Source organism: Saprospiraceae bacterium, assembly GCA_026129545.1.
In the GTDB taxonomy this organism is placed as follows: Bacteria; Bacteroidota; Bacteroidia; order Chitinophagales; family Saprospiraceae; genus M3007.
This window is the reverse complement of sequence record JAHCHX010000002.1, coordinates 1-57,671: the sequence shown is the minus strand read 5'-3', so window position 1 is coordinate 57,671 and position 57,671 is coordinate 1. Positions and strand designations below refer to the sequence as shown.

General features: G+C 53.5%; 48 protein-coding genes (1 of these 48 running past the window's edge). 16 read left to right on the top strand and 32 right to left on the bottom strand.

Features of this window, described 5'->3' with window-relative positions; all coding sequences use genetic code 11:
- The 3 genes from KIS77_14585 to KIS77_14575 all read left to right on the top strand — a co-directional run.
- Positions 1-1,876, top strand: the 3' portion of a protein-coding gene (locus KIS77_14585) for a TonB-dependent receptor (GenBank protein ID MCW5923568.1). 533 nt of this gene lie to the left of the window's left edge; 1,876 of the gene's 2,409 nt are visible here — the last part of the coding sequence; its start codon lies off the left edge, out of view; the stop codon is at positions 1,874-1,876.
- An 87-nt stretch (positions 1,877-1,963) separates the two neighbouring features.
- Complete coding sequence (locus KIS77_14580; GenBank protein ID MCW5923567.1) at positions 1,964-2,878, top strand: FkbM family methyltransferase; 915 nt, start codon at positions 1,964-1,966, stop codon at positions 2,876-2,878.
- Between the two features lie 7 nt (positions 2,879-2,885).
- The gene (locus tag KIS77_14575; GenBank protein ID MCW5923566.1) at positions 2,886-3,431 is read left to right on the top strand and encodes a hypothetical protein; all 546 of its coding nucleotides are present in this window, start codon (positions 2,886-2,888) and stop codon (positions 3,429-3,431) included.
- A gap of 90 nt (positions 3,432-3,521) precedes the next feature.
- Here the strand turns inward: KIS77_14575 and KIS77_14570 are convergent, their stop codons facing one another.
- Positions 3,522-5,105, bottom strand: a complete 1,584-nt coding sequence (locus KIS77_14570) for a lysophospholipid acyltransferase family protein (protein MCW5923565.1) — start codon at positions 5,103-5,105, stop codon at positions 3,522-3,524.
- A gap of 27 nt (positions 5,106-5,132) precedes the next feature.
- Positions 5,133-5,759, bottom strand: a complete 627-nt coding sequence (locus KIS77_14565) for an NAAT family transporter (protein MCW5923564.1) — start codon at positions 5,757-5,759, stop codon at positions 5,133-5,135.
- A gap of 239 nt (positions 5,760-5,998) precedes the next feature.
- Here KIS77_14565 and KIS77_14560 point away from each other — a divergent pair, with 239 nt between their 5' ends.
- Together KIS77_14560 and KIS77_14555 are read left to right on the top strand one after the other, a co-directional pair.
- On the top strand, positions 5,999-9,130 hold the full coding sequence (locus tag KIS77_14560; protein ID MCW5923563.1) for a tetratricopeptide repeat protein: 3,132 nt from the start codon (positions 5,999-6,001) through the stop codon (positions 9,128-9,130).
- Complete coding sequence (locus KIS77_14555; protein MCW5923562.1) at positions 9,130-10,899, top strand: TonB-dependent receptor; 1,770 nt, start codon at positions 9,130-9,132, stop codon at positions 10,897-10,899. The genes KIS77_14560 and KIS77_14555 overlap by 1 nt, the downstream gene beginning before the upstream one ends.
- Positions 10,900-11,057: 158 nt before the next feature.
- Here KIS77_14555 and KIS77_14550 read toward each other — a convergent pair whose 3' ends face one another.
- The 6 genes from KIS77_14550 to KIS77_14525 all read right to left on the bottom strand — a co-directional run bounded on the left by KIS77_14550 (position 11,058) and on the right by KIS77_14525 (position 16,240).
- Positions 11,058-11,681: a hypothetical protein gene (locus tag KIS77_14550; protein ID MCW5923561.1), complete on the bottom strand. Its 624-nt coding sequence runs from the start codon at positions 11,679-11,681 to the stop codon at positions 11,058-11,060.
- A gap of 2 nt (positions 11,682-11,683) precedes the next feature.
- Positions 11,684-12,175, bottom strand: a complete 492-nt coding sequence (locus KIS77_14545; protein MCW5923560.1) for a sigma-70 family RNA polymerase sigma factor — start codon at positions 12,173-12,175, stop codon at positions 11,684-11,686.
- A gap of 80 nt (positions 12,176-12,255) precedes the next feature.
- Positions 12,256-12,639: a hypothetical protein gene (locus KIS77_14540; protein ID MCW5923559.1), complete on the bottom strand. Its 384-nt coding sequence runs from the start codon at positions 12,637-12,639 to the stop codon at positions 12,256-12,258.
- Positions 12,640-12,888: 249 nt separating this feature from the next.
- Positions 12,889-13,719, bottom strand: coding sequence for a formate dehydrogenase accessory sulfurtransferase FdhD (gene fdhD, locus KIS77_14535; GenBank protein ID MCW5923558.1), 831 nt, complete (start codon positions 13,717-13,719; stop codon positions 12,889-12,891).
- Between the two features lie 218 nt (positions 13,720-13,937).
- A complete protein-coding gene (locus KIS77_14530) occupies positions 13,938-15,299 on the bottom strand; it encodes a hypothetical protein (protein ID MCW5923557.1) in 1,362 nt (453 codons plus the stop codon).
- 215 nt (positions 15,300-15,514) lie between these two features.
- Positions 15,515-16,240, bottom strand: coding sequence for a DUF2490 domain-containing protein (locus KIS77_14525; protein ID MCW5923556.1), 726 nt, complete (start codon positions 16,238-16,240; stop codon positions 15,515-15,517).
- A 105-nt stretch (positions 16,241-16,345) separates the two neighbouring features.
- Here KIS77_14525 and KIS77_14520 point away from each other — a divergent pair, with 105 nt between their 5' ends.
- Positions 16,346-17,524: a class I SAM-dependent rRNA methyltransferase gene (locus KIS77_14520; protein ID MCW5923555.1), complete on the top strand. Its 1,179-nt coding sequence runs from the start codon at positions 16,346-16,348 to the stop codon at positions 17,522-17,524.
- Between the two features lies 1 nt (position 17,525).
- Here KIS77_14520 and KIS77_14515 read toward each other — a convergent pair whose 3' ends face one another.
- Together KIS77_14515 and KIS77_14510 are read right to left on the bottom strand one after the other, a co-directional pair.
- On the bottom strand, positions 17,526-18,413 hold the full coding sequence (locus tag KIS77_14515) for a 3-hydroxybutyryl-CoA dehydrogenase (GenBank protein MCW5923554.1): 888 nt from the start codon (positions 18,411-18,413) through the stop codon (positions 17,526-17,528).
- A gap of 395 nt (positions 18,414-18,808) precedes the next feature.
- Entirely contained in the window at positions 18,809-19,864 is a 1,056-nt protein-coding gene (locus tag KIS77_14510; protein MCW5923553.1) for a hypothetical protein, read from the bottom strand.
- Positions 19,865-20,105: 241 nt separating this feature from the next.
- Between KIS77_14510 and ggt the strand changes: the two genes are divergently transcribed.
- Positions 20,106-21,812, top strand: coding sequence for a gamma-glutamyltransferase (gene ggt / locus KIS77_14505; GenBank protein ID MCW5923552.1), 1,707 nt, complete (start codon positions 20,106-20,108; stop codon positions 21,810-21,812).
- A 152-nt stretch (positions 21,813-21,964) separates the two neighbouring features.
- Here ggt and KIS77_14500 read toward each other — a convergent pair whose 3' ends face one another.
- The 6 genes from KIS77_14500 to ubiA form a co-directional block, all read right to left on the bottom strand.
- A complete protein-coding gene (locus tag KIS77_14500; GenBank protein ID MCW5923551.1) occupies positions 21,965-22,783 on the bottom strand; it encodes an SDR family NAD(P)-dependent oxidoreductase in 819 nt (272 codons plus the stop codon).
- 75 nt (positions 22,784-22,858) lie between these two features.
- Positions 22,859-23,437: a Crp/Fnr family transcriptional regulator gene (locus tag KIS77_14495; GenBank protein ID MCW5923550.1), complete on the bottom strand. Its 579-nt coding sequence runs from the start codon at positions 23,435-23,437 to the stop codon at positions 22,859-22,861.
- 212 nt (positions 23,438-23,649) lie between these two features.
- On the bottom strand, positions 23,650-24,534 hold the full coding sequence (locus tag KIS77_14490) for a decaprenyl-phosphate phosphoribosyltransferase (GenBank protein ID MCW5923549.1): 885 nt from the start codon (positions 24,532-24,534) through the stop codon (positions 23,650-23,652).
- 25 nt (positions 24,535-24,559) lie between these two features.
- A complete protein-coding gene (locus tag KIS77_14485; protein MCW5923548.1) occupies positions 24,560-26,443 on the bottom strand; it encodes a hypothetical protein in 1,884 nt (627 codons plus the stop codon).
- A 59-nt stretch (positions 26,444-26,502) separates the two neighbouring features.
- Positions 26,503-27,072: a phosphoribosylglycinamide formyltransferase gene (purN, locus tag KIS77_14480; GenBank protein MCW5923547.1), complete on the bottom strand. Its 570-nt coding sequence runs from the start codon at positions 27,070-27,072 to the stop codon at positions 26,503-26,505.
- Between the two features lie 100 nt (positions 27,073-27,172).
- Entirely contained in the window at positions 27,173-28,036 is an 864-nt protein-coding gene (gene ubiA / locus KIS77_14475) for a putative 4-hydroxybenzoate polyprenyltransferase (protein ID MCW5923546.1), read from the bottom strand.
- A gap of 167 nt (positions 28,037-28,203) precedes the next feature.
- Here ubiA and KIS77_14470 point away from each other — a divergent pair, with 167 nt between their 5' ends.
- Positions 28,204-29,193, top strand: coding sequence for a ketoacyl-ACP synthase III (locus KIS77_14470; protein ID MCW5923545.1), 990 nt, complete (start codon positions 28,204-28,206; stop codon positions 29,191-29,193).
- A gap of 114 nt (positions 29,194-29,307) precedes the next feature.
- Here the strand turns inward: KIS77_14470 and KIS77_14465 are convergent, their stop codons facing one another.
- From KIS77_14465 to KIS77_14455, 3 genes are all read right to left on the bottom strand, one after another.
- Positions 29,308-29,739: a hypothetical protein gene (locus KIS77_14465; protein ID MCW5923544.1), complete on the bottom strand. Its 432-nt coding sequence runs from the start codon at positions 29,737-29,739 to the stop codon at positions 29,308-29,310.
- Positions 29,740-30,052: 313 nt separating this feature from the next.
- Positions 30,053-30,907 carry a Bro-N domain-containing protein gene (locus tag KIS77_14460; GenBank protein MCW5923543.1) on the bottom strand — a complete coding sequence of 285 codons (855 nt, stop codon included), beginning with the start codon at positions 30,905-30,907 and terminating at the stop codon, positions 30,053-30,055.
- A gap of 171 nt (positions 30,908-31,078) precedes the next feature.
- The gene (locus tag KIS77_14455; protein MCW5923542.1) at positions 31,079-31,831 is read right to left on the bottom strand and encodes an SDR family oxidoreductase; all 753 of its coding nucleotides are present in this window, start codon (positions 31,829-31,831) and stop codon (positions 31,079-31,081) included.
- Between the two features lie 107 nt (positions 31,832-31,938).
- On the opposite strand from KIS77_14455, the gene KIS77_14450 reads away from it, so the two are divergent.
- The 3 genes from KIS77_14450 (at position 31,939) to KIS77_14440 (ending at position 35,525) form a co-directional block, all read left to right on the top strand.
- Entirely contained in the window at positions 31,939-33,138 is a 1,200-nt protein-coding gene (locus tag KIS77_14450; GenBank protein MCW5923541.1) for a homogentisate 1,2-dioxygenase, read from the top strand.
- Between the two features lie 49 nt (positions 33,139-33,187).
- Positions 33,188-33,454, top strand: a complete 267-nt coding sequence (locus KIS77_14445) for a GlsB/YeaQ/YmgE family stress response membrane protein (GenBank protein ID MCW5923540.1) — start codon at positions 33,188-33,190, stop codon at positions 33,452-33,454.
- Positions 33,455-33,617: 163 nt separating this feature from the next.
- Positions 33,618-35,525, top strand: coding sequence for a glycoside hydrolase family 13 protein (locus KIS77_14440; protein MCW5923539.1), 1,908 nt, complete (start codon positions 33,618-33,620; stop codon positions 35,523-35,525).
- 9 nt (positions 35,526-35,534) lie between these two features.
- Here KIS77_14440 and KIS77_14435 read toward each other — a convergent pair whose 3' ends face one another.
- The 4 genes from KIS77_14435 to KIS77_14420 form a co-directional block, all read right to left on the bottom strand.
- On the bottom strand, positions 35,535-35,999 hold the full coding sequence (locus tag KIS77_14435) for a hypothetical protein (protein MCW5923538.1): 465 nt from the start codon (positions 35,997-35,999) through the stop codon (positions 35,535-35,537).
- A gap of 207 nt (positions 36,000-36,206) precedes the next feature.
- Complete coding sequence (locus KIS77_14430) at positions 36,207-38,603, bottom strand: SDR family NAD(P)-dependent oxidoreductase (protein MCW5923537.1); 2,397 nt, start codon at positions 38,601-38,603, stop codon at positions 36,207-36,209.
- Positions 38,604-38,613: 10 nt separating this feature from the next.
- Entirely contained in the window at positions 38,614-39,912 is a 1,299-nt protein-coding gene (locus tag KIS77_14425) for a TlpA family protein disulfide reductase (protein MCW5923536.1), read from the bottom strand.
- Positions 39,913-39,988: 76 nt separating this feature from the next.
- Positions 39,989-40,210 carry a DUF1990 family protein gene (locus tag KIS77_14420; GenBank protein ID MCW5923535.1) on the bottom strand — a complete coding sequence of 74 codons (222 nt, stop codon included), beginning with the start codon at positions 40,208-40,210 and terminating at the stop codon, positions 39,989-39,991.
- Positions 40,211-40,485: 275 nt separating this feature from the next.
- On the opposite strand from KIS77_14420, the gene KIS77_14415 reads away from it, so the two are divergent.
- The 3 genes from KIS77_14415 to KIS77_14405 all read left to right on the top strand — a co-directional run bounded on the left by KIS77_14415 (position 40,486) and on the right by KIS77_14405 (position 43,435).
- Complete coding sequence (locus KIS77_14415; protein MCW5923534.1) at positions 40,486-41,328, top strand: DUF4846 domain-containing protein; 843 nt, start codon at positions 40,486-40,488, stop codon at positions 41,326-41,328.
- Positions 41,329-41,598: 270 nt separating this feature from the next.
- Positions 41,599-42,042 (top strand): hypothetical protein, encoded by a 444-nt coding sequence (locus KIS77_14410; protein MCW5923533.1) that lies wholly within the window; start codon positions 41,599-41,601, stop codon positions 42,040-42,042.
- Between the two features lie 202 nt (positions 42,043-42,244).
- Positions 42,245-43,435 (top strand): hypothetical protein, encoded by a 1,191-nt coding sequence (locus KIS77_14405; GenBank protein ID MCW5923532.1) that lies wholly within the window; start codon positions 42,245-42,247, stop codon positions 43,433-43,435.
- Positions 43,436-43,529: 94 nt separating this feature from the next.
- On the opposite strand, the gene KIS77_14400 is transcribed toward KIS77_14405, so the two are convergent.
- From KIS77_14400 to rmuC, 3 genes are all read right to left on the bottom strand, one after another.
- Positions 43,530-44,666: a hypothetical protein gene (locus KIS77_14400; GenBank protein ID MCW5923531.1), complete on the bottom strand. Its 1,137-nt coding sequence runs from the start codon at positions 44,664-44,666 to the stop codon at positions 43,530-43,532.
- Positions 44,667-44,776: 110 nt separating this feature from the next.
- Entirely contained in the window at positions 44,777-46,681 is a 1,905-nt protein-coding gene (locus KIS77_14395; GenBank protein ID MCW5923530.1) for a histidine kinase, read from the bottom strand.
- A 321-nt stretch (positions 46,682-47,002) separates the two neighbouring features.
- Positions 47,003-48,319, bottom strand: coding sequence for a DNA recombination protein RmuC (rmuC, locus tag KIS77_14390; GenBank protein MCW5923529.1), 1,317 nt, complete (start codon positions 48,317-48,319; stop codon positions 47,003-47,005).
- A gap of 212 nt (positions 48,320-48,531) precedes the next feature.
- Between rmuC and KIS77_14385 the strand changes: the two genes are divergently transcribed.
- The gene (locus tag KIS77_14385; GenBank protein ID MCW5923528.1) at positions 48,532-48,801 is read left to right on the top strand and encodes a hypothetical protein; all 270 of its coding nucleotides are present in this window, start codon (positions 48,532-48,534) and stop codon (positions 48,799-48,801) included.
- Positions 48,802-48,822: 21 nt separating this feature from the next.
- Here KIS77_14385 and KIS77_14380 read toward each other — a convergent pair whose 3' ends face one another.
- The 6 genes from KIS77_14380 to KIS77_14355 all read right to left on the bottom strand — a co-directional run bounded on the left by KIS77_14380 (position 48,823) and on the right by KIS77_14355 (position 56,629).
- Positions 48,823-49,545, bottom strand: coding sequence for a DUF2807 domain-containing protein (locus tag KIS77_14380; protein ID MCW5923527.1), 723 nt, complete (start codon positions 49,543-49,545; stop codon positions 48,823-48,825).
- A gap of 80 nt (positions 49,546-49,625) precedes the next feature.
- A complete protein-coding gene (locus KIS77_14375) occupies positions 49,626-50,381 on the bottom strand; it encodes a hypothetical protein (GenBank protein MCW5923526.1) in 756 nt (251 codons plus the stop codon).
- Positions 50,382-50,393: 12 nt separating this feature from the next.
- Complete coding sequence (locus KIS77_14370; GenBank protein ID MCW5923525.1) at positions 50,394-50,957, bottom strand: hypothetical protein; 564 nt, start codon at positions 50,955-50,957, stop codon at positions 50,394-50,396.
- A gap of 18 nt (positions 50,958-50,975) precedes the next feature.
- A complete protein-coding gene (locus KIS77_14365; GenBank protein MCW5923524.1) occupies positions 50,976-51,578 on the bottom strand; it encodes a hypothetical protein in 603 nt (200 codons plus the stop codon).
- A 506-nt stretch (positions 51,579-52,084) separates the two neighbouring features.
- A complete protein-coding gene (locus tag KIS77_14360; GenBank protein MCW5923523.1) occupies positions 52,085-53,731 on the bottom strand; it encodes a S8 family serine peptidase in 1,647 nt (548 codons plus the stop codon).
- 66 nt (positions 53,732-53,797) lie between these two features.
- Positions 53,798-56,629: a TonB-dependent receptor gene (locus KIS77_14355; protein ID MCW5923522.1), complete on the bottom strand. Its 2,832-nt coding sequence runs from the start codon at positions 56,627-56,629 to the stop codon at positions 53,798-53,800.
- A gap of 180 nt (positions 56,630-56,809) precedes the next feature.
- On the opposite strand from KIS77_14355, the gene pyrF reads away from it, so the two are divergent.
- Positions 56,810-57,622 carry an orotidine-5'-phosphate decarboxylase gene (gene pyrF / locus KIS77_14350; GenBank protein ID MCW5923521.1) on the top strand — a complete coding sequence of 271 codons (813 nt, stop codon included), beginning with the start codon at positions 56,810-56,812 and terminating at the stop codon, positions 57,620-57,622.
- Positions 57,623-57,671 lie beyond the last annotated feature (49 nt).

Here is a 57,671-nt window from a genome sequence, read left to right as displayed (position 1 = left end):
TTCCCAATATGCCGATATGAACGCGGTGCTGCGCGACCTGCCCGGCGACCAGATTGACCGCATCGAACTCATCACGCAGCCCGGCGCGCAATTCGACGCGGCGGGCGGCTCCATCATCAACATCATCTTAAAACGAAACGCCAACCTCGGATTCAATGGCACCGCTGCCCTCACCACAGGCGGCAGCATCTATGACCAGACCGACGCGAACACCGACGACCGCGCCTATTATCGCGTCAACCCCTCCTTGTCGCTCAATTATCGCAAGGGGCAGTGGAACCTTTTCGGCTCCTACAGCTACTTGCACCGCACCTCCTTCTCGGTCATCAACGTCAAGCGTTTCATCGGAGAGGAAGTGTACGCGCAGCGCAACTACAACCCTTCCACTTGGGAAGTGCACAACTACCGTTTTGGCGCCGATTTTTTTGCCACCCCCAAAACAACCATAGGGGTGTTGTTGCGCGGCTTCGACCGCACGGGCGACAGCCGCGCCAACAACGTGACCGATGTGTTCAATCAAGACCAAAGCCAACTCATCGGCTCTTTCACCACGCTGAACGACACTCGCTCCGCTCGAAGCAATTTCTTCGGTAACGCCAACGTGCGCCACGAGTTCGATACTAAAACAGGCCACGCGCTCAACCTCGATTTCGATTACAGCCAATACCAAATCAACAACGTGAGCCGGCTCAACATTTTCCAAAACGAGCTCGGCAGCCCTGAATCCCGCTCCGAACAACTGCTCGACCAACCCATCCAAATATATGTGGGCAAGGTGGACTACTCCCTCCCGCTCGACTCGACCTTCAAGGCCGACATCGGCGCCAAATCGAGTTTCGCCACCATTGACAACGACCTCAAATTCCTGCGCGGCAGCACCATCGACCCCGGCCAGTCCAACGATTTTCTCTACAAGGAAAACATCAACGCAAGCTATCTGAATTTGTCGAAAAAACTCGCCCGCTTCGACTTGAACGCCGGAATTCGCGCGGAACAAACCATCATTTCAGGCGAAACCGCTGGCGAGACCGTGCTCGACCGCAACTACTTGCAGTGGTTCCCCAGTGCCAGCGTCCTCTACAAGTTTGGGCCACATTTTGGCCTCCAGTCTTCATACAGCCGCAGGGTCAATCGCCCCGGCTTTCAGCAGCAAAATCCCTTTGCGTTCTTCATTGACTCGCTCACCTTCCAACAAGGCAACCCAACCCTACGCCCCGAAATCAGCAACAATGCCCAACTCGCACTTACTTACGACAATCAGCCCTTCATCCGCATTTCCCACTCAAAAACCGATGACGTCATCATCAACAACGCCCCGCGACTCGAAGGCACAAAGACGTTCACCACTGCCGCCAATTTGGCGACATACAATCGTTGGGCCTTTGAACTAAATTTCCCCATCAAATACAAAAAACTGATTGACGGGTTTGGCGGAAACCAGTTCATCCTCAACGCTTACGATGCCGAATATCTGGACACGCGATTCCAGCGAAGCAAATGGAACTGGCTGGCCTACTGGCAAGTGAACGTGAACTTGCCCTCCGAATTCAAAGTCGAGCTCGGCGGCTGGTACATGACCAAGTTCTTGGACGAATTCTTCGACATCGGTGCCATGGGCGGGCTGAATTTGGGGGTGTCGAAGACCTTCTGGGACAAACGCGGCAGACTCTCCCTTTCTCTCAGCGACATTCTCTACACCCAATTCTCCAACGTCTATGTGAACTATGCCAATATCGAAGTGGATTTTTTGCAGCGCAACGATACGCGCAATGCCCGCCTGACGTTCAGTTACCGATTTGGCAACACCGACCTCAAGGGCGCTCGCCGGCGCGACACGAGCTCCGACACCGAGACATCAAGGGTGAAGGTCGAATAAAGGAACATCCGCTCCGCTCGAAAAAAGGTGCTCAGGTACTTGTCAGCCCCCCATTTGCAAAAGACCTTCAATTTTGAATCGCTCAGTATGGAGAACCTAACAAGACGACTTGCCGAGGTGGAGCAAATGGCTCGCGCCTCGAAACTGCGGCGACTGGTGTCGCATCCCTTCAAATATCTTTTCGGCGTGGGATTCAGGAACCTCGTTTACCCTTTCACCCAGAAAGGCATCTTGGTGAGGGCGAGGACGTTCTTTGGCAGGGATATGCACGTTGCTTTGCCTGCTGGCACCGACATCTACCTGACCGGCGGGAAATCGCACGACTCCGAAATTCGACTGGCCAAGTTCATCATTGACCAATTGTCATCTGGCGACACCTTCGTGGACGTAGGGGCGCATTTTGGGTATTTTTCGCTTTTGGCCTCCAAATTAGTGGGAAGCAACGGGCGCGTTTTTTCGTTCGAGGCTTCAAAAAACAATTTCGCCGTCCTGCGCCAAAACACGCAGCTTAGCGACAATATCCGTTGCTTTCACAAAGCAGTGTCCGACACAAGCGAACCCATTCAGTTTTTTGAATTCCCAGTCTTGTTTTCTGAATACAACACGCTCGATGCAACCCAATTTGAAAACGAAAAATGGTTTGCAAAACATAAACCCGAAAGAAACATCGTGGAAGCACTAACTTTGGACGAGTTTGTGGAAAACGAGCAATTGCAGCCCAAAATCGTGAAAATTGACGTGGAAGGAGCGGAATACCGGGTGCTGCAAGGCATGAAAAAATGGCTCGACACCAATCGCGACGGCTTCATCGTGATGGAATATCTAAGCCCTGAAAGGCACAACACGCAACACAAAAAAGCCGCAGAGTGGATGCGACAGATAGGTTATGGAACCTTTTTGCTCGATAAAGATGGCCAGTTGGAAAAGGTGGAAGATTTGGACAATCATTTGCGGCTTCAAAACGCCGAGTCCGACAATCTGATTTTCAAAAAAACAAACTGATACCCTCATGGCACATTCATTACCCAAAACAATCGGCCTCATGGCCATGCTCTTATGCTGTGGCCTGTTCGGTAGCTGCACAAAAGAAGAACTCAGCGGCTACACAGGGCCGGGCAAGCGCCCCGTGTATGTGCCGTTTTCTGCCCTCGATGACATCAAGAACTTGCCGCCCCAGCCGATTGGCCTCACAGGGACGATTTTTCTGCGCGACACGCTCTTTTTCATGTTGGAGCAGCGAAAAGGCATCCATGTGTTCAACATCAAAGACTCCTCGAACACCGTCAACCTGACGTTCATCCAGATTCCCGCCGTCACCGATTTCACCATCACGGGCAACCGGCTCTACGCGGATAGCTGGCGAGACCTGCTCACCATTGACATCAGCAATTTGCTCGATGCCCGACTGCTCACCCGACAGCCGGATGTGTTTTCCCCCGTCCTCTATCCGCTACTCTACAACGGGCATTTCGAGTGCGTGGACGAATCACGGGGCGCGATAGTGGATTGGGTTGACGCCAATTTGGAAAATGCCCTCTGCCGCACGGTCAACTAAACCAAATGGACGAGACCCCGCGCCCCTTTTCCGCGCATCACATTGTCAGGTTTTTTTTGACACGCTCAGTTTTTACGACGAGTCAAGGTTTCATTTCTCCTGTTGCAATGCTTCAATCGTGCTCGACGGCAGTTGGGCGATGTCGAGAATCATCAGCCCGTCGAGGCAGTCGGCAAAGTTTGGGTCCACGTTGAAGGCGATGAATTTCGCGTTCTGGCGCAGATACTGCCGGAACAGCACAGGCACCTTGAAATGAGCGGGCTCTATGGTTTCCACGAGGCTTTCGAGCGCATCGAACTCGCCGCGCAGCTGTTCCGCCAAAAGACGAGTATCCACCGATTTGATGTTGGCCCTGAAGGGCTTGCGCGGCTCCACCAGCGCGGCAAGTTTTTTATCGAAAAAGAAGCGCCGCACAAACTCCACGATAATCGCTTTGGAAGCGTCAGAATAGTCCTTGCTGATGCTGACGGGGCCGTAGAGGTAGCGATATTGAGGGTTGGCCAGCAAAAAATGCAGGATGCCCTTCCAGAGCAAAAAAAGCGGCAGCCGATGCTTTTGGTATTCCGGCGTGACGTAGGAGCGCCCCAGCTCCACGGCATCTTGCAAGATGGGATAAAACCCTTTTTTTATTTTGAACAAGCTATTGATATAGAAGCCGTTGACCCCGAATCGGCGAAAAATGAGGTCGCCCTGCCCCAATCGGTATCCCCCTGCGATTTTCCGCTCCGTGCGGTCCCAAATCAACAGCTGCAAATAATAGAGGTCGTATTCGTCAAGGTCGCGCGGCTTGCCCGTGCCCTCGCCAGCGGCGCGAAAAGTGAGCTCGCGCAGTCGAGCAACTTCGAATATGGTGTTGGGCAAGGCGGTGAACGGCGCGACGAACACATCGAACTGGCCGCGCGAGGTGATTTTGCAGGCTGGTGGCAATGCCTCGATTTCGGCGGCGACCATATCAGGATTGACAGGCGCTGCAATCGGCTGCTGGCGCTCCGATTTTTCTTGCGCGAAGAGTTCGGGGCTGACATCGAAGGCTGAGCCGAGCGAAAAGATTTTTGCCTGCAAAAACTTGCCCCACAAGCGCGTCTTTGAAAACGAGGCAATGTCGTCGGGCGTGATGGCATTGCCCACCCTGACATTGATGCGCACGGGCTCGGTGGTGAACTGGTAAGGCAGGCCGGGAATGGCCTTGCGCAAGTAGCCACCCGGCAGATGGTCGGCCTGCAAGTGGATGGGGATGATGGTTTGTTGCGCCTTGCGGAGTTGTTTGAGAATTTGCTGGCGCAAAAGATTTTTTCCAAAATGGCTCAGCGGGTTGTCGGAGAAGTCAATCGGCAAGGCAACCGCTTCACCTTTTTTGACCGACTTGACGATTTTTTTAAAAAAATTCACCTGCAATAACCGGTCGGTCAACTTGCTTCGCAAAGGGCGTATCGCTATGGCTTTCAGCGCCTTGGGCGGCGGGGTAGGGTAGGGGTACACGATTTTCACCGTCTCGGCGTGCTCGCCCAAGAGTGCCAGCATCACCCACTCGTCAAGCCCTGGCAAAAGCTGATTGCAAACGAACACGGCGCCCCGATTTCTGGTCAACAACTTGCGGTCGTACTCATCGAGGTCGAGCGTGACTTTGGCGCGGGCGAGCTTGGACTGGGCGAGGCGCGATAAATCGGTGTTCATAATTTTACGATTAGACTGTTAACATTGTTATCGCATCTCAAGCACCAAATGCACCAACCCATCCACGATGAACTGCACCCCAATGGCAATGACGATGAAACCCATGATGCGGGCAATGGCATTGAGGCCACCCGCGCCAAACACCCGGAACAGGAAAGGCGCCACGCGCAAACACACCCACACCAACACCGTGACGGCCAGTATCGCCGACAAAATCATGGAACGCTCGCTCCACTCCGGGTGCTGGCTGAACTGCGTGATGAGATATGAAATGCTGCCCGGCCCCGACAACAACGGCATGGCGAGCGGCGAAAAAGCAATGTCGGTGCGTTCCTCTGCCTGTTTTTCCGCTTCTTTGTCGTAGCCGCGCCTGCGAGTGAAGCGCCCCGACATGAGGCCAAAACCGCTGATGAGCAGCGTCATGCCGCCAGCGATGCGCAGCGAGTGCACAGTGAGGCCGAAGAAACTGAGAATATAGCTGCCTGCCAGAAAAAAACTGACCAGAATCAGCAAGAAATAAAGGCTGGTCATCAGCGCGATTTTGTTGCGTTCGGGGCGCGGTCGGTCGCCTGTCATGGCGACGTAAACAGGGATGGCGCCGGGCGGGTCCACAATGGAAAAGAGCGAGAAGAGCGTGGCGAGGAAAAATTCCATGTTGCAGTGTCAATAAGGGCAAATGTAAGGAGCAGCCGGATAACGCGCCAAGATTCCATTTTTCCGACACACACTCTTTTTTCTCAATTCCTTTTATCGGCATATTTTCGCCGAACGATTTCGCGTTTTTTCACTGTTAAAATTTACAAAAAATAATCAATGAGCGAATAGCCGCCAGTCAGGGCGGCGTTCGTTTGCCAATCGAAATCCCAACTTTCATGTCAAAAATCAATTTCAACATGAACCTTCGCAAAGGTATCTCCTCCTTCCTGCTCGCGCTGTTCGCACTCGCGCTGCAAGCACAACAAACCACCGTCTATACCGAAGCCAATCTCGCCTATCATCGCGGCGTGGATTTTTTCAACCAACACATCTACGGGCTGGCCCAAAAAGAATTCAAAACCGCCATGACGCTGCTCCGCCCCGTGAATGAGCCGGAATGGAGGTTCCTCAAAACCGAAGCCGAGCTCTATCACGCCAAATGCGCCGTCCGCCTCGACCAGCCAGAGGCCGAGAAGCTCGCGCTTGATTTCCTGCGAGCACACTCGCCCTCGCCAGAGGCCAGCCAAGCCGCCCTCGAAATCGGCGACTACTACTTCAACCAAAAAGAATACGACAAAGCCATCACTTACTACGAAATGGCACCCGGCGGTAGCGGCAGCGTCCGCGATGAAGTAGAATTCAAAAAAGGGTACAGCTACTTCATCACCAAGCGATTCCCGCAGGCCAAGGCAGAGTTTGCCCGCTTGAAGGAAAACACCGGAAGCGAATGGTACTATCCCGCCAACTACTACTCTGGCTGCTGTTCGTTTTTTGAAGGCCGCTACGACGAGGCGCTCCGCTCGTTCCAGCGTTGCGAAAAAAGCGACAAATACAAAGCAGTGGTGCCTTACTACATCGTGCAGATTTACGCCAACAAGAAGCAGTACGACCAAGTGATTTCCTACGGCGCTTCCAGAGCGCAAGACCCCAACTCAAAAAATCGCGCGGAAATCAACCTGCTCGTCGGGCAAGCCTACTACGAGCAAGGCGACTACAAAAAAGCCTTGCCCTATCTCGAATACGGCGTGGTGAACTCCCCCGACCTCCGACATTCGGACTACTACCAACTCGGCTACGCCCAATATCGGAGCGGCTACTACAAAGAGGCCATCCAGAACTTTGAACAGCTTAACAAGCAAGACAGCTTGCTGGGGCAAAACGCCTACTACCACCTCGGCGACTGCTACCTGCGCACCGGCAACAAGTTCAACGCCCGCACCGCTTTCGGGCAAGCAGCCAACCTCAACTACGACAAAGCCCTGCGAGAAGACGCGCTCATCAACTACGCCAAACTGTGCTACGAACTCAAATTCGACCGCGATGCCATTGACGCATTGCAACAGTTTCAGCCCGCCTCCCGATACTACGAGGAGGCACAAAACCTGATGAGCCAAGTGCTGCTCAATACCCGCGACTACGACCGCGCCGTAGGCATTTTGGAAAATGTGAAAACCCGCACGCCGCGCGTCAACGCGGCGTATCAAATCGTCACCTACAATCGCGGGGTGCAGCTCTACCAGAATGGTCAAAAAGACGAAGCGCGTCGCTATTTCAACAAATCGCTCGACACGCCCGTGGACAAGCGCCTCTCCACCTTGGCCTCATTCTGGATGGGCGCCATCGCCAACGAGAGCGAAGAGTGGAACATCAGCAAACAACACATCGCCACCTTCATCGGCAACGCCAAAAACTACAACGACCTGCCTGAAGAGAGCAGCCTGTTCATGGGTCACTATATTCAAGGTTACAATCACCTCAAACTCAACGACCACAAAATGGCGCTTGCCAACTTCAAGGCCGCCGTGGATGGTTTCAAGAAAAACATCAGCAGAATCCAATCGGAGAAAATCACAAAAGGCGTGTTGGGCGATGCGGTGCTGCGCGCGGGCGACTGCCACTTCAAAAACAAACAGTACCCCGACGCGCTGGCTTACTACAACGAAGCAGTCAGCAAAAAATACGAAGGTTTTGAATACGCTTTTTATCAAAAAGCCATCATTCGCGGGCTGCAAGGCAGTTTGGTGGACAAAGCAGTGGCCCTCGAAAACCTCGCCAACCAGTACCCCAACAGCACCTATGCCGACGATGCCCTCTTCGAGCTGGGCAACACATATCTCGAAATGAACAGGCTCAGCGAGGCCACCGTGCCGCTGCGCAAACTCATCTCGGACTACCGCGGGCGCTCGCCCCTCATCATTCAAGCCTATATGCAGCTGGGGCTTATCTCATTCCGTCAAGGCAAATATGACGTGGCTGCCGATTACTACAAACAAGTGTTCGCCAACAACCCCGACGCGGCAGAGGCAAGAGAGGCACAAGTCGCCCTCAAAGAAACCTACGACGAATGGGGCCGACCCAACGACTACATCACCTTCATGAACACGGTGCCCGGCTACAAAATCAGCCAAGGCCAGCAGGACAGCATCGTGTTCCAGTCTGCCGAATACCAATTCCAAAACCGCCGCTACAAACAAGCCATTGACGGCTTCACCAATTACCTAAATCAATTCTCCAATCGCCCCAACGCTATCGCAGCGCACTATTATCGGGCAGAAAGCTATGCCTCCGACGAAATCAAGCAATACAGCTTGGCGCTTACCGACTATGCCGCCGTGGTGGGGCGTGGTCCGAGCAAATGGTACGCCCGCTCCGCCGAACGAGCCGCCATACTTGCGCTGCGCGTAGAGAAAAAACCCGGGCAAGCCCTTGAGTTTGCTCGCAAATGGGAAGAATCCGCACCCAACGACAACGCTCGCTTCCAAGCCCAGCTCATCGCGCTCGAAGCCGCCTACAAAAGCGGCAACAACACGGTGGCCGTCAGCGAATACGCCAACAAAGTAAATACCTCGCCGCAAGCAGCCTCCGAACATTTGGCCCTGTCCAATTTCTATCTCGGAAAATTGGCTTTCGACCGGCAAGAATACGCACGAGCCTATCCGCTACTCGAATCCGCCGCCGAGAACACCACCTCCGAAATCATGGCTGAGGCTTATCACCACTTGGGGCAAATCCTCTACCGCCAGCGCAAATACGCCGAAGCCGAAGAACTCATCACTGGCAGAGCCAACAAAAACAGCGCAGGCTACGACGACTGGATTGCACGCAACCTCATCCTGCTCGCCGACGTGTACAACGACCAAGGCGACAAAAGCAGCGCCTCAGCCGCGCTCGAAGCCGTGCTCGAAAACTACAAGGGCGGCGATGCAGGCATCATGAACACCGCTCGCCAGAAGTACAACCAAATCAACTCGAACACAACCCCTTCGCCGCAGCCCAACAGCTCGCAGCCCAAAGGCAGCAATTTCCTCGAAATGGAAGGCGGCGAATAATGCGCAACACGAGGGCCGCCAGTTTGAAAATAGGTTATCAGCATATTCCATTTTCGCTGCTCCAAAATGACGCGCCCCAAACCCTCAAACCCTCAAACCCTCAAACCTTCAAACCTATTCAACTACTTGTCACCATGTCACTCAATCATAAATCAATTTTCACCGCCATCGCACTGCTCGCCCTCAGTCACGTAGTCATTGCTCAAAAGGACAAAGTGACTGGCAGCGTGGACATCTACAAGGATTTCGACGCGCATCTGTTGGAATCCAACAAAATCAACCTCACCCCAACCCTGCCGCCCATTGACACCACCACCCAAAAGCAGGACTACATAGTGCCCGCCCGCCCGCTCTCGCTCTCATACCCCACGCCCAAACTGCGCCCCATCGCCATGAAATCTGGCAAAAAGGACGACACCTTCAATGGCTACGCAAAAGCCGGCGCAGGCATACCCAAGCAATTCTGGGGCGAGTTGGGCTATTTTTTTAGCGCGGAGGATAAGTTCGATGGCAAGGCGTGGTTCCGTCATCACAGTTTGAACAACAGCGACAACCGCGAAAACCAGCGTTTCTTCAACAATGATTTCTTGCTCAACGGCAACGTTTATCTGAGTCAGAACCTCGCCGTGGAAGGCAACGTGGGGTATAGCTACGACCGCATTCACTTTTACGGCTACAACTCCGACACGCTTTCTTTTTCGGAGGAGCGCACCCGGCAAGATGTCAAGATACTCGACCTCGGAGGCCGCCTTTTCAACAAGGAGCGCAGCGATATGGACTTGAATTTCCACATCGCGCCAAAGTTTTATTTGCTCAACGACTATTACGCCAACAAGGAAACAGGTCTTGCATTGGACATGGGTGCCACCAAGTGGTTTGCCGAAAAGCACCCACTCACATTCAACATCCGCACCGACAACACGACCTTCGAGGACACGGTGAAGCAAAAACTCAACAACATTTACCTCCAACCGTCTTTCACGTTTCATTCCGACATCATTCGCATAAAGGTCGGGGGCAACTTTGCCAGCAACCGCGACGAGTTCACTATTTTCCCCGACGCCGAGCTCACCTTGCGCCTCATTGGCAACGGCATTCAAATTTTCGGTGGCGCGGGCGGGGATTTGCGCAAAAACACCTATCGCACCATGTTGGATTACAACCCGTTCAACCAAGTGCGCGGCGTGACGCTTCGCAACACCGAATATCGCAACTACTATGCAGGGGCAAAAGGCGACCTCGGTTTCCTCGAATACTCCGGCCAGTTCACCTATGCCGAAGCCAAAGACTTGGCATTGTTCCAGACCAAATTCACCCCCGAAGGCATCACACGTTTTCAGGTAGTGTACGATGATGCCACCATCACCAACGTGCAGGGCACCGTGAAACTCAACCTCTTCAAGCAATCACTTGCGCTCATCGGCACCTTGAGCCAGAACCTCACCTTCGAGCCAGCAAACGAAAGCAAAACGTGGGGGCTTCCCCAGACCGAGTGGAATTTCAACGGCGTGGTCTCCGTGCTTGATGGCAAAGCCGAGGTGCGCGGCGGACTCTATATCGCCGATGGTATATGGTTCAAAGACATTGAGGGCGTGTCGCGTCAGGGCGATGTCTTGCTCGACCTCAACGCGGGAGGCAATTTCTATTTCTCAAAAAACATCGGCGCGTTTGTCAACGTGAACAACATACTCAACAACAAGCGCGAACGCTGGTACAATTACCCGATGGTCGGCCTCAACTTTTTGGTGGGCTTGACGGCACGGTTCTGATTTCGGTTGAGGCTGTCTCACAAGTTTAAATTTCGACAGGATTGACAAGATTTGCAGGTTTTTTCCCAAAAATAAAGGCGCTAATCCTGTAAATCTTGTCAATCCTGCCAACAACTAGCGCTTGTGAGACAGCCTCATCAGCTCACAAAGAGCCCCTACTAGTTTTCCTCCAGCTGTTTCAAATTCTCTTTCAAATAGTCCAAGTACTTGCCGAACGCTTTTCGATTGAGCCAGACGGTCATCCAAGCGCCCAATGCGCCGATGAGCAAACCCGTGACGAGCATGGTGGCCAACAACCACGGGCGCTCCCAGATAAACAAAAAACTGCCCTCTTCCTCGATGATGGCAAACGAAAAGCCCAACATGGCTGCGATGGGCGTGAAAACACCCCCGATGATGTTTTCCCGACGGACGATGCCGTGCAGTTGCTCGTGATAGAAATGCAGCACTTCCTTCAAATTGCCCGACATTAGGCCTACCTGTTTTCTCATGCGCAGATAAGGCGGCAACACCAGCCATAAATTTAACAGCCCGAACAGCAGCATGGCGGCGATGAGGAGCATTATTTCGCGGTTGCCATCAATGGCGATGACTGCCCAGACTCCGTAGAGCAAAATGAACCCGACAATAAACCACACTTTGTAGAGCACCTTGCGCGTCATTTCCGCCATCATGTTCTGCGAGGTGGGCGAAAAAGGGCGCTCCGACGGAGGTGCCTCGTCCAGTTCTGTCCGCCAGTTTTTCTCGCTGATTTCGCGCCAAAGTTTATCGAGTTCTTCCATGATTATTGCTGTTTTAGGCGATTTTCCAATACGGTTTTGATGCGATGCAATTTCACGGCGACGTGATTTTTGGTCAGTCCAGTGATGTCGGCAATGGACTCGTTGTCGTAGCCATCCAGATGCAGCGAGATGAGCGCACGGTCGGCCTCCGGCAATTGGCGAATGGCTTGGTAGAGCAGTTCGGCTTGCGGGCTGAGCGGTTCTGGCGATTCTGCCGACAATTGAGCGGCGGCGCCAATTTCGGTGGTAGCGACGCGGCGCAGCGACTTGCGGCGAAAGGTGAGCGCCGTGTTGAGCGCCACCCGATAGAGCCAAGTGCTGAACGCCGCGGCACCGCGAAAACTCGGGTACGCCCGCCAAGCCTCATACATCATTTCCTGATGCAGGTCGCGGCGGTCTTCCGGGTCGTCCACATAGAGGCGGATGATTTTGTGCAAGATGCCTGCGTGTGTGCGCAAAAGTTGAGTAAACTCTGGTTGTTTTGCTTCGCCCATAGTGGTCAGATGCCTGTGTTCTGGCCTTGTTTGAAAGTGTGTTTGTTAGTATCGGTGGGCATTGAAAAAATTACAGGACGCTACACATTGCAAGCGGCATTGGGGTTCGGGTAATTGTCTGATTGGTCCTCGTCGGTGTCGTCGAGGCACGCAAAATCTTTTTCCAGCAATAATTTGAGTGAAATACCGGGCGCTACTTCCACCTCATTGTCAAAGCCCACCCGCTCCTCACCGTACCAGTGCTTGGCCGCCTCAGCGGGCATGAACAACGTGATGGCACCACCTTCGAAGGCAGCCTGTAGGCCGCTGATGCCTTCTCGCGCCTTAAGCGCGTAGGCAAACCGTTGGCTCTCATCGGGGCCAAACCACGTCTCCTCCATGAGCTGCCCTGTTTCTGCCAAGGTCTTCACCTCCGTTTGGGTAAGTCGGTAGCGAACAAAATTGCCTTTAATCCTGATTTTCATGACAAAATTTAGATGGTTTGACTAGTTTGAAATGCTCCCTTTGAATAGTCTGAGGGTTTGCCCGGCCAAGCGCGGCGGAGGGAGTGTTCAGCAAAACGCAGCAAACCTTCCCAGATTTTTTCCATTTACACAACGGATTAAATTATTGGAAACCAAAACTCTGTGCCTCCGTACCTCTGTGTTTTCTTATTGCCCCATTCGGGATGACACCATTTTCTGAACACGCTCTCACATCCCCCTTCCAAATTCTCAACTCACCAACTCGCCTCCCGCATACACATTGAACCTATTGTCGCGCAAAAAGCCGATAAGCGTGATACCAAACGATTCGGCGGTCTCCACTGCCAAGCTGGAAGGTGCGCCCACTGCGCACACCACTTGCATCCCTGCCATCGCCGCTTTTTGCAGCAGCTCGAAGCTCGCCCGCCCACTCAGCAATAAAATGTGATGGTCGAGCGGCATGATGCTTTGCCCCAAGTAGTGGCCTATGAGTTTGTCCAGCGCATTGTGCCGGCCCACGTCCTCCCGGATAGCCAGCAGATTCCCCTCCGGGTCGAACAAGGCCGAGGCGTGAAGCCCACCAGTCGCATCAAAGGTACGCTGGGCTTGGCGCAAGGTATCGGGCAAAGAATAGACAATATCGGGGCGAATCTCCCAATGCCGTTTCTCCGATACGGTTGCGCAGTTTGCGGTGGTTTTCACTGCCTCGATAGAGGTCTTGCCACACACGCCACAGCTCGAAGTCGTGTAGAAATGGCGCTCCAATTTGCCCGGCTCAAAATGTAGTTCGGACCGTAGCACCACTGTCAGGATATTGCTGAATGGCTGCGCGTGCACGCCGACGATGTCGGAAGCTTCTCGCACAATGCCTTCCGTGAACAGGAATCCCCTTGCCAAATCTTCGTCCGCTCCGGGAGTGCGCATGGTGACGGAAAGGCTTTTAGTGGAGCGTTCGACGGCAGGGCCGTATTCGAGACGAATTTCCAAAGGCTCTTCCACTGCGAGCACATCGGGTTGCTCCGAAGCGTCAGCTCCGTTGAACTTTCTGATAGAAACCGTTTTGACAGCCTGATATGACATGTTTTATGCTCAAGAACTCGATGGCGTGTCTGCGCTTCTCAGGTTTTCGGGAAAAAGAGGCTGCGCCAGACACACATCCGAATGCCCAAAAATACGCGCAAAGACTGATTTCCCTGTTGCCTTCATGCCAATAGCCACGGCCCTGCCGTCGCTTCGTGAATGCTGCTAAGCTGTTCAGCATATACACTGGCTCATAACTGCTGAGAGCAGACCGTTCGTCAGCCCAGCACGGGGATTTGCTCGTCCTTCACTCTTTGCGCATACATGGCTTGTAGTTCATCCTCATAAAAAAACTTGTCGGAGAAAGCGGGTTTCAGGTCATCCAGCCAAGTGGCTTTTTCGTCGTATTGGGCAAAGAACGGACGCGCCACCCAATCAGGGTTGCGCCCTTGCAAAAAGCGCATGGCGAACACCTTTTGAGCGCCTACCTCTGCCACGCCCAATATCTGCACTTTGCCCGGCGTGGCCGACATGCTTGGCCCGCGCACCGTGCGACAAAGGCCACTCACGCGCTGGTAGGCATTGCGGAATATATCCCATGCTCTCACCAGCGGCACCTCGAAGTAGTGTTTGGCTCCCGTGTCGCGGGCGACGAACATGTAGTAGGGAATGCAGTTTTGGTTCACCTGCTCGCGCCACATTTCTGCCCATGCCAGCGGGTTGTCGTTGATGTGGCGCAGCAGTGGCGACTGGGTTCGAATCTGAAGCCCGGTGCGGCGCAAGCGGCGGATGGCTTTTTGCACGGCGGGGGTCCTCAGCTCGTTGGGGTGGTTGAAGTGCGCCATGAATGCCAGGTTGATGCCGCTTTTCACCACTTGTTCAAAGAGTTGGAGGTACTTGTCGGCCTCTTCGTCGTCAATGAATTTGTAAGGCCAAAAGCCGAGCGATTTGGTGCCGATGCGAATGGATTGGATGTTGGTCTTGTTGTTTTTGTCCAAAAAAGGCTCGATGTACTGGCGAAACACGTCGAATTTCATAATCATCGGGTCGCCTCCTGTAAAGAGAATATCAGTGGCCTCTTGGTGCTGTTCGAGGTACTTGACCAAAAGCTCCGTCTCGCGCATGGCGAATTTGATTTCGTTCATGCCCACGAATTGCGGCCATCGAAAGCAAAAAGTGCAATAGCTGTGGCAAGTCTGACCCGAGCTGGGGAAAAACAGCACCGTCTCGCGGTATTTGTGCTGCACCCCCATCAGTTTCACCCCATCAATTTCCGGCACGTTCAATTCCACTTGCCCTGCCGGATGCGGGTTGAGTTGTAGCCTGATTCCGTGAGCCGTGTCGCGGATTGCGTTGCGGTCGTCGGTTTGCCGCATGGTCTGCGCCATTTCCGCAAAATGTTCGGGGCGCAGCATTTGCTTGTTGGGGAAGACAAGATTGAAAATAGGGTCTTCGTAGTAATTGTCCCAATCAATCAATTCGTCGATCACATAGTTGTTGACTTTAAATGGGAGCACATGGCCTACAATTTCGATGGCACGCCGCTCCGATTCGGAGAGGCGCTCTATCTGAGGGATGTTGCGAAAATTGTTCAACGCATAGGCTTTGTAGGTTGGCTTCGTTTCGGAAATTACTAGCATAGCGATAGTTATTTTTAGAAAAACAAAAAATGCGTAGAGCGTGCAGCTGACGTGGCGGAGACATCAGGCTACCGATGCAAAAGGTGTAGGGGAAAGCGGCACAAAAAGCCGCGGCGCGAAAAATGCCCATCCCGAGGCTTTGGGACGAATGGTGGCAAGATGCGAAAAAATCAGGAAGTGACAGCCTTTTCTGACAGTCACAAAATGTCAAACGCTCAATTGGACTCGAAGTTCAGCCATTGCAGCAGCGAAAAATGCAGGATATGCCGCGTCACCTTGTTGCCAGAGGCAGGGTTGATGTGATGATTCATGTAGCCAAGTTCGAGGCGGGTTTGTTTTTCGTTGAAAATGCCGAGCGCGATGAGCAGTCGGTTTTGGTCAAAAACATTCGAGTTGATGTCGTCGGAAGCAAAATTGAGAAACACCTCATTCTGCAAAGCCAGATAGGGGGCCGCTCTGGGCGGCTGTTTTTTCCCCAACGGAAGCACGGCGCGGTTGAAATAGCGAAAGCGATGGCCTTTGCGATAGTCGTCGGATTCGGGTGCCAGATTTTCCACGAAACGCTGTTCCAAGCGGAAGCGGTGCGTCATGGTGGCTTGGCCTATGGGTTGGTTGTAGAGCAATTGTTGCCAGACGCGGTGCTCCGTGAAATAGTCGAAGGCATTGGGGCTGTATGTGGTGACGTAGGCATAGCCGAGCGTGGCCAAAAGCGCGGGTTTCGCGTAGAAGTGAACACCGGCGCGCAGCAACGACTGATTGGCGCGCGCCACTTTGTCGTCGGTGCGAAACTGGGCATCGAAGTGCATACCCCAGCGCTGGCTGAATTTATAGGTGCCAAAATAAGTGAACCAATTGTTGTAATTGCTTGGGGCGGGGGCTTGTGCGAGAATGTTGCTGGAACAAAAAACAACGGCGAGGAAAAGGAGTGTTTGATGCTTCATGGGGCAAAGATAGCCAAACCGATTGTGGAAGAATGTCAACCGCTCGTCTCAATCCCATAGTGGTTCGGCAAAAAAAGCGATTTTGCGCCCCAATTTCAATTTGACATGATTCAAGTATTCCTCAAACCCGGCAAAGAAGTTCCGGTCTTGCGTTTTCATCCTTGGGTGTTCTCCGGCGCCATTGCCCGTGTGGAAGGCGCTCCTGCGGATGGCGACATTGCCGAAGTGTTCAGTCATCGCGGCCATTTGCTCGGCGTGGGGCATTTTCATCACGGCAGCATCGCTGTCCGGCTGTTGAGCTTTGGCGCGGCGGATGTGGACAACGCTGATTTTTGGGTGGAAAAGTTGCGGCAGGCGCTGCGCGTCAGGAAGGTGCAGCCACTTGGGGATGCTTACCGTCTTGTCCACGGCGAGGGCGACTTTCTCTCTGGCCTTGTCGTGGATGTGTATGGCCGCGCCGTTGTGTTGCAATGCCACAGCATCGGGATGCACCGCCAACGCCACCTTATTGCCGCTGCGCTGCGGCAGGTTTTTGGAGAACAACTCCAAACTATTTATGACAAGAGCGCCGACACTTTGCCGCCAAAATATGCAGAGGAACAATCCAATGGCTTGCTCTGGTCAGCGGAAAACCAACCAGAAGGTTGGGCGGTCATAGAAGAAAACGGCGTTCGTTTCAAAGTGGATTGGGAATCGGGGCAAAAGACGGGGTTCTTTCTCGACCAGCGCGACAACCGCCACTTGCTGTCCCAGTATGCTTCTGGCAAAACCGTGTTGAATGCTTTTTGCTACACGGGCGGCTTTTCCTGCTATGCCCTCAAAGCAGGCGCGACGCTCGTTCATTCGGTGGATATTTCGGCCAAAGCCATTCAACTGACCGAGGAAAACGTCGCCTTGAACGCGCCAGTGTCCGGCAGTCACGAAGGCTTCACCGACGATGTGCTGCGTTTTTTGAAAAATACCGATATGCGCTACCATCTGATGGTGGTGGACCCACCTGCTTACGCCAAAAGTCTCGACAAGCGCCACAACGCGGTGCAAGGCTACAAACGCCTCAATGTGGAAGCCATCAAAAGGGTAGCGCCGGGTGGGTTGCTCTTCACTTTTTCCTGCTCACAAGTGGTGGATAGGGAGTTGTTTTACCACACCATAGTGGCGGCAGCTATGGAGGTGGGCCGGCCCGTGCGGGTATTGCATCACCTGACGCAAGGAGCTGACCACCCGGTGAGCTTGTTTCACCCGGAGGGAGCCTATTTGAAAGGACTGGCACTCTACGTCGAATGAATTATCTGAAACGCTCGGCTACGACCAACTCCTTCGAACCAGGTGTGTGCACATAGAAGCCTTCGCCACTTTTTGCGCCAAGTTTTCCGGCAGTCACCATGTTCACGAGCAACGGGCAAGGGGCATACTTGGGGTTGCCAAAACCATCGTGCAACACGCGAAGTATGGATAGGCACACATCCAGCCCAATAAAGTCGGCCAACTGTAGCGGCCCCATCGGGTGCGCCATGCCTAGCTTCATCACCGTGTCTATCTCCTCCACGCCGCTCACACCCTCATAAAGCGTGTAGATGGCCTCGTTGAGCATGGGCATCAGGATGCGATTGGCGACAAAACCTGGGTAGTCGTTCACTTCGACGGGGTCCTTGCCGAGCTGGCGAGAGAGCGTCATGATTTGCTCGCATACCGCATTGGAAGTGGCGTAGCCTCGAATCACCTCCACCAATTTCATCACGGGAACGGGGTTCATGAAGTGCATCCCGATGACTTGGGTTGGGCGCTTGGTGACGGCTGCAATTTGGGTGATGCTAATGCTGGAAGTATTGGTGGCAAGCACCGCGCCGGGTGGCGCGAAGGCATCCAAGTCGCCAAAGATTTTGAGTTTGAGGGCGATGTTTTCTGTGGCTGCTTCCACCACGAGGTCGGCATTGGAGACCCCATTTTTCAAGTCCGTCATGGGGTGGATGCGTCGGAGCGTGGCGGCTTTGTCTTCTTCGCTCAATGCACCTTTTTTGATTTGGCGGTCGAGGTTGGCGCCGATAGTGGCCAACGCTTTGTCGAGCGCGACGGAAGCCACGTCCACAAGGGTTACTTCAAAGCCACTTTGGGCAAAAACGTGGGCAATGCCGTTGCCCATCGTGCCACCTCCGATTACAGTAACGTTTTTCATATTGGCACAAAGGTAAACGAAGGTGTCAACATCGCAGAATGTCGAGAAGGTCAAAAAAACTGGGTCACCCCAGTTCTGGCAATGAGAAAACACAGAGACACGGAGGCACAGAGTCTTGGTTTTCGATAATTTGGTCTGTTGTGTAAATGGAAAACGCAAGTGAGAGTTTGACACACTTTTCGAGAGTGTCCATCCCCAGTTCTGGCAATGAGAAAACACAGAGACACGGAGGCACAGAGTCTTGGTTTTCGATAATTTGGTCTGTTGTGTAAATGGAAAACGCAAGTGAGAGTTTGACACACTTTTCTGAACATTCCCGACAAAGCCCCAAACTCCGTCCGCTCCGCTTGGCCGGACACGCCTTCAAACCTCCAAGCCTTCAAATCCCCAAACCCTCAATCCACCACTATCTTCACGCTCTCCTGTTTTTTCCTGCCTGCCACGAGGTCAATCGTCTGTTCATGGATGCCGTCAAAAATGGAAATCATGGCCGTGTTGGGTTCGGCTTTGCCAAAATCGTCGGCATAGACGGTGAGATAATGCACCTTGCCGGGAGGCAGCTGAATTTCAAACTCTTGCGGCTGGAGGCGCAAATAGAGCCTGTCTATCACTTTTTTGTCATTGAGATACACGGACACAATGTCGCCGTCCTCTATTTGGCTGTCCCATAGTTTCAGCTTAATCGTTCGGTTTTTCACCTTAAGCATTTCGTTCACCTCCACGGCACGGCCACCGATGGAGTCTGGTTTGGCCACTTCCGTCACTGCCGGTGGCGGGGCAGGCGGTTTGGGCAAAGGCTTTGGGGGGGCCGGTTTGGTGTCGGGCTTTTTGGCGAGCGGCTTGGGGTCTTCGTCGCAGGGCAACTTAGCCGAGCCTCCAAAACGAATGCTGAACCCCGGCCCGGCGGAGGTGACGTTGCTCACCAGAATCACATACTTTTCCTTTTCCACCACTTTGAGCGGCGCGAGCCAAGCATTGTCGAGCGTGTCGGCGCAGCCTGCGTCTTCGCTGGTGTCGGTCTCGCCGAAGCGCAGTCCTGTCTCGCCCATGCAAGGGCTGGTGAAGGCTTCTTCCGGTGGAGCGCCAGCAGCCATGCAGCGCACAATTTGCTTGTTGTCGCAATCGCCGTTGTCCGGCAGCTTGAACACCACGAAATCAATGTCGTCGGTCAAGCGGTGTGGCGTGATGGCGAAGGTGAGTGTGCCACTTTTGGCCACTTCAAATTTTATCCAAGTCGAGTTTTGTTCGGCATTGCCAAAGTTGACGCTGTTCATGAAACACGCGATAAAATCAGCCTCCGTGTTGTCCAGCCCCTCGCCACCGGCGCGGTCAATGTGATAGACTTGTTTTTTGCAAATATCCATCGCCGAGGAGCAGTCAGCGTTCGCTTGCGCCGAGGCAAAGGCGGCAGACGACAGGCAGCCGATGATAAGGGCAACAATTCGTGTCATGGTAGATGTTTTGTGGTCAGTTACGCTTCGTTACAAGTGATTGATAATGTTGTTTGGGGGGCAATCGTAAATCGTCAATCGAACCAATCGTAAATGGTCAATCGCCTCCCCTAAACGAGTATCGGGCGCAAAAGTGTTTAAAAATGGTGCAGAAAATTGCCAAAAGTCTTGCAAAGCACCCTCACTCTGACGGGAGCGTTTTAGGTTTGCGCCAGTTTTTTATTTTTAACACAACATCGCCATGACGTACTTCAGCAAAAAAATTGCATTGGCCTGCATCCTGTGGCTTGGGCTGACCAATAGCTGGGCGCAAACGCCTGCCTTCCCCTATCCCATTCAAAAAGAAGCCGTTGCCGATAGCGCGATGGTGGTGACGGCCCATCCACTCGCCACCCAAGTCGGCCTTGAAACGCTGCGCAAAGGCGGCAACGCCGTGGATGCGGCCGTGGCCGTCCAGTTTGCGCTCGCGGTGGTATATCCACAAGCTGGCAACATCGGCGGCGGCGGATTTCTTGTTTACAGGAGTAAAGAAGGACAAACCGCCGTGCTCGACTATCGCGAAAAGGCGCCAGCCGCTGCCACCGAAAAAATGTATCTCGATTCAGCCGGGAATGTGTTGACCAACAAAAGCCGCTTTGGGATGCTCGCTGCCGGGGTGCCTGGCACAGTGGACGGAATGTGGGAGGCACACAAAAAACTCGGTCGCCTGCCTTGGGGCGAGCTCGTCACCCCCGCTATCGAACTGGCTGAAAAAGGGTTTCAAATCACCGAGCGGGAAGCGGGGTCACTCAACAGCGAGCGGTTCAATTTTATTCGCCAAAACACCTTCACGCCCGCTTTCGTGAAAATGGAAATGTGGCAGGCGGGCGATTGGCTTATTCAAAAAGAGCTGGCTCAGACGCTGGCTCGCATAGCGGGCTTCGGGCGAGAGGGCTTCTACGGAAGTGGCACCGCCAAACTCATTGTGGAAGAAATGGGGAAAAACGGCGGCCTCATCACCTACCAAGATTTGCAGAACTACCGCAGCGTGTGGCGCACCCCGCTCGAATTCGACCATAAGGATTTGCACATCATCACTATGCCGCCGCCCAGTAGCGGAGGCATCCTGCTGCAACAAATGCTTGGCATGACAAGCAATTTCCCACTAAAAGACTACGGGATGCACTCCACTGCCGCTGTCCATTTGATGGCAGAAGTCGAGCGCAGAGCGTATGCCGACCGAGCCATGCACATCGGCGACCCTGATTTCTGGAAAGTACCGATGAAGCGACTGACAGACCCAGCCTACCTGAAATCGCGCATGGCAGATTTTCAGACCGACAAAGCGACACCCAGCAAAAAAGTGGCAGCAGTGGACATCAAGGAAAGCGAGGAAACGACGCATTATTCCATCGTGGACGCAGCTGGCAACGCGGTGGCAGTGACCACCACCCTCAACGACAGCTACGGCAGCCGCACCGTGGTGGCGGGCGCAGGCTTCATCCTCAACAATGAAATGGACGATTTCAGCGCCAAACCCGGCACCCCCAACCTCTACGGAGCCATTGGTGGCGCGGCCAATGCCATCGCGCCCGAAAAACGACCGCTCAGCAGCATGACCCCCGTCATCGCCACAAAAGGCGGCAAAATCTGGCTTGTGCTCGGTTCGCCCGGCGGCACGACCATCCCCAACACGGTTTTTCAAGTGTTGGTCAACCTGACGGAATTTGGCCGCTCCTTGCCAGAAGCCGTGCAAGCCAAAAGATTCCATCATCAGTGGCAGCCCGACAAAATTCAGATAGAAGAAGGCGCGCTCTCCGAAACGGTCATCGAGCAACTGACGGGAATGGGCCACACGGTGGAGCCGCGCGGCCCCATGGGGCGCGTGGAGGCCATCGTACGACTGCCCAATGGGCGTTGGCAGGGTGTGGCGGATGGACGGGGCGACGATTCGGCGGCGGGATATTGAGTGTTTTTCTGATGAAACTGTGCGCCATTCAGTGCCAATCAAGGGTCGAAGATGCCCCGGAGAGGCAAAAATGTTGGTAGAAATCAGTTGCACCCATCCATCCGCCCCGCTGGCGCTTGAATCGTATTGCCCTCAAAGCGGTCATGCCGCACCTACGCAATTGCTCGTTGATGTTTGGTCATGCCGCCCATCACCATTTTCATGATTCTGACCTTGCCCCAACGCGGCACCGTTCGCAGCGAGCCAACCAAGAACTTTGTCAAAAAACCGGGCAGGACGGTGGATTTTCGGCCCAACGCCCTGAGAATCGGCACCCCGACCTGTTCCGGCTTCAGCGACACATCCATTTTTAGATTGGCACGCTCGCCAAAGCCACTCGCTACCGGGCCGGGAGCCGCTGCCAGCACATCCACGCCCATGGGCTTCAGCTCGACCGAGAGGGCCTCCGCCAAGGATTGCACATAAGCCTTGGTGGCGGCATAACTCGCCGCGTAAGGCACCCCTTGAAAGCCCACCAGCGAACTCATCAAAATGATGCCCCCGCGCCTTTGACGAACAAATACGTTGCTGAAATGATGCGTGAGCGACAGAATGGCCTCGCAATTGACCCGCAGCATATTGATTTCCTCCTCCAAAGAAGATTCGACGAACAAACCCGACGTGCCAAAACCTGCCGAGCCAACAAAAAGACCCACATCCATGTTTTTCGCGGCCTCCACGATGGCGCTTACCCCCGCTGGCGTGGAGGCATCCGACGCTACCAAGCGAGTCTGGATGCCGTGTTTGCGGTGAAAGTCGTGCGCAATTGCTCGCAGTGTTTCTTCCCTTCTCGCATGAAGGAGCAGGTGAATACCCGCCGAAGCCAATTGTCCCGCGATTTCGAGACCAATGCCTGAAGATGCGCCCGTGACCACCGCCCATGGCCCGTACCGCTTTTTCAACCGTGTTTTTTCCGATGCCGATAGTTTCATAATCGCTTCAAAAGATAATGACGAAATGTTCGGCAAATCTCAGGGCATAGGAGCGGCTATGACGATAACAAATGTTTACACTTTCTTGCGAGCAGCCTTTTTCAGGCGGCTCAAATGAACAGGCGTGATGCCCAAATAAGAAGCAATCATGTGCTGCGGAACGCGATTGTGGATATTGGGAAACAAATCGGCGATGGAGTCGTAGCGTTCCTTTGGGCTGCGGATGTACGAGTTCTTGATGCGGCTATCATGATACACGAAGTAGTATTCTGCCACCAAGCGGCCCAAGCGGTCGCCCTGTTGAAGATGCTCGTAGCCCCATGCGATGGCAGCGCGTGGCATCACGACGGCTTGTGTTTCTTCGAGGGCTTCCAACGCATAGTAAGAGGGCGTTTGCAGGATAAAACTCGAATAGTCGGCAATGAATTGATTTTCCATGCCGAAATGAATGGTGTGTTCGGTGCCGCTTTGGTCCACTATGAGCACCCGAATAATGCCCCGGTTGATGAAGAAAATCTCCTGGGGCGTTGAAAATGGCTTGCTTAGAAGTTCGTGCTTTTTAAAGGTTTTTACAGCGCAAAAACCGAGCAGTTCGTCCAATTCAGCTTCTGTGGCCGAAATCATCTGACCGATGACCCGACGTATAGGCTCCATGTCTGCCATGCTTGCCGTGTTTGTTTTTTCCTAAAATATGCGAACGAGGGGTTGGGCTTATTTTGTGTCCGATGCTTAAACACTTATTCAGGCGGTGATTTCTGATTTCAAATCACCGCCTGAATGGCACCCGTATTCAGCATTTTACCTCAATCCTTTGAATCGCGTAAAAATACGAATCGTGCCAAAAGTGTTCCCTCGCCCTTCCCTCGTTACATCAACCATTTTTTCGCATAAAGCAACCAAGCAAACGACCCAATCCATCCCAGTAGGATGATTTGCAAAAAGCCGTCGCGCAACAGTGCCCGTGTGGGCGACTCGGTCTTGTTGTACACCATCGTCAGCTGCAAATAGCGCAGAATGCCGATGACAACGAAAAAAGCGGTGAAATAAATCTTGTCGGAACCGATGCGTCCGGTCACTTCCGGCGAAAAGCAATACATCAGGTAGGCCACAATGGCGACGGTGGAACAAACCACCATGCTCACATCCAGAAATGGCAGATTGTAGCCCTCCAATGCCTTGCGAAACGTGTGGCCCTTCGTCTCCACCAGATATTCGCCGCGCCGCTTGGCCAACCCCAGAATCAGTGCCAGCAAAAACGTCAGCACGATGAGCCATTGCGACACTTCCACGCCCGTGACGGCACCGCCCGCGAAAACCCGCAACAAAAACCCCAAACCAATGAGCGATATGTCAATGATGGCGATGTGCTTCAGCGAAAAAGAATAAAACACATTGACCACAAAATAGAGTAGCCCGAAAAGCAGCATCTCGCGGCTCAAATAGGCCGCCAACCCGGTGCCGCCCAATAGCAAGGCCAGCAAAATGAAAATGCCCTGTCGGGTGCTAAGGTCGCCACTGGCGATGGGGCGGCGGCGCTTGTCCGGGTGGTTGCGGTCTTGCGGGGCATCCACCAAGTCGTTGAGCACATACACCGCCGAGGCGATGAGGCAAAAAGCCACGAAACCCAGAAGCGCGTTGCGCAAAATATCCGGCTCGGTCAGCCGTGCCGCAAAAAACGCCGGAATAAACAGGAACAGATTTTTGACCCAATGCTCCGGTCGAATGAGCGCCAGAATGTGACGAGGAGACATGGCGGCAAAGGTAGCCAAATGCCTTTCAATCCCCCTGCACCACGAATGCCTGCGGGAAACTTCCCTCCGCACGGAGCGCAATCGCCACTTCGTTGGCTGTTTTTGGGTCGTCGAAATCGCCAAGCAGCACGCGCACAATGCCCTGTTCGGGCAGTGGCTCTGCGATGATTTTGCCAAAAGCACGGGCCGCGCCATAACGTGGCGCTGCGGCATTGAAGTCAGAAAGGACTTCAAGATGGACACGATAGGCACGAGGCTTTGCGGAGGGTTTGGAGGGGGCGGCATCTCCCAAGTTGAGCGTGCTGCCCGACTCGTCTTTGGCCACCAAACGCGCTACTCGGTCGAGCAATACCACCACATCGTGGTCGTCAGGCAGCACTTTCACTACTCCTGTTTTGTAGCCTTCCCGGTTGACTTCCAGCATATATCGAGCGTCGGGCAACAAGGCGAACTGGAAGCTCCCGTTGGCAGAAGGGCGTACTTCCAGCAACCGTTGCTCGCCGTTGGCATCCAATTGATAGAGCGCGACCAAGCTGCCCCCGACGGGCTGGTTGGTGCCGCGCTCCAAGACACTGCCATTCAATACGATAGGCGGCTCTTTCGGGAAAAATTCAAAAATATCCTCGTCGCGGGTGCTGGTCTTGAACGTGCCAAAAAGACGATTCGACACAAAATATCCTCCATTCCCGCTTTTTTTCAAGGTAAAAAAGAAATCATCAGCGGGTGAGTTCACGGGCAGGCCTGCGTTTTCGGGCTTCGACCATTTGCCCGCCGAGCGCACACTTTTGAACACGTCAAGTCCGCCAAGCGAGACGTGGCTGTTGCTGCTGAACCACAGCGTCTGTGTGGTCGGGTCGAAAAATGGTGTCACCTCGTCGCCTGCCGCGTTCACGGTGTTGCCGAGGTTTTGGGGAAATGAAAAATCAAGGTCGTCCGAGTCGAGGGTTCGCTCGCACACATACAAGTCAAGTCCCCCGAACCCGCCTTCGCGGTCGCTGGCAAAAAACAACAACTCGCGGCCCCGCTCCTGTGTCACGAAAGGCTGTGTCGTCGTGTGGTTGGGCAGGTTGATATAGTCGCGCAGGCGTTCGGGTTCGCTCCATGCGCCATCGGGGTTGCGACGCAGCATGAAGATGTTGCAGCGGGTGCGCAGGCCATTGCCGCCGCGTTCCTCTGCCGAAGGCTCGTCGCACTGGGTGCAATAGAACCGCTGGCCGTCGGGCGAGAAAGTGCCGCTGCCAAAACGCGCTGCCACAGATTCCGGCAGCCCCGTGGCGGGTGTGGGCAATTGCCATGCCCCTGCCTTGCGCTGGGAGCGCATGAACTGCACCCGACCTTGCGAGAGCGTGGAGAAATAGAGCAGGTCGTCGGAAAAGGCCACCGGGGCGAACTCGTTTTCGATGCTGTTCACCCCTTTCGGCAGAATTTTCACCTCCGCAGGCAACACCAGCAAGGCAGGTTGTTGTGCCATTTCGAGCGCCATTTCGCAGCCTTTCACCTCGTTCATCACCACGCTGACGATTTGCGCCTTGCGGGCACCTTTATAGCGGCGGGCGAACTCTTTGAACGCTTCCACCGCTTCGGTGTGGCGGTTGCTTTGCTTGAGCGCGCGGGCGTAGCGCAGCCCGGCAAGTTCGGAGCGTTCGTATTCTTGTTTCGACTCCGCGTAGAGCGCGGCGGCGCGGCGATAGTCGCGCACCCGGTAGTAGGCTTCGGCGGCTTTGTAAAGCATCACCGGGTTGTCGCCATTGAGCCGGGCGGCTTGCTCATATTGAGCGGCTGCTTCCCCTATTTTTCCCGCCAAAATCAATTCGTCGGCCAACAACGAGACAGGCGTGGATTCTTGTGCCAAGAGGCAGGAGGAAACGAGCATAAGTAACAATGCTCCAAGACGTAGTGACTTCTTCATTCGTATTCGACTTTTAGGTTGAAAGGGAAAACAAACCATCAAGGAGGGGGGAGTGGGGATTATGATGCGCGAACCAAGCGTTCGACCACAAGCGGAAAATGCCGGTGTTCGAGTTGCTGCACTTTTCGGGCGATGTCTTCGGGGGTGTCTTCCGGGCGCACCGGGCATCTGGCCTGAAAAACGATATCGCCTTCGTCATAGTGTTCGTTGACATAGTGAATTGTGATGCCAGTCTCGGTTTCGCCGTCGGCTTTCACCGCTTCGTGAACGTGTCTGCCAAACATCCCTTTCCCACCGTATTTTGGCAACAAGGCCGGGTGTATGTTCACCATTTTCTTATCAAAAGATTGTACCAAATACGAGGGTATCAACCACAGAAAACCCGCGAGCACGATGAACCCTATGTCATGTTGTTTCAAAATGCCGAGCAAATCCTCCGTTTCGTAAAACATCTTTCGAGCGACCACTTGGGTCGGAATATCATGTGCGCGCGCGATGTCCAAAACGCCCGCATCTTTTTTGTTTGAGACAACCAACGCCACCCGCACGTCGGGCGAATTTTTGAAATGCTCGATGATTTTTCGGGCGTTCGAGCCAGAGCCAGAGGCGAATATGGCAAGATGAGTCATTCGGAAAGTCATTTAAAGTCATTGAGGTCATTGAGGTCATTGAAAGTCATCGAGGTCATTTAGGTCATTGAGGGTCATTGAGGTTGTTTTCAACAAATCCTCAAATCAACAAATCCACAATCGTAAACACTCCAAAAATTAGGCTCGCCACGCCGTTGGTGGTGAAAAACGCCATGTTGACGCGGCTCAGGTCGTTTGGTTTCACAAGCAAGTGCTGATAAAGCAATAACCCCAAAAAAATGGTAGTGCCGCTCCAAAGCAGCCAGCCCGTTTCCGGCACTGCCGAGTGCAGCCGATTGCTCGCGTACACCATGAGCGCCGCCGTGCCAAGGTGCATCCATTCGGAGATGCGGAGCGCGCGTTTTTTCCCGAAAAAAGAAGGCATCGAATATAGCCTCTGCGACTTGTCGAACTCCTCATCCTGCAACGCATAAATCACGTCGAAGCCTGCCACCCACAGCAGCACCGCCAACCCGTACAGCACTGGAATCCAATCGAATCGCCCCGTGACGGCCAAATAGGCCCCCACTGGCGCAAGCGACAGCCCTAGCCCCAACACCAAGTGGCACAGCCAAGTAAAACGCTTGGTGTAACTATAGCCCAGCACCACCGCAAGCGCCACTGGCGACAGGAGAAAGCACAACAAATTGATGAACCAAGTGGTGGCGACAAACAAAAGGCAATTTGCAATGACAAACCCAAGCGCCGCTTTGGGCGAAATGACACCCGCCGGGATTTCGCGGACTTTCGTGCGTGGGTTTTCAGCGTCAATGTCGCGGTCGAGGTAGCGATTGAAAGCCATGGCCGCGCTGCGGGCGAAAATCATGCAGAGTATCACCAGCGCGAGTTTTAGCCAGTTGATGCCCTCGCTTTGCTGCGAAACAGCGATAAAAAAGCCCGTCAGTGCGAAAGGCATCGCAAAAATGGTGTGAGAAAACTTGACAAGCGAAAGGTAATTTTTCATGGTTGCGCAAATATCCGAAGGTAAAACTCCATTTGCCAAACACAGTTTTCGACATTGCTTCCATTTTGCCTTGTGAAAGTTGCGATTACGAAACCTGCAAAGGTTTCGTAATCGTGTTCGTAAACCAATTTTCTACTTTTGCGCCCGAAACAAATTCAACCATCGTAATGGGCAAAATACACGCGGCCATCACTGGCGTACACGGCTGGGTACCTGAGACCAAACTCACCAATGCCGACCTCGAAAAAATGGTGGACACCAACGACGAATGGATAGTCTCTCGCACAGGCATCCGCGAACGTCGCATCTTGAAAACTCCCGGCTGGGCTACCAGCGATATGTGCGCCGAAGCGGTGAAGGGACTGCTCGAAAAAACGGGCACCAAACCCGGCGAAATAGACCTGCTCATCGTCGCCACCGTCACGGGCGACATGGTGTTTCCCGACACGGCCAATACCGTCTGCGACAAAGTCGGCGCAAAAAACGCTTTTGGATACGACATCAACGCGGCGTGTTCAGGGTTTTTGTTTGCCTTGGCCACAGCTTCCCAATTCGTTCAGAATGAAACGTATAGCAAAGTTGTGGTCGTCGGAGCCGATATGATGTCGTCCATCATTGATTACACCGACCGAAACACTTGCGTCATCTTTGGCGATGGCGCTGCGGCAGTGCTGCTCGAACCTCGCAAGGATGGCAACGGCATCATTGACTTCCTGCTGCGCGGCGATGGCTCGGGGCGCGAGTTGTTGCACATGAAGGCTGGTGGTTCGCTCCGCCCAGCCACTGTGGAGACGGTGATGGCCCGCGAACACTTCGCATGGCAGGATGGCAAGCGCGTATTTGTGCAAGCGGTGAAAGGCATGACGGGGGCTTGCGAAGAGGTCATCCGCCGCAACAAAATGACCACCGACGACGTGCAGTGGGTGGTTCCGCATCAAGCCAATATGCGCATCATCACCTCTGTGGCCGAACACTTGCACTTCCCGATGGAGCGCGTGATGGTGAACATCGAAAAATACGGCAACACCACCGCCGCCACGCTCCCGCTTTGCCTCTGGGAATATGAAGACCGCCTGAAAAAAGGCGACAACGTGATACTGACCGCTTTCGGCGGGGGATTTACTTGGGGGGCGTTGTATTTGAGGTGGGCGTATTGAGTAGTTGAACAAGATTAAACCGCAGAGGCGCAGAGATGCAAATTTGTCACCCTGTAAGTAACTACTCTGCGTCTCCGCGCCTCTGCGGTGAATCCATAAATCTTGGCTCGGTACTTACACCACAACAAACTTCCTCCCGTGCACGTCCACCACGTCTTTGCTATTGGGCAAGTAGGCCTTTGTTTGCAGAAACTCGAAGGAGTCGCCTTTCGACAGGCTTTTCAACTGAACGGCCATTTCGTCGGTGAGGGCGTTGGACTGATTCGTCAATGTGCTTGTTTTGCCGCTTTTCGTGACGCTTAGGGTAAACTGAAAAATCCGCGAGCCTTTCGCGCAGCCCTCCACCTTTACTTCGGTATTGCTTTCAATTTCCTTACGGGTGATGTCGCCGCCGAATTTTCCGGCAAAAACGACATAAGCGCCGCCGTAATCAGCCTCGATGGCGGCTGCCGGAGTGGTGGCTGGAACGGATTTGCTGGACAGGAAGCCGGCTGGCAACAGCATCAGGAGGGTCAGGTACATCAAATGCACTGCTTTGTTTTTCATGACTAAAAAGTTTTGGTGAACTGAATTTTTTACAAAAGTGTCCCCGTGTCTTAGCCTGAAAAACGGAAAGTGTCGCAACTGCCGCCCCCCGATGACCGACAACCTGATTTTTGCGGTGGATGGCGTTGGGCGACTGTTTTCGTCGTTGGGCTACCTGAGTTTGGTTTCCCCGCCACGCCGAGGTGTTTTCCCCCGCCACACCCGCATGAGGTATTCAGCACATACTCCTACCTCACCAACACCCTCGCCGCTTCCGAAAGATGCTCCCGCAACGAATTGGGGAGCAATTCGTCCTTGTCGAACTGCCTTATGCTTACTCTTTCGGCTGCTGCAACCTTCTCTGCCTTTTAGCCTCTGCGATTTGCTGTTTGAAATTCCCGCCGGTCACGACCTTGTCGCCCGTGCGTTTCTCGAAGGCCAGCAGTGCATCGCCCGCGGCGCTTCCGCCTTCGATGGCCGCGTCCTTGTTTTCATCAAAACCCTGCGCATCTCGCTTGACCGCTTCTTGTTTGGTTTGTTCCTCGCCCAACATGGTAAAAATCAGTTCTAGATTTGTCATGTGGTCACGCAGATTTTCCCGCTGCAATCCTTTGACTTTCATGTAATCGGAAGGTGTCAGACCGAAGGTTGCTTTGGAAATCTCCGCTGTGAGGATGGAGTATTCGCGCCCCTCCTGAACGCCTCTGACTTTCCATTCATCGGTGAGTTGCCCGCGAATAGCGATGGCTTGCAGGCGGGTTTCAATCCATTTTTCGTCGTAGCCCAAGTCGCGGTAATACTGCCGCGCCCGTTCGGCGGCCAGTTCCGGGTTTTCGATTTCTTGAACGCGCTCGTAGCCGACTTGGGCCAGCCAGCGTTTGAACGGTTCTGCCTTCGGCGATGGGATGGACTGGATGATACGAAAAATGCCTTCGGTGTTGGCGCAGTCCGTTACTCGCATTTTGCCGTCTGGCGCAAGCAATTTCAAACCGTTACAATTTGTAACGGTTTCATCTGCGCCTTCATCTTTCAGTCGTTTTTTGAGCACTCTCCAATAAACCGCAGGATTTGTGCTCTCCGTGAGCACTTTGATGACATCTACTACAGCAAACCACCATTCTTCGTTGTGCCAGACCCGGCGGATTTGTTTTTCCTGAAAAACGACGATTTTGTTTTGTTCCTCGCTCATTATGGTTTGTCCAGTTTGGTGGAAGGAAATCTCGCAGAAAGGCTCAAAAATAATGTGCTGTGGCGGCTTTTTTTAAAACAACTTTTCCACATCGTTTGACCTTTTTTCCACTATCTGGAAAAATATTCAGCGCAAACTCCTACCTCGCCAACACCCTTGCCGCTTCCAAAGTCAGCGTCGGTTTTCTGTTTTTGAAAGCCATTCAGCGTAGGTAATATTTCCCCAAAATATTGGCGCATTGGGTACCAAAGTACTTTGTTTGATGGAGGCTCCGAAATAAAGCGCATTGCTGTCCGCTACTACTTCGACGGGATTTTTCATCATTTCCAGGTATTGTTTTATCCAATTAGCCATCTCGACACGCTTGGGCCCACCAATTTCTACAACACTGTTGGCAGGCATTTCAGTGGCTGTCTTTGCCAGAAAAGAAGCCACTTCTGCACTGGCAATAGGCTGAACAAATGCATCAGGCACCACAACTTTTCCGCCAAGACTGCTCAAATGGGCTATGGCGCCGGCAAATTCAAAAAATTGAGTAGCATGAACAATGGTAAAAGGTATACCCGACGCTTTCACGAGTTTTTCCTGCACATTTTTGGCTCGGAAATATCCACTTTTTTGAAGTTGTTGAGTGCCTACTACGGAAAGCAAAATATGATGCTTGATGCCGGCTTTGGCCTCGGCTGCCAGCAAATTCTCTGTGGATGTTTTAAAAAAGGCCATCACCTCATCATCCGCAAATGAGGGGGAGTTGGAAACGTCAATCACCACATCTGCGCCTTGAAGCGCCTCATCCAAACCTTCTTTTGTAAGGGTATTCACCCCGGTACTTGGAGATGCCGCTACTACTTCGTGCTTGTCTTGTAACATGGTTGCCAATTGGCTGCCGATAAGGCCAGTGCCGCCTATAATGGCTATTTTCATCTTGAAATGTTTTTGCAAAAATAGCGTGCAGACTCAAAACCCAGAACCTTCCTATATTTACCACTCCAAAGAGCCAAATCCACTAACCATCCACAACCACCCGACTCATGCACTACCACGCTCTTGGAAAAATACCGCCCAAACGCCACACCCAGTTCCGCAAACCCGACGGCTCGCTCTACCACGAAGAGCTGTTCAGCACCGAGGGTTTCAGCAACAACTACTCGCTGCTCTACCACTGCAACGCGCCCACGCAAATCGTGCAAGTCGGCGAGCCGTACAGCGTCGCGCCGAAGACCGTGCACGACAAGCAGTTGAAGCACAGGTGCCTGAAAGGATTTAAAATCGAGCCACAGGACGATTACCTCCAGTCGCGCAAGCCCGTGCTGGTGAACAACGACTGCAAAGTCATCCTCGCCGCGCCGCGCAAGAGCATGACCGATTATTACTACAAAAACGCCGACGCCGACGAGGTGCTTTTTGTCCACGAAGGCTCCGGCACGCTGCGCACGATGTACGGCTCGCTGAATTTTGAATACGGCGACTACCTCGTGATTCCGCGCGGCACGACGTACCAGTTGGAGTTCGACAGCGACAAAAACCGCCTGCTCATCGTGGAAAGTTACGGCCCCATCACCACGCCAAAACGCTACCGCAACCACTACGGCCAGTTGATGGAACATTCGCCCTTCTGCGAGCGCGACATTCGCAAACCCGTTGATTTAGAGACATTCGACGAGCGCGGCGACTTCCTTTTTTATATCAAAAAGCAGGACAACATTTACCCCTATCACTATCTCAACCACCCCTTCGACGTGGTGGGCTGGGATGGTTTCGTGTATCCTTTCGCGTTCAGCATCCACAATTTCGAGCCGATAACGGGCCGCCTCCACATGCCGCCGCCGATTCACCAGACTTTCGACGGGCACAACTTCGTGATTTGCTCCTTTGTGCCGCGTATGTACGACTACCACCCGCTCTCGATTCCTGCGCCCTACAATCACTCGAACATTGATTCCGACGAGTTGCTCTACTATGTGGACGGTGACTTTATGAGTCGCAAACACGTGGAGCGCGGCATGATTACCTTGCACCCCGGCGGCATCCCGCACGGCCCGCACCCCGGCACGGTGGAAAAAAGTATCGGCGCCAAAGAAACCCGCGAACTTGCCGTGATGGTAGATACCTTTCGCCCGCTCCTGATGACCGAATACGCCGCCGGCATCGAAGACCCGGAGTACTATCATTCGTGGATACCGGAGGCAGTGTCGGGGAATGGGGTGCAGCACGCCGATATTACGCCGTGAGGTTTTGATTTTGTAAACCAACTTCTTTTTCACCTAACATCATCACAAAATGGAATTATCAACAATTCTCGTCATTCTCGCCGTTGGTGCGGCATCCGGCTGGTTGGCTGGTTTCATCCGTCAAGGTTATGGCTTCGGCCTGTTAGGCAACATCGTCATCGGGATACTCGGCGGCTTCATTGGCAACTGGTTGTTTGAGCAATTGAACATCAGAGTCGGCAGCGGCATTGTCAGCCATATCGTGACGGCGGTCGTGGGTGCGTTGGTCTTGCTTTTCTTGATTGGTTTGGTGCAAAAAGGTGGCCGCCGCCGATGAACCCAAACGCACTTGTGACTGACTGACTTGATTTGTTTTTTTGACAGGATTGACAAGATTTTCAGGCTTTTTGCACGTTTTGAGCGGAATCCCCTCCAAATCCTGTAAATCCTGTCAAAAAACAAACTTCATCATGTGCCCAAAAAAAGACGAAAAAACTACCATGTCCCGCTCCCTACTCCTTTCCGCTCTCCTCCTTTTTTCCTTTTCTGAATCTTCTTGCAAAAACTTCATCGGCAACCCGCACCCTGCGCCGCTGCCGCCGCGCGTGGTGCCGACCACAAGCAGCGACTTGCGCGTGGAACCCGCCAACTGGTGGGCCGGCATGAAGCACAATCAGGTGGAAATTCTCTTTCAACGTGCCGATTTGGCTTCGTATCAGGTGAAATTGGGCAAAACCGACGGCGTGAAATTGCTCAAAGTCGAAAAAGGCGACAGCCCCAACTACCTTTTCGTTACGCTGGAAATCAGCCCCAAAGCGCCCGCGCAGAAGGTGCCGATTGTTTTTGGAAAAGGAGAAAACACTTTCACGCACGAGTACCCGATTCTTGCCCGCAATCGCTCGGTGAAAGCACAGGGCGTGACCAGCCGCGACGTGATTTACCTGATTTTTCCCGACCGCTTCGCCAACGGCGACCCTTCGAACGACAACGTGCCGGGTATGCTCGAAGGCCTCCAACGCGACGCACTCACCGGGCGACACGGGGGAGATTTGAAGGGAATCAAAGACCATTTGGACTACATACAAGACTTGGGCATCACGGCGATTTGGCTCAATCCTGAACTCGAAAACGACCAGTTGGAAGCCTCTTATCACGGCTATGCAGTGACCGACCATTACCGCGTGGACAGGCGTTTCGGCACCAATGAGCAACTCCGCGACCTCGTGAACGAGTGCCACAAACGAAACATCAAAGTCATCCGCGACGTGGTGCTCAACCACATCGGCGACAACCACTACTGGATGAAGGATTTGCCTACGAAGGACTGGGTGAACCAGTGGCCGGAGTTCACGCGCACTTCCTACCGCGCCCCAACGCTCGTGGACCCTTACGCCTCGGAATACGACAAAAAACTGTTCAGCGACGGCTGGTTCGACAAAAGAATGCCCGACCTCAACCAGCGCAACCCGCACGTGGCCAATTATTTGATTCAACAAGCGATTTGGTGGATTGAGTGGGCGGGGCTGGACGATTTGCGCATAGATACTTACACCTACTCCGACCAGGATTTTTGCACGCGCTGGGTCACGACGCTTTTGGCAGAATATCCGAACCTCGGAATGTTTGGCGAAGCGTGGGAATACGCGGTGCCACTTCAAGGTTTTTTTGCCGACGACCAACCGATGCGCCGGGCGAATTTCGACTCCAATTTGCCGGGAATTATTGATTTTCAACTCTGTTTCGCTGTTCGGGAAGCCCTTGTGAAGAGCGAAGGCTGGTCTGACGGCGTGGCCAAAATCTACTACACCCTCGCGCAAGATTATTTTTACAAAGACCCTTACAAGAACCAAATCATGCTCGACAACCACGACATGACGCGGATTTTCTCTCATGTCGGCGAAAACCTCGACAAGTTCAAAATCGGCATGGCTTTCCTGCTCACCATGCGCGGCATCCCGCAGATTTACTACGCGACGGAAATCCTTGACACAGGTTTTGAGGCGCCATCACACGGCAATATCCGCAAGGATTTTCCCGGCGGCTGGCCCGGCGATGCGAGCAACAAATTCACCGCCGAAGGCCGTACCTCCGCCGAAAATGACGCCTTCAATTTCACCCGTACGCTCATTCGCTACCGCAACGCGACGCCCGCTTTACAGACGGGAAAACTCATGCAATTCGTGCCGGAAAATGGCGCTTACGTTTATTTCCGCTACGACGCCGAAAAGACAGTGATGATGGCGCTCAACTTCTCCGATAAAGATATTTCGTTGGAAACCAAACGTTTCGCCGAGCGGATGAGCAGTTTTTCAAAAGCGAAAAATGTGGCGACGGGCGAGGTGCTGAGTGATATTTCAAAAATAACTTTGGGCAAAGGTGGATCGGTGGTGCTGGAGTTGCTGAAATAACACTTTTTCCTATGGAACAAACTCAAGATAGTAAATGATGTACCCTTTAAACTTTTCCGCCCGGGAATTCTCATTGTAGAGAAATTTAAAAACATTTTGCCCGCGTCGAAGCGCTTTTATAGGTATCTCGAGCAATTGAGGTTCACTGTTTTGATTTGAAACGGTCAATGGAAACCGGTAGCCGTTTATTTCGATGGCAGCCTCCGATTCGCTTTCTACGAACTGCGTTCGATAACGCATTTGAAAGAAGGGTCTTTGCATCATCTCATTTGGTATTTGAAACGTCAGTTCGCGTGAAGATGCTTGGTCGTTTCTACCCACCTGAATAATTATGTTTTGGTGTCGGGGCATGATGAATCGTTCGTTGTCCCAGCCAAACAGCATGACACTCCCGTCGTCAGAGGCTTCCGGGAAAAAATGAAAATTTTGAAAAACGAACCTTCGCGCTGAGGGGTCAGTCATTACGCCTTCCATACTTCGCGCCGTTAGGTTTTGGGCATGGCTGCAATCGCAATCTGCCAAAAATCAAGAACATCAATCATGTTCATCTAACAAATCCCAGCGAATCAAGGTATATTTCAAAAGCAAAAAACGTGGCGACGAGAGAGGAAGTTGGTGATGTGTCGAAGTTGGCGGTAGGGAGGAATGCACCGCTAATTTTCGAGTTGCTCAAATAATGCCTCACCTCCCACTCCTATTCACCACCGTCGCGCTCGCCTGTTGTGTTGCGTAAAGTTGAATATCCTGCACGTTGACGTGCGGCGGACGGGTGGCGAGCCAATAAATCGCTTCGGCCACGTCGCTCGATTTGAGTGGCTGGAAATCGTCGTAGATACGGGCGCGTTCAGCGTCGCCGTCGAAGCGGGTGATAGCAAATTCCGTCTCCTCCACATGGCCCGGACTGACCTGACTGACGCGGATGTTGTGCTTGTGCAAATCGAGGCGAATGCCGCGCGTGAGGGCTTCTACGGCGAATTTGGTGGCGCAATAGACGTTGCCGTTCGCATACACCTCCTTCCCTGCGCTACTGCCAATGTTGATGATGTGACCCCGGCGGCGGGCCACCATGCCGGGCGCGACGGCGCGGGTGACGTAAAGCAATCCCTTTATGTTGGTGTCAATCATCTGCTCCCAATGAGCGATGTCGCCCTCGTGGATAGGCGCGAGACCTTTGGCGAGGCCGGCGTTATTGACCAGAATGTCAATGTTTTGCCATGACTCCGGCAGGTTGTCAAGCGCGGCTTGCACGGTGCCCGGCTCTCTCACATCGAAAGGCAGCATGAGTACGTCGGCGCGGAGTTCTTCCTCAAATTGTGTTTTCAGCAGCACCAGACGCTCTACCCGACGGCCCGTCAGGATGACGCGGTGGCCGTGTCGAGCAAACACTTCAGCCGTTGCGCGACCGATGCCTGATGTGGCTCCTGTGACAAGCACGGTCAGCACCTCGCGCGGCTCGACTACTGGCTGGGGCGCAGGCTCCATTTCGCCGGACGAGGGCGCCAACGCGCTGGGGGTTTCTGGTGCCACCTCTGGCGAAGCAGTGGTGGCGATACCGTAGCCAAATGTCTGGTCGAGTTCGGCAGAGCGGAGGCTTGGGGCGAGCATGACAGCTTGGGCATAGTGCGTGTTGGCCTCGGCAGCATTGTCATTTTCTTGATAGGCGCGCGCTACGGCGAGCAGCACTTCCGCGTCGTCGGGTTGGTGTTCGAGGGATTTTTTAAGATAATGCAAAGCGGTCTCGCGGTAGTCGCGCAGGTGCTCGCTCGTCATTAGGCCGAGTTTTCGGAAAATGCCGGGGAAATCGGGGTTGAGGTCTGCCACGCGGTCCCAGCAGTATTTGGCAAAAAGATAGTCGCCTTTCTCGGCGGCCATGTCGCCCATGAGATTGTAGGAGCGGCACTCGTTTTCCGCGAGGCTCGGCTCTGCGGAAGCGACCTCAATGGGTGCTGGTGGGGGTTCTGGAGCGGCCCAAGACTCGGTTGCGGGTGGCTGAGGTTTTGTCTTTGCCAAAGCGAGTTGGTATTCCTGTTGAATCCGCAGATTGTCGGGGTGTTGCTCCAGCGTGAACTGAAGCAGCTCGATGCCCCGGTCAGTGTAGCCCTGCTCTATCCAAACCCACGCATCGCGGATGGCGTGTTCGATTTGGTCTTCGGCATCATGGATGGGGCTTTCGGTTTCCTCGTCAAAATGGAGGGCATCCATGTTGGCAAAATCCCAATCGGTTTGCGGCGGCAAGTCGTCGGCGGGCGTGGGAGTAGTGATTTCACTGTTGTTGAAATGTCCGTTGGTGTCGCTTTTTTCAGTTTCAAGCGCAAAATTCAACGCTGCAAAGTCGCTGCCAGTGGCAAGCGTGTCGGTCTGCGTGGGTGCTGGCACCAATCCGCCCGCCACGATGGGCGTTTCGGACAAGGGGCGCATCGGCGCAGTGGGAGGTATGGGCGGAGTGCTGTCTTGTGGGATGTATGAATCCTTGGCAATCAAGCGATACTGCGCGTGCCATTCTTGAAGGCCGAATTGTTTGAAAAACAGCATATAGTCGTCAGCCAAAAATTGCTCCCAACTCACATAGCCGCCTTCGCGCAGTACGCCGATGAGCTCGCCGATTTCGTTGGCGATGTTGCGAGAGGCGTTCATTTCGAGTTCCAGCGTTGCTTTCGCGCTGCCCTCGCTTTGCTGGTAGCGGTCGCTCAGCGCGAGCCATTCGGATTGCCAGAAGTTCATGTATTGCAAGGCGTACACCATGCGGTCGAAGTGCGTCTCCACGCGCTCGAAGGTGGTGCCTCCGTCGCGGCTTATTTTGCCGTCGGCCACCACCACGAGCAGGCGCTGACTGCGTTGGAGGGCTTGCACGGCGGCCAAGGCTCCATCCATGCAGTCGCGGCTCTTGAAAAAATTATCAGTGACGAACAGCACGACGGGGTCTTCCGCGCTGTGCAGGCGGATGCTTAGATGCCCCGGCTTTTCGCCAGTTTGGTTGGTGAGGTGGTCAAAAGGGATACCGATACGGCTAAGGTCGTGTTCGACTTGTTCGGCCAGTTCGGCATTGTCATGGCAGTAGGCGAGGATAATTCGGTTCATGTTTTCGTATTTAACGCAGACTTTCCATCAATGAGGCAAAGTCTTTTTTGAACGTCTCGTATTTCGATGTGGCGGGCCCGTCGAATCCGGTATGGATGTGGCGCACCTTATTTTGTTTGTCCACCACAATCATCGTGGGGAAAGCCAGCACTTCGCTCAACGCTGGAAACACCTTCCCAGCTTCGGTTTTGTCGGCTTTTCCACCATATACTATTTCAAACGGTATGCCCATTTTCCGCTTGTATTCCAACAAATGGGCGTTGGCTTGTGCGGTATCCTTGTGGCGCTCGAAGGCAATGCTCACCACCGCGATGTCTTGTGCGGCTGCGGGGTGCTGGGCCAAGTATTCCTTGAGAAACATTTGCTCGTCGCGGCAATTGGGACACCAAGTGCCCATGATGGTGAAAATTTTGATTTTTCCATCAAATACTTGCGAGGGAAACGCCAAATCGCGGCCATCCGGTGTTTGAAGTTGGAAAGAAAAATTCGTCCCCGTCTTCAAAGTTGTCAGCGAATCGGCTTTTCCCAACTTGAAATTCGGGTCGCGCCAAGCCGACCATAGCGTGCGATAATGTTTGCCGGAGCGATATTCGCCGTTCAGCGAGTCGCCCCGAATGCTTCCACTAAACAGATAAGCGTGCCAACCATCGAAGTTGGACATCCAGAATTTTCGCCCCTGCACCGTGCCTTCGAGATAGCGATAATCGCCTGTTTCTGTGCGGAATGTGCCTTCCAGCCGATTGCCGGTTTGCTTGAATTCGCCAATGGCTTTGGTCGGCTTGTCCGTGTCCGTGCCGATGAGCGTGGCCCATTCGCCACTGAGGTCTTTGTCGGGTTTTTGGGTCAGGTTGGTGAACCGATAGTCGCGTCCGGCATGGGCGTAGAACGGGATGCGGTAATTTTCGCGGGTAGTCACCACCCATTCGCCTTGCATGGTGCCGCCGCGCACCTCGGCGTGCAGGTAGGTTTGATATTCGGGGAAATGGATGTTCAGCGTGTCGCGGGCACGGGTGCGGTCGCGTCCATATTGGATACTGTCGAGTCGGATGCGTTCGCTGCCGTTGATGATTTCCACATAAAACTGTTCTTCGTCGAGATAGGTCACCTCAAAATTAAATGGCAACTCGCCTTCCTTGAACAGGTCGTGCAGCACGAAAATGGTATCCTTGTCGTGCACGGGCACCTTGTATTTTTCCAACTCCAACACACCGCGCCACATTCCGGGCGCTACGCGGGTGAAACTCGTGTCAGTGGTGACGCAGCCCGCGGCAAGCACCATGAGCATACTGAAAGCCAAATATTTGTGCATATTGAACACTGTTGAGAAACTGCCGCTGAAACAGGGCGGCGGGCGAGTTGTTCAGGGAGCGGGCAAAAGTAGCGGTTTAGGCATTCTCTTGTGCTTTCGATGCCTGCACCCAGCCATGCAGCACCAGCCAGCCAAAGCCTGCGGCATTCAAGGTGCCATGCCAGACTTTCATGTTGGTGATGTAGGACCAGCCGCCGGGAAACATCTTCCATTGCCTGACGGCCTCCTTTGCAGCGAGCCAAACGCCTTCGCCCCGCCCCAGTTCGATGGTGTTCAAATCATTATCATAACCTGCCACAGGGTCTTCGTGTTGGCTACGTCCTATTTCCGGGTAACTTACGGGAGTTGTTTTTCAGCATCAAGGAAAGCGCGAATGAGGGGGTCATTGGGTCGGGAAAAGAGGAGCATATTGGGTGTTTTTCAAAAGAAACGGTTATTTAGGCAGTAAGTTCGTTGCTCTATTGAATGGACTTATGGCGGTGGAGGCCTTTGGCGAAGGGAAGCCCTCCACCGCAACAAGTCCATTATTTGAACTCGCTCAAAATGAGGGGTGATGCCTTGCGTTAACTATCTATGAAAATATCCTGCTTGCCGCTCCTGTTTTTCATCGGGACTTGCTTTCAAACAATCCCATCCGACACGAAAACAACAACCGAAGCCCCCCAGCCTGCCCCCGATTCATTGCTCTGCCAGCGATTTTCCCCGCCACAAGGCTATGAGCGTGTCACCGCTGATTCCAGCGCTTTCGCGCACTATTTGCGCTACCTGCCACTCAAGCCAGTCGGCAGCAAAGTCCTCTTGCATGATGGAAGGGAGAAAAGCAACTCCGGCGTGTACGACGCGGTGGTGGATATGCCTATTGGCAAAAAAGACTTGCACCAATGCGCCGATGCCATCATCCGGCTGCGGGCGGAGTATCTGTGGCGAAAGGGGCGATACCGCGACATCCATTTCAACCTGACCAACGGCTTCCGCGTGGACTACGAGCGCTGGCGCAAAGGCGAGCGCGTGAAAGTGACGGGCAACCGGACGAGCTGGGAGCAAAAGTCGGCTCCATCCGACTCCTACGAGACCTTCTGGCAATACCTCGAGCTGGTGTTCACTTATGCCGGCACCCTGTCGCTGTCGAAGGAAATGCAAGCGGTGGATGTGGCAACCATGCAAATCGGAGATGTGTTCATACAAGGCGGCTCGCCCGGCCATGCAGTCATCGTGGTGGACATGGCCACCAATGAGGCAGGTCAAAAAGTGTTCTTATTGGCGCAGAGTTATATGCCTGCACAGGAAATTCAGGTGCTAAAAAACTCGTCAGACGGGCGATTAAGCCCGTGGTATTCGGCTGATTTTGGCGAGGTGTTGGAAACACCAGAGTGGAAATTTCGCCGGAGCGATTTGAAAAGGTTCGTTGGGGAGTGACAAGCGCAATGTACGAAGTTCGGGACGAGTTCAAGAATGTGGTAACAGTGCTATCCCTGCCGACATTAGCAAGGATATCAACAATGGCAACGGCTTGTGTTAATTGGAATTATTGTTTGAAAAAAACGCTTCCTTTATTTTTTATGCTTTTAAAAAGATGTTTTTGCACAATGATTACTTGAATAGTTGTTTTGTCAAAAAATAAAAACAAATCGTAAATTTAGCCCGAATTTCAAGCGGCCACTTTTTTTCACCAAAACAGTTCGGGTTATGACAAACATCGCTCTTCGCTATGGCCTTTGGATGTTTCTGGGCTTCACAGTGTTCTTCCTCCTCATGCACCTCCTTGATTTAAGCCAAAACTATTATCTGCGCATCTTCAACGCCGTAATCCACGTTGGCTGTCTTTGGATGGCTTTGCGTGTATGGTACCGCGACCACCACGAGCCTTCCGACGACTACACGTCCGGTGTCATCATGGGTATGTTTACTTCCTTCGTGGGGGTGCTTCCGTTCACGATATTCATGGTGTTGTTCTTGGCTTACAGCCCCGCGTTTTTGGCTAACATCCAGAACGAGTCGCCAATTGGCCAATACTTCACACCTGTCACGGCCAGTCTTTTTATTCTTGTGGAGGGCATCGCGGCCAGCCTGATTTTGTCTTACCTGATGGTCAGGCTGCTGGAAATCATGCGAGAGCAGGGGAGGGGTTGAATGAGGTTGAAAGCGGTAGGGGGATTTATCGTGCGTGTTTTGCGTATTACAGGTGATTGGGCGACAAGTCTTTATCTACTACACGCCTCTGTGTGTTTTTTTCTGCCAAAAGGCCGGGGCATTGTTTGTTGAGAAAAGGTTTTTATCGGCAGAAAAAACTTGTTCACCTATCTTGCGGCGCTGTATCGAAAATTCCTGATCTATGATTTTTAATGCAAAGGCTATCGCTTTTTGCGGGGCCTTGTTGTCCTTTTTGCCATTTCAACCTAATGCCCAAGGAGTAAGAACGACTCTTGACAATGGTGTTCGGTTTGCGGCGGTTGACTCTTCTTTTTCGCTCGCTTTGCGTTTTCGCGTACAGAGCCGCGTTGGATTTTATCATTTTTCAGGCCCGGATTCAGATGTGCAGGAGTTTGACCTTCGGGTGCGCCGGATGCGTCTGCGGTTTGAGGGTTTTTTGCTAAATCCGAAATTTTCTTACCATGTGCAATTATCGTTTTCTCGCGCCGACCAAGATTGGGATGTGAGCAACGTGCCGAATGTGCTGCGCGATGCCATGATATGGTATGGAATCAATCAGGGTTTCACTATCGGCATTGGCCAGGGAAAATTGCCCGGCAATCGGCAGCGTGTCATTTCTTCCGGCGAACAACAATTTGCTGACCGTTCTATCGTGAACAATATGCTTACGCTCGACCGCGACGTGGGCATTTTTGTCAATTATGCCTCCGACAAGGGGTACCTTGCATACAGGGTGAAAACAGCCGTCACCGCGGGGGAGGGGCGGAACGCGCTGCCATCCGACAAAGGATTGGCCTACACCGCTCGGCTGGAATTGTTGCCCTTGGGGCCTTTTTCCGAAAGGAGTGACTACTTCGAGGGTGATTTGCTGCATGAGCCTCGCCCTAAACTATCAGCAGCAGGTACGCTGCATTTTAACGAAAGTGCCAAACGCACCGGGGGGGAGTTGGGGCCTTTTCTTTACGAGCCTCGCGACTTGTTCAGCATACACTTGGACTTGCTTTTCAAATACAATGGCTGGGCGCTTTCGAGCGAATACTTGAAGCGAAGTAGCGACAAGCCTAAGACGTTCGACAATGACTTGAATTTTCGCTATGTGTATGCTGGTCAGGGAATCAATACCCAATTTAGTTATTGCACCCGACAAATGTGGGAGCTCGCCCTGCGTCACTCGTATCTGGAGCCTCAACGTGACTTGTATGATGTGGAGCTCAAAAAAATGCAATACGGGATTTGCTTGGGAAAATACCTTAACAAACACAGGGTGAAGGTTCAGACTGACCTTACTTACGAGCATTTGAAAAACCCAGCCACCACTACTGGCGCTGGCTCGGGTTTTCAATGGCGGTTTCAGGTGGAGATGGGGATTTGATTTGCTGTTGGTTGAAAACAGCGCAGGGGGCGGCCTTGTGGCATGCCCATCTGGAAACATAGCGCCATGCTGAACGTGAAAAAAACTTATTCTCCTATTCCAATGAAATTGCTCCGATTACCGACTGGCGGATAAGCGGATTGGCTCCCATGGCCAAAATAACGGAGACCGCAAGCCCGATGAGCGCGTATAGCAAGTCTCTTGAAATCGAGTAAACCGCCATTTTGATGTGCTTTTTCCCTTTCTTTTTCCGCATATAGTTGACTGCGATTTCTCGACCGCCAATCACACCGAGGAACACCCATGTGGTACTCAGCGGGATGTTGCTGATGAGCAGCTTGTAAATGAGGAGGATGACATAAGTAAAATCCACCAGCGTGGCAGCGCGCACGTCGGATATTCGGGTCTTTTCGCTGACGATTTTCTGAATCTTGTCGCCGCGCAAATAGAACAGCAGCCCAAGCCCCAAGAAGATGACGACGGTGAAGATGAGGAATTGCGTGAAATTCAGCGTGCGCGGCAAGAACACGGCGATGTTGGCGCCATCCTGCATGAGCCAAACGGCCCATAGGGAGCCGCTCACCGTCCACTGTACCACCGTCCAGAGATAGTGCGCTTTTCTTTTTTTGAAATACTTCTTGATGGTTTGGTAGCTGGCGAGCCACACAAGGAATGAAAGCACAAACGCCAGCACATAGCCTGTCACGCTTTTGTAAACGATGGATGTGACCCCAGAGGCATCGGCACTAAACACGCTGAGCAGCAAAAAGGTGGTGGAAACCGGCATCCGCAGTCGGGTGAGGATGAGCAACACGACCGGGGCTATCACCTGAAAGTAGGAAAACTGCTGCGGATGCGGGTATTTGGTGTTGCCTTTGTCATCCAGTAGGCGCTGATAAGTGACATCGCCATTGAAATAAAACCAACTGAACGCGATGACCACGATAAAAATGAGGCCCGTGAACATCCAGAGGATATACCATTTGCGCTTTCGGTTACTTTCGATGAAGGTGCCGAGCGATTGGATACTGTCGTTGGCCACTGCCGCGTAAGCCGCAAAGAGAAAACCGAACCACATGGCGGTGTTGGGGTCGAGCACGGCAAAACCAGCCACGATGAAGGCGCAACCCGCTATGATGAGAAACAACCTGTCTTGGACGAAAAAGTCCAACACGTTCAGGTAAATGCGCCCGTATCTGGTGGGGCTTTGAGGGATGTCTTTTTTCGCCATGCTTCGAGAAAAAATAGGGTGTGGTCGTGAATTTGACGGCAAAGGTAGTGGCTCGTGTGTAGGTGCTGTGCTTCTCGTTTTAAGTTATCGTAAAGTTTGTTGGCTCATGCTTAGTCGCCTTCCAGCAGGGGCAGCAGCACCTCGACGCGGGTGCCCGTGCGTTCGCCTGACGTGAGGTCGCCTAGATCGTTGATGCGGATAAAATCGCCCGATTCGTGTTTTTGGAGCTGATGAAGCAGGCTGAGGCGTTCGCGGGTGATGTCCATGCCACGCGAGCGGTGCGACTGAAAGGCGGCTCCTTCTTTTTGTTTTTCCTTGCCTTTGTTGTATCCCACGCCATCGTCCTCGATGAGGCAGCGCAGCATATTGCCGTTTTCCGCGAGTTGGAATTCGATGCGCAGGTTGCCTTCCTGTCGAGGGCGCAAGCCGTGCTCGATGGCATTTTCCACGAAGGGCTGCAAAATCATGGTCGGCACTTGGAGGTCGGTCATGTCGGCTCCTGCTGGCGGGATGATTTGGTAAAAAAGCCTGTCGCGGAATCTCAGCTTTCGGTTGATGTCCAAGTATCGGTCGAGAAATTCGATTTCCTGCTCCAAGGCCACCACTTCGAGGTCGGAGTATTCGAGGGTGTGCCGCATCATTTTGGCAAACTTGGCGAGGTAGGATTCGGCCTCGTTGTTGCGTCCGGAGGTAATCAACCCTTGGATGGCGTTGAGCGCGTTGAACATGAAATGGGGGTTCATCTGGGCGCGAAGGGCGCGAAGTTGGAGGCTGGCGACGCGCAGCTTGGCCATTTGTGCTTCTTGGCGGTTGCGTTCGAGCTGGTGCCGAGCTTCTATTTCCTCGCGTTCGCGGTCGCGTAGTTGATGAAAATGTCGCGCTGCCAAGTCGGTGGCCTTGCGTTGCCATTCGTACGCTTCCTCGTAGTCCTCTTTTTGGCTCCTTAGCGCGGCGAGATTTTGGGCTATTTGGCTCAAATGATACAGGTCTTGCCCTTTTTGCCCCATTTCCCAAGAATTTTTCAACGATTCTTCGGCTTTTTCGAGGTCGTTGATTTGAGAAAACAAGCCCGCGCGCCAGCTTTCTATTTTGGAAATGTTGGTGAAATCGGTGGGTTTGAGTGGTTTTTCGTATTGCTCTGCGGCCAAATCGAACAGCGCCTCGGCTTGCTTGACGTCATCGTTGAGCAAAGCCAGAATGCCGAGATTGCCCAGCGCATGGGTGCGTACCTCTTTCTCGCCCTCGCTTGCCACTTCCAGCACTTTTTCAAAACAGGCTTTTGCTTGGCCCACGTCTTGTTGGGCCATGGCCGCACGCCCGGCGTTGAGGTAGTGCCAGGCCAGACGGGGTTGCAGCCCGTGGCGCTCCACGATGGGCAGCACCCGACGGTATGCTTCGAGGCTTTTGGCCTTCTCGTCAAGGTGTTCGTGGAGGTCGCCCAATCCACTGAAAATGAGTGTTTGAATGTAAAAGTCTTTGAGGGTGCCCTTGTCCTCGTCGAGCCGAAGCATTCCTCTTTGGGCTTCCATGAGCGCGTCGAGTGCTTGGCGCTGATTGCCCAGATGGAGGTGTAGGAAGCCTTCGCGGCAGGCTATGTGGGCGCGAAGGTGTGGTGGCGCGTTTTTGTTGAGATATTTTCGGGCGCGGTCGAGGGCTTTTTCGGCGGCTCGCCAATCGCGGCGATTGAGGTGAATGGCTGCGAGGTCGGCCCAAGCTTCGGCGAGCGAGTCGGCTTTGGCGAGGCTCTCGAGGATGGCGATGGCTTGCTTGGCGTGTTCGAGCGCTGGTTCGTACCGATGGCGTTGGTTGTTGAGGAACGAGGCGTTTTGGTGATAGGCCAGCCGAATTTCAAAGGGCGATTGTGGCGTGACGTGGGTGCTGATTTCGTTGAGCATTTCCCACGCCTGCTCAAAATCGGTGAATGACAACCGCGAAAGTTGCTCGCATTGAAAACGGAGTAAGGGAGGTGCTTCGCTGATTTTGCCTGACATTACTGCTGTTTCGGAGCCGTGCATGGCTGATATTTTGCGACAAAGTTAGTGTTTTTTGGATGTTGGCCTATGTTCGCCGGGACGAACATCTGTTCGGGCGGGGGGTGGCAGGGCAAACGCATCAAAATACAACCGACCTCGGAGAGGTCAAATGTTGGTAGAAATGGTGTGTTTTTGTGATAATTATCACGACCTCGGAGAGGTCAAATGTCTATCGCAGCAAAGGTCACCAACATTCGACCCCGCCGGGGTCGTAAACACCGCGAAAATGGGGCGTTTCTACCGACATTTGACCTCTCCGAGGTTTGTGCCATTCTGGTGCGTTTGTCCTGGCGGGGGGGGGGGTTATTGGTGGTTTGTTGATTCCTCGTCGAGCAGTAGTTCATGGGGCAGTGATTTGGAGGCTCTTGCGCCAAGTTCTCTGATTTTTTCGGCCTTGCCGATGAGGGTGTCGCCGGGGCGGGCGGCGCTGGTGAGTTTGTTCATGGCATCGTCGTAGGCCGTGCGGGCGTTGTCGAGTCGGTTGCCGATGGTGCGCAGGTCTTCCACGAAAGCCACGAACTTGTCGTAGAGCAGGCCGCTTTGCCGCGCTATTTCGAGCACCGAGCGGGTTTGCTTTTCTTGTTTCCAAAGATGGGCGACGGTGCGCATGGTGGCGAGCAGGCTGCTGGTGGTGACGAGCACGATGTTGCGTTCTAGCGCGTCGGTGAAGAGTTTGGGGTCGGCTTGCGCGGCTATGGTGAGGGCGCCCTCCAAAGGCACGAAGAGGAGCATGTAATCGGGTGTGTTGATTTGGTAAAGCATCTGGTAGTTGGTGCGGCTTAGGTTTTCGACGTGGTTGCGAAGGCTGGTGACGTGCGCTTTGAGGTGTTGGTCGCGTTCGTTGGGGTCGTCTGTGTTGAAATACCGCTCGAATGCGGTGAGCGACACTTTGGCATCCACGACGAGGTGCTTGTTTTCGGGCAGATGGATGATGAAGTCGGGGCGTTTGGCGTGACCGTCGTCGTCGCGGTAGGTGACTTGCGTGAGGAAGTGCACGCCTTTTTGCAGGCCTGATTTTTCTAGTAGGGTTTCGAGTTGGAGCTCGCCCCAGTCGCCCTGCACTTTGCTTTGGCCTTTGAGCGCGGCGGCAAGGTTGTGGGCATCGTGGCTGAGTTGTTGGTTGAGTTGGTGGAGCTGCTCGATTTCTTTTTTCAGGCTGGTTTTTTCGCGCGTTTCCTCCAAAAACTTGCGCTCCACGTTTTCCTCAAATTCCTTGATTTTTTCTTTCAACGGGCTGAGCACCGACTGCAATTGCTGTGCGTTTTGGGCGGTGAACCGCTGCGATTTTTCTTCCAACAGTCGGTTGGCGATGTTTTCAAATTCGGTTTTGAATCGTGCTTGCAGCTGTTCCACCTCGGCTTTTTGGTTTTGCAGGTTGTTTTCGAGGTGAAAAATCTGCTGCTCGCGGGCGGCGAGTTGGGCGAGTGCGTCGCGGAGTTCCTGTTCGCGGGCAGCGATTTCGCCGCGCAACTGCTCTGCCTGTGCGGCAATGGTGTCGTGAAGTGCTTTCGGTACGAATTCGCCAGCGGCCTGAGGGGTGAAAGAGGGGCGGCGTTGGAATAGCACCACGAGCAATACGAGCAGGATGCCGCCGAGCAACAAGTAGAACGTGCTGTCCATGATGTCGAGCGTTTTGCTGACAAATGTAGGCCGAATTTCACTTTTTGTTTGTTCCCGAAATAAAATGAAAAGAAATGTTTTGAAATAAAGCTGGCGCTATCGTCGGAAACATACATTCGCGTATCTTGCTTCCCAATCGGACACATAGTCGGTACCTTTGCCAACAAGGGTAGAATCACGCATCATCGTTTACCATTCATCACTATCTCGGTATGTACGAATTCGCTTGGACCCTCATCGCGCTGGATGTTTTGCTTGTGCTGCTCTGGTTGTGGAGCCTAATATTTCCGAGGAACGGCGCCGACGCGGCGGGTAGGGGATTGGGGCAAGCCTATGTATTGACGCTGGGCATCTACGTCGCGCTGTGTGCGCTGATGCTGCTTTTGAAAGTGAAATGGCTGACGATTCTGGCGACCATTCTGGCAGCCTTGCCGCTGCTCGTCGCGCTCTACGGTTTGTTGCGCTGGCTGAGAACGCGCTGAGCAACGGCAAGGGGTGTGGCCTCAAATTTTCACCACTTTTCCCGAACCCGAGATATTGGTTTCTATCGAAGGGCTGCCTTGGTACCGTACTTCTCCGCTGCCCGAAATGGACACGTTGAGCGTTGCCGAGGCGTTGACTTTGACCACTCCGGAGCCGCTTATTTTCACTTCCGCATCTTTCACGGGGAAATCAAGGGTGTTGATGAAGCCGCTGCCGGATAGGTTGGCCTGCATGATGCCGCCCTCGCCTTGCAAGTCAATGTGACCGCTGCCGCTCAAGCGGGGCTTGACGGAATGGTAGTCGAGGTCGTTTGCTTTGATGTGGCCGGAGCCAGACACATCCAGTTGGAGCGATTGCCCTTTGAAGGCACCTTGGGTCGTTATCTCGCCGCTGCCAGCGAGGTAGAGCGCGTTCAGGTTTGGCATGGTCACGGTCACCACGAGGCCGTCCACATCGCGCACGTTGCGAGAAAAATAGACGTGCAGGTTCCCATCGGATTCGACTTCTGTCTTGAGATAAGGCAGGAGGTTTTCCTCGACCTTTACTTCCACATTGTGCTTCATGCCTGAGAGCACGTTGACTTTTCCGGGGACGGAAGCGTGTACGCCGGCAAAATCCGCGACATCGCGTTTTTCGGTCACGAGGTCGCCGTTGCCTCTGATGGCAGTGGGGTCGCAAGCGACGATGGATAGGAGGGCAGGGAGGAGCAATAGGGCGAGTTTGCCCAGGTGTTTGTTGTGCATAGCTTGGGAGAATTTAGTGAGTAAACGAATGCTGACATAGACAGCATGTTCTCCCGTCGGGGTTGCGTTTTTGGAAAAATTTAGCTTTTATACCTTGATTCTCCAAGATTTGTCAGATGCTCATGCTCGCTCTCCCTGATTTTGAACAGATTGCGCTTTTGGCCATGCCCAAAACACAGCGGCGCGTCGTAGGAGAAAAATTTCTCGCACTGGTGGTCGAAGCCCGTCTGCTGCGCCTTGAGCAGCATGTACTTGGTGATGATGCCTCCGGCACTCACGCCCATTATCATGTTCGGCTCACTGCTGCCGTTGGCGGCTTTGATGTTGTTCACCGCTTGCACGCAGGCTTTCACCATTTCGGCGCTGTTCTGGATGTAGTCTTGGATGTATGTCAGGTTGACCCACACGATGTCGTAGCCTTGGGCGTAGAGCCACTCGCCGAGGGGTTGAGAAGTGCCAGTAATAGCATCTCCTTTTTGTAGCAATCGCTTTAAACGGTCTTGAAAAACTGATGGGTCATTCACCAACTCAAACCCTTCCACGATGACAAACGGTTTGAGTAATTTGTTGCAAGGAGAACCATAAAAAATGCGGAGGTCAGCACCGGCATTTACCGGGATAATATCCTCTGGGTCTATTGGATAATTTAGGCCTTCGCCACGCTCTTGAACGGCTTGCTCTGCCACGAAAAAAATGGACTGCCCTTCGAGTGTTGTACTGCCTTGTTGGATGCGGGTCGAGATGGTCTTCACTCCACCGGAATCGTACTCGACAGTGTAGGTCTGACCTGCTGTGAGCGTTCGCCAGCCTTGGCCGTCGCCGAAGTCGGCTTGCAACAAAGGATTAGTCTAGCCCAAATTTTGCCAGAAGAGGTCGGTCGGTAGCGTAAAATGCACCGTAGTATGCCAAGCATCTGATTTTAAAGGCGCGAAGGCAAGCAGCGTATCCTGCCGATAAGGGCTTTGAGTGCGCCCCGGCACGTCGGACAGTTGCTCGTTTTGCAGGGTAAGCAGGTGGTTGGGCAGCGCGTCTTTGTGGATGCGGTGGTAGCGCAGGGCAAGCGCGGCAAGCGGGACGGTGTCGGTGCTGGTGTAGCGGTTCACATAGTTCATGTACACGTCCGGGTGGGGCAAAGGATTTGCTCCCATGCCTGCATAAGCGTTTCGCGCCTGAGCATACAGGAAACCGAAGGTGGCAGGCTGTAGATAAACTGAATCACGCATGATGCCGTCGAATATGGCTGGTTCAGCAAGGCCGTTGAGGCCTTTGTCCCAGAGAAAATTGGAGACAATTTCAGTTTTGTTGAGAGGAGCGGTCAAGTGGTTAAGCACCTCAGGGAGTCTGTTGCCTGATTGGGCACTGAGGGAAAACGCAGCAAATGCGCAAAAGAGAAAGAAGAGGATTTTTTTCATGGCTGAGAAGTTTTAAAGTTATTGTGGATAGTATTTGAGGTCAAAGCGGCCATCGGTTAATACAAGAGTGTCGCCACCAGCGTTAGCGAATAGCAAACTGGAGAACTTTCCTGCTATGATATTTTGGGAAGTGTCAAGTCGTAAGATTTCTATAGTCGTACCAATCCCAGAACTGTCGGCAGACCAAGATGTAGAGCTTAGCCCACCGTTGTATGAAAGGCTAAACTTTATTCGAAGATGTGCCAAATCTTGCGGATTTATGACTCCCTCTTTCAAGGGTTTCAACCCTAAGAAAAAAAGATTGCTTGTATCGGAAATTGAAGACATAGAGTAACTGGCATCAACGCCCAGAAAATTGCTTCTATCCGATTCCCGTAGAGTGCAATCAATAGGTCGAAGACCGACCACCGCCCCATAAATATCCACACAAGGCACCCACTCCTTGCCATTGATTTTGCAGCCGAAGGTGTTCAAGCCTTGAGTCGTGATTTCAGGCCAAGGGCAGGGGTCGGGTTTCACATACGGCGGGGGGGCGTCTTTGTAGCAGGCGAGCAGCCACAAGGCCACAAGCATTAGCAACAACGTATTTGCCTTTGCAGGCGGAGAGAGCATTTTTTTCATGGTGGAAACATGTTTAAGCGTGAAAGAAAAGATGAGGAATATGAGGCGTATCTTCGGATACAAAAATCGGCACTGCCAAACCTGCCTCCAAGTATTTCATTGGATATCTCGTCCACTCTGAAAACTATTTTTGAACGGTTCGTCCACTAACAACACTCTTGCAAACTGTTTTTGGACGAACCGTCCACTTTTTTGTTTTTGAGTGGACGGTTCGTCCAATTTGGCTGGCGAGGGTAGGGGTAGTGACATGGCCATTTGCGCCGTTGCTGGCATCCTCGGCAGCAACACCTCGCAGGACGCTGGGCAAGTACCTTCTTCAATTTGTTGGCATCGAGCTCCGCCGCTTGTTGTTGGCGGGGACGCCAACAACGGCAAAACACCTCGCAGGACGCTGGGCAAGTACCTTCTTCAATTTGTTGGCATCGAGCTCCGCCGCTTGTTGTTGGCGGGGACGCCAACAACGGCAAAAAAACCTTTTGCCTGATGAATATATCCACCGCTTGCGCTCACCGCCATGCCACGCCCATCAACCGTTCCGAGTGCGTCCCATTGCGCAGCACCACCTGATATATGCCCGCAGGCAAATCATCCAACCCGCTGATGCACAGCGTGGTGATGAGGTGGCCAGAAATGCTAACCGCGATGTCGTCTATTTTTTTTCCGAAAATATCGCGCAGTTCAAACACATCGCCGGGGCGGAAATAGTCGTGGGTCAGCAGAAATTGCATCTCGCCTTTGTCGCGGTCGAAAGCAAACAACGAGCGGCTTCCAGTATGAAAGTTGCCCAAGCGCAGCCAAGCGGCGGTGAGGTTGGGCAGTCCATAGCCGCGTTCGTTGTTGGGGAGGGCTTGGTCGGTGGTGGCAAACACGGCATTGAGGATTTCGGAGCCTGTTTTTTCGGGGAAGGCGCCCCAGAGTGCGGCCAAGCCGCCTGCCAGCATGGGCGAGGCCATGGAGGTGCCGCTGGAGAGACCAAGTTGGGTGCCGAAATTGCCCGCTGCTACCACTTGGTCGCCGGGGGCGACGAGGTCAGGTTTGATGCGACCGTCGGGTGTGGGGCCGACGGAGCTGAAGGCCGCCCGTCGGCCCTTGGCGTTCACGGCGCCCACCGCTATCAGGCCCGGTGCATCGGCTGGCACGCCGATGTATTTCCACCAGTCATCGCCTTCGTTGCCTGCACTGTTGCAGACGACCATGCCCTTGCGAGCGGCGATGGCCGCGCCCCGCGAGCCGATGGCTGTGCGTCCATCAAGCTTGGAGTAGTTGTGATTGAGCGTGGTATCGTTGAAATGCGTGTAGCCGAGCGAGGCGTTGATGATATTGGCGCCGATGCTGTCGGCCCATTCAGCCCCAGCCACCCAATTGGCTTCTTCTACTGGGTATTCGCCGCCGGTGTCTTCGGTTTTGAGCAGGAAATAGGTGGCTTCGGGCGCGCCCCCCACAAAGTAGCTCGGCAGGTTGGCAGCCATCACGGATAGGACGGCGGTGCCGTGGTGTGCGCCTTCATACACTGCTCCGTCGCCCTCCACGAAATCCCAACCGGGGAACAAGCGGCCTTGTGTGGACACGCTGTCGAAAAAAGGCAAGGTGTCGGTGTTGGTGAATCCGCCATCCATCACAGCCACCCATATCCCGTCGCCGCGGTGCCCGGCGGCATACAAAGGAGGCAGTCCCAGCATATCGAGTTGCATGCTGGCGTAGCCGAGCGGGTTGTCGTCGCCACCGGGCTTTGGGTAGTCCAGCAAGGTCTCTCGTTTTTTGGGCGGGTGGTTGGGCGGGTTTTTGGGTGGGATGTGCCGCCCGATGTATGTCACGTTTTTGACAAAAGGCAAGTCGAGCAGTCGCGCTGCCCCGGCGGAATCGGCGGTGACGGTGGCGGCGTTCAGCCAACGCGATGTGTTGTGGATTTTTACGCTCTTTGTTTTCAGAGCCTTGACGTAGTGCGGGTTGACGGGCAAATCTTCTGCTACTACGGCGATACCCGCCCGTGCGCGGCGCTCTATGGCGCGAGCGGAGAGGAATTCTGCTGGGCGGCAGGTGCAATAAGGCGAGTTGTCTTTGTCAGTAAACTCTACCCAGTATTTGTTGAGTTCTTGAGCGGGAAGCGCGGCGGCGCTACCGACCATCCACAGTGTGAAAAGCAATTTTTTCATGTTGACAAATAAACGGGAAAGGGGGGATTTTGTGCATGCTGCTGGGGATTTTCCTCGTGCGACATCTCATCTCCCCCCAAAATTGCGGAGGGTGTATGTCGCTGTCAGCATGAAGAATCGGCGCAGCACTTGGGTCACGGAGTCTTCCACGAAGGTTTCGGTCACGTTGCGGCCAATGCTGTTGTTTTGGTTGAGCAAGTCGAATACGCCGAGTCGTATCTCCAACGATTCGTTGTGGAGCATACGGTAGCCGATGGCGGCATTCCAGAGCCAGAATTGTTGGTTGAAATCATCGCCTAAGCCAGTGTAGAGCGTTTGGGAGACATCGCTGCTGAGCGTGAGTTTTTTCACTATTTCCCAATTGGCTCTCGCGTTGGCATTGTGGAAGAAGAAGTTGTTGTCCAATTGTGGCTGCAAGGTGTTGCGCACCACGTTGAAGTTGGCATTGTAGGAAAGCGTGAAGTCCACTTTTTCGCTGATGTTGCTACTTAGCACTAGCCCTGTGCTAGTGGTGTATGATTTCACGAAGTTTTGCACGCTGTTGATGAGGCTGGGCGAGCGTTGGTAGGTGAACCCGATATTCAGGTTCAGGTTGCTTTTTATGGCTGTGACGGGGAGGCCGTAAGTGAAAAAACTGCGGGCGTTCCAGTATCCTTCGAGGTTGATGGGGCGATTGAGTTGTGTGCCAGTGAGCAGCGTGATGTCGTCGAGCACGGTAGTGTCTCTTGCGGCAATCAGCGTTGAATTGCCAATGAAATTGTCGGTGAAACCGATGAAGCCGTTTGCCATGAAGCTGGTGGCTTTTTCCGGGTTGGTCTTGTTGTAACGGGCTGTGAACGAATGCGTGAAAGGTTGTCTCAATTCAGGGTTGCCGATGGAGAGCAGCAGTGGGTTGGAGTTGTCGAGCACGTTTTGGAGCTGGCTCACGCTTGGCACGTTGGTGGAGGTGCGGTACATGAGGCGCAGGTTTTCGGTCTTTGAGGGGCGGTAGTTGAACATGGCGTCGGGCATCAGGTTCTGGAAGGTTTTGCTGACCGTGAGGGCGAACGGGAACACCTGCTCACTGTTGAGGCGGACGTTTTGGTAATTCAGCCCGACGGTGAAAAACATTTTTTCCTTGCGCAGGCGATAGCTCGTACCTGCCCTTTGGGTGGTCACTTTGTTTTCAAAACGGTTGGACAGGAGCAAGTCGGGGCGGCTGTATTCGCCTGTGAGGGTGTCGAGGTTGTTGGTTTGCTGGTCTGATTGGTTTTGGTTGAAGGAGGGCGTGTAGTTGAGTTGCAGTTGGCCAAACTCGCCGACAGGTTCCGTGTAAACCAAGTTCGACGAGAGTGTGAGGCCGTTGTTTTCCGATTCAGTCAGTTGGTCGAGGGTTTGGGTGGTGTCAATGCCGTTGAAAAACTGGTTTTGAGAAAAAAGGCGGCGCTCTCCTGTGCGGTCGTTGAGGCTGGTGCCGAGGTTGAGCGACAAGGTGCGCCCTCTTTTTTCAAAGCGGTGGCGGTAGAGCAAGTTGTTCGAAAAAGAGTAGCCCGCGTTGTCGGAGCGGGTGTTGTTTTCGGTGATATTGAGTGGGTTGTCAATGGAAAAATAGTTTTGCCCGAAAAAGTTGGTCGTGCGGGAGTTGTCCTGAAAACTGAATTGGGGCTGCATGAGCAGCGAATTGGACGAATCAATGTTGTATTCCAATCGGGCGTTGAAGCGGTGGTTGAAGTTGTCGCTTTCCGTGGTGTTTTCTTCGTCGTAGCGTTGGTTGAGGCCTTCGCTCAGGAAAAACGCGCGGGAGAGTCGGCTCGTGTTGTCGTTCGAGTTGTTGTTGAAAAAATAAGAACTGTTCACCCTGAATTTTTCTCCCCATCGGTCGGTGTAGTTCAAGCCCAACGAGTTCACCGAGCTGATGCCGGGCTGTTGGCCAGTCAAAAAATTGTTGGCAGAAGCGCCGCCTCCGCCAGAAGGCCCACCACTCCTTCCGCCGCCGCCGCGACCACCGCCGCCACCGCCTCGGCCACCAGTGCTGCCGCCGCCGCTCGTGATGCCGAGCAAATCCTGCGAAGTAAAGTTTTGCTGGTTGATGTTGTTGGTAAGCCCCACCAGCGAAATGCGCTGCTTGCCCTTGAAATAGTTGAGGCTGGCACCGCCGATGTAGCGGTTGTCGGTGCCATAGCCCGAGTAGATTTTGCCGAAACGCCCATCGGCCTTGCCACTTTTTGTGACGATATTGAGCGTTTTTTGTGTGTTTCCATCGTCGAATCCCGTGAATTGCGCTTGCTCGCTCAAACGGTCGAACACCTGAATTTTGTCCACGATTTCGGCGGGCAGATTGCGCAGGGCGAGCGTGGCATCGTCGCCGAAAAAGTCCTCGCCATCAATCGTTATCTTGCGCAATTCCTCACCTTGCACCTTCACCACGCCGCCTTCCACGGTGATGCCGGGCATTTTTTGTATCAAATCTTCCACCGTGGCGTTGGGGGTGGTCTTGTAGGCATCGGCGTTGTACTGGGTGGTGTCGCCCAGTTGTTGCACCCGAATTTGCTTATCCTGCACGAGCACTTCTTTCAGCAAGTTGGCATCCTGCGCGACATAGACCCTGCCCAAGTCAATGTCGGAGGAATCCACCGTCACTTGCATCTCGGTGGGCAGGTAGCTGATGAAGGAAGTGCTCAACAGGTAGTCGCCGGGCGGCACATTGCGAATCAAGAAGATGCCGTCCAAATCCGTGATGGCGCCGCGCCGCGACGAATCTGCTTGGTTGAGCAGAAAGATGCTTACGCCCAATTGAGCCGCACCGTCTTTGGCATCAATCACTTTTCCCGACAAAGTGGCCCCATCTTGGGCCGCAAGGGTGAACGAAACGAAGAGGCAGCCGAGCAGGGCAAAAGAACGAACGAGGGTAGTAGTCATGTGTAATTGTTTTGTGTTCCCGACGGGAGCCAGACAATACGCTGGAAAGCGAAGGTAGGTTTTCTCCGATTAGTCGAATCGTGTGAGACCAGAAAAATCGGGGGATGTTTAATGTGGGCAATGAGGGGGTACTGATGCTCCGTGATGCAATTTTTGCCCTCCCCGCCTTACCTTCGCGCCATGAATCGCGCCACCCTTGTTGCTTCCATTTTTCAAAAAAAATCATTTCTCTGCGTCGGTCTGGATACCGAACTGGGAAAAATCCCACCGCATCTCCGCGCTTCTGACGACCCGGTTTTTGAGTTCAATCGCCACATCATTGATGCCACGCGCGACCTTTGTGTGGCCTACAAACCCAATCTGGCCTTCTACGAAAGCCTCGGCCCTAATGGCTGGCAGACCCTCGCCCGAACGGTGGACTACATTGGCCGCGAACACTTTGTCATTGCTGATGCCAAGCGCGGTGATATCGGCAACACGAGCCGGATGTACGCGGAAGCGTTTTTTCAAAAAATGAATTTTGATGCCGTCACCGTCGCTCCATATATGGGCGAGGACAGCGTGACGCCCTTTTTGAGCTTCGAGGGAAAATGGGCGATTGTGTTGGCGCTCACTTCGAACAAGGGCAGCAGCGATTTTCAGCGCGATTGGCTGGAAGACAGCCGCGAGCTGATGTGGGAAAAGGTCATGCGCGTCGCGCAGGGCTGGGGCACTCCCGACAATCTGATGTTTGTGTTGGGGGCCACGCATCCCGACGCGTTCCTGCGCGTCCGGGAGCTCGCGCCGCGCAGCTTTCTGCTCGTGCCGGGGGTGGGCGCTCAGGGGGGCGACTTGGCGGCTATTTGCCAACACGGAATGACCGACGACTGCGGCCTTTTGGTGAACGCATCGCGGAGCATTATTTACGCCTCGTCGGGGGCTGATTTTGCCGAAAAAGCACGGGCGGAAGCCTTGAAAATGCAGCGTGAAATGGCTGGTTTGCTGAGCGTTTAGCATTTTTGCCCGCGCAGCTAAAAAAGAGCCGAAAGTCTCACAACCCCTA

What these genes read in the sequence shown, in the direction of transcription:
- purN (MCW5923547.1), bottom strand. Translation starts at nt 27,072, where the DNA reads ATGACTCATCTTGCCATATTCGCCTCTGGCTCTGGCTCGAACGCCCGA.
- KIS77_14570 (MCW5923565.1), bottom strand. Translation starts at nt 5,105, where the DNA reads ATGAACACCGATTTATCGCGCCTCGCCCAGTCCAAGCTCGCCCGCGCC.
- KIS77_14395 (MCW5923530.1), bottom strand. Translation starts at nt 46,681, where the DNA reads ATGCACGGCTCCGAAACAGCAGTAATGTCAGGCAAAATCAGCGAAGCA.
- pyrF (MCW5923521.1), top strand. Translation starts at nt 56,810, where the DNA reads ATGAATCGCGCCACCCTTGTTGCTTCCATTTTTCAAAAAAAATCATTT.
- KIS77_14560 (MCW5923563.1), top strand. Translation starts at nt 5,999, where the DNA reads ATGAACCTTCGCAAAGGTATCTCCTCCTTCCTGCTCGCGCTGTTCGCA.
- KIS77_14365 (MCW5923524.1), bottom strand. Translation starts at nt 51,578, where the DNA reads ATGAAAAAAATGCTCTCTCCGCCTGCAAAGGCAAATACGTTGTTGCTA.
- KIS77_14360 (MCW5923523.1), bottom strand. Translation starts at nt 53,731, where the DNA reads ATGAAAAAATTGCTTTTCACACTGTGGATGGTCGGTAGCGCCGCCGCG.
- KIS77_14500 (MCW5923551.1), bottom strand. Translation starts at nt 22,783, where the DNA reads ATGAAACTATCGGCATCGGAAAAAACACGGTTGAAAAAGCGGTACGGG.
- ubiA (MCW5923546.1), bottom strand. Translation starts at nt 28,036, where the DNA reads ATGAAAAATTACCTTTCGCTTGTCAAGTTTTCTCACACCATTTTTGCG.
- KIS77_14520 (MCW5923555.1), top strand. Translation starts at nt 16,346, where the DNA reads ATGATTCAAGTATTCCTCAAACCCGGCAAAGAAGTTCCGGTCTTGCGT.
- KIS77_14510 (MCW5923553.1), bottom strand. Translation starts at nt 19,864, where the DNA reads ATGACACGAATTGTTGCCCTTATCATCGGCTGCCTGTCGTCTGCCGCC.
- KIS77_14540 (MCW5923559.1), bottom strand. Translation starts at nt 12,639, where the DNA reads ATGAAAATCAGGATTAAAGGCAATTTTGTTCGCTACCGACTTACCCAA.
- rmuC (MCW5923529.1), bottom strand. Translation starts at nt 48,319, where the DNA reads ATGGACAGCACGTTCTACTTGTTGCTCGGCGGCATCCTGCTCGTATTG.
- KIS77_14485 (MCW5923548.1), bottom strand. Translation starts at nt 26,443, where the DNA reads ATGAAGAAGTCACTACGTCTTGGAGCATTGTTACTTATGCTCGTTTCC.
- KIS77_14430 (MCW5923537.1), bottom strand. Translation starts at nt 38,603, where the DNA reads ATGAACCGAATTATCCTCGCCTACTGCCATGACAATGCCGAACTGGCC.
- KIS77_14435 (MCW5923538.1), bottom strand. Translation starts at nt 35,999, where the DNA reads ATGGAAGGCGTAATGACTGACCCCTCAGCGCGAAGGTTCGTTTTTCAA.
- KIS77_14550 (MCW5923561.1), bottom strand. Translation starts at nt 11,681, where the DNA reads ATGGAAGAACTCGATAAACTTTGGCGCGAAATCAGCGAGAAAAACTGG.
- KIS77_14565 (MCW5923564.1), bottom strand. Translation starts at nt 5,759, where the DNA reads ATGGAATTTTTCCTCGCCACGCTCTTCTCGCTCTTTTCCATTGTGGAC.
- KIS77_14425 (MCW5923536.1), bottom strand. Translation starts at nt 39,912, where the DNA reads ATGCACAAATATTTGGCTTTCAGTATGCTCATGGTGCTTGCCGCGGGC.
- KIS77_14575 (MCW5923566.1), top strand. Translation starts at nt 2,886, where the DNA reads ATGGCACATTCATTACCCAAAACAATCGGCCTCATGGCCATGCTCTTA.
- KIS77_14405 (MCW5923532.1), top strand. Translation starts at nt 42,245, where the DNA reads ATGATTTTTAATGCAAAGGCTATCGCTTTTTGCGGGGCCTTGTTGTCC.
- KIS77_14445 (MCW5923540.1), top strand. Translation starts at nt 33,188, where the DNA reads ATGGAATTATCAACAATTCTCGTCATTCTCGCCGTTGGTGCGGCATCC.
- ggt (MCW5923552.1), top strand. Translation starts at nt 20,106, where the DNA reads ATGACGTACTTCAGCAAAAAAATTGCATTGGCCTGCATCCTGTGGCTT.
- KIS77_14465 (MCW5923544.1), bottom strand. Translation starts at nt 29,739, where the DNA reads ATGAAAAACAAAGCAGTGCATTTGATGTACCTGACCCTCCTGATGCTG.
- KIS77_14450 (MCW5923541.1), top strand. Translation starts at nt 31,939, where the DNA reads ATGCACTACCACGCTCTTGGAAAAATACCGCCCAAACGCCACACCCAG.
- KIS77_14455 (MCW5923542.1), bottom strand. Translation starts at nt 31,831, where the DNA reads ATGAAAATAGCCATTATAGGCGGCACTGGCCTTATCGGCAGCCAATTG.
- KIS77_14400 (MCW5923531.1), bottom strand. Translation starts at nt 44,666, where the DNA reads ATGGCGAAAAAAGACATCCCTCAAAGCCCCACCAGATACGGGCGCATT.
- KIS77_14525 (MCW5923556.1), bottom strand. Translation starts at nt 16,240, where the DNA reads ATGAAGCATCAAACACTCCTTTTCCTCGCCGTTGTTTTTTGTTCCAGC.
- KIS77_14415 (MCW5923534.1), top strand. Translation starts at nt 40,486, where the DNA reads ATGAAAATATCCTGCTTGCCGCTCCTGTTTTTCATCGGGACTTGCTTT.
- fdhD (MCW5923558.1), bottom strand. Translation starts at nt 13,719, where the DNA reads ATGTCATATCAGGCTGTCAAAACGGTTTCTATCAGAAAGTTCAACGGA.
- KIS77_14495 (MCW5923550.1), bottom strand. Translation starts at nt 23,437, where the DNA reads ATGGAGCCTATACGTCGGGTCATCGGTCAGATGATTTCGGCCACAGAA.
- KIS77_14385 (MCW5923528.1), top strand. Translation starts at nt 48,532, where the DNA reads ATGTACGAATTCGCTTGGACCCTCATCGCGCTGGATGTTTTGCTTGTG.
- KIS77_14410 (MCW5923533.1), top strand. Translation starts at nt 41,599, where the DNA reads ATGACAAACATCGCTCTTCGCTATGGCCTTTGGATGTTTCTGGGCTTC.
- KIS77_14380 (MCW5923527.1), bottom strand. Translation starts at nt 49,545, where the DNA reads ATGCACAACAAACACCTGGGCAAACTCGCCCTATTGCTCCTCCCTGCC.
- KIS77_14460 (MCW5923543.1), bottom strand. Translation starts at nt 30,907, where the DNA reads ATGAGCGAGGAACAAAACAAAATCGTCGTTTTTCAGGAAAAACAAATC.
- KIS77_14490 (MCW5923549.1), bottom strand. Translation starts at nt 24,534, where the DNA reads ATGTCTCCTCGTCACATTCTGGCGCTCATTCGACCGGAGCATTGGGTC.
- KIS77_14530 (MCW5923557.1), bottom strand. Translation starts at nt 15,299, where the DNA reads ATGCTAGTAATTTCCGAAACGAAGCCAACCTACAAAGCCTATGCGTTG.
- KIS77_14545 (MCW5923560.1), bottom strand. Translation starts at nt 12,175, where the DNA reads ATGGGCGAAGCAAAACAACCAGAGTTTACTCAACTTTTGCGCACACAC.
- KIS77_14470 (MCW5923545.1), top strand. Translation starts at nt 28,204, where the DNA reads ATGGGCAAAATACACGCGGCCATCACTGGCGTACACGGCTGGGTACCT.
- KIS77_14515 (MCW5923554.1), bottom strand. Translation starts at nt 18,413, where the DNA reads ATGAAAAACGTTACTGTAATCGGAGGTGGCACGATGGGCAACGGCATT.
- KIS77_14555 (MCW5923562.1), top strand. Translation starts at nt 9,130, where the DNA reads ATGCGCAACACGAGGGCCGCCAGTTTGAAAATAGGTTATCAGCATATT.
- KIS77_14355 (MCW5923522.1), bottom strand. Translation starts at nt 56,629, where the DNA reads ATGACTACTACCCTCGTTCGTTCTTTTGCCCTGCTCGGCTGCCTCTTC.
- KIS77_14440 (MCW5923539.1), top strand. Translation starts at nt 33,618, where the DNA reads ATGTCCCGCTCCCTACTCCTTTCCGCTCTCCTCCTTTTTTCCTTTTCT.
- KIS77_14580 (MCW5923567.1), top strand. Translation starts at nt 1,964, where the DNA reads ATGGAGAACCTAACAAGACGACTTGCCGAGGTGGAGCAAATGGCTCGC.
- KIS77_14370 (MCW5923525.1), bottom strand. Translation starts at nt 50,957, where the DNA reads ATGAAAAAAATCCTCTTCTTTCTCTTTTGCGCATTTGCTGCGTTTTCC.